A 54933-nucleotide genomic window follows, 5' to 3' on the forward strand; every position below is an offset into this window, starting at 1 on the left:
GCGCACCTGCGGCGCGTCAGGGTTCGGATAGGTCATTGTCTGCCTGGTGCCCGAGACGACGCCGTAGCCCACGGGCGTCAATTTCGGCTCCTTGCCAAGTTCGGCGGTCTGCGAGCAGCCGGCGAGGGTCAGCAGGGCGAGAGCGGCAATGCCGTGGCGAGCGATCATGACGGGTCCTTTTCGCGCGCGGCGCTCGCCATGATCGACGTTACGCCCGCAGCGGCCTTCGTTTCCATTTCATTCATGATGATGCCGGCCTTGCGGGCGTCGAGCTTCATGAGGATGCCGGCGGCAAGCTCCGGGCCGAGTTCGGTCAGGCGCTCGGCTGCCGCGTCGGGGCGCATGCGGCCATAGATGTCGACGACGTTATCCTGCGCCTTGGCAAGGAACGTTTCGCGGCGGCGCAGCCATTCCTCGTATTCGGCGCGCTTTTCCTCGAGCGCCGCGATGCGGGCATCGACCTCGGCCTGAAGCTTGCGCAGTTCCTCGGCTTGCAGCGCGTAGCGCTGGTCGCGCGCGGCGTCAGCGATGTTCGTGCAGAACCGCTCGACATCGTTGGAGGCGACCGGCGTCTCCTGCGTTGCCGCCGGACCTGCAAGGACGAGGAGGCACGCAGCGACAGCGGAGAGCCGCAGTGTCTGGGACAAGGTGAGGTTCGTCATCGCGCGCCCTATTGCACTACCAGCTCGGCCTGAAGCGCGCCGGCGGTCTTGATGCCCTGAAGAATGGAAATGATGCCGTCCGGCTTGACGCCGAGGCGGTTCAGGCCTGCGACCAGCGTTTCGAGGTTCGGGCCGTCGAGGAGCGCGACCTGCGCGTCGGGCTGCTCGACCTCGATCTGGGTGAAATCCTCGATCGCCGTCTGCCCGTCCGTGAACGGGTCCGGCTGGACGACCTGCGGCATTTCGGTAATGCGGACGGTGAGCGAGCCATGGCTGATCGCGACCCTGGCGATCTTGACGTCCTGGCCGATGACGATGGTGCCGGTGCGCTCGTCGACCACGACGCGGGCAGGCGTGTCCGACTGGACGACGAGGTTTTCGATCTCGGCGTAAAAGCGGGCGGTCGACACGTTCGCCGGCCGGGTGATCATGACGGTGCGCGCATCCTGCTCGGCGGCGACGGCGGTGCCGAAGCGTTGGCGCGCATAGGCGTTAATCGCGTCGGTGACGCGCACGGCAGTCGAGAAATCGGGATTGCGAAGCTGCAGCGTGAGCGTCGCGTCGGCGTTGAAGGCGCCAGGCACCTGACGCTCGACGATGGCGCCGTTTGGCACGCGGCCGGCGGTGGGAACGCCCTGCGTCAGCGTCTCGGCCGCGCCTTGCGCGGTGAAGCCGGAAACGATGACGCCGCCTTGCGCGACGGCGTAGATGTCGCCGTCGGGCGCGCGCAGCGGGGTCATGACGAGCGTGCCGCCCTGCAGCGATGCGGCGTCACCCATCGACGAGACGTTGACGTCGATGCGGGCGCCGGACTGGACGAAGGCCGGCAGATTGGCGGTGACGATGACGGCCGCCACGTTGCGCGAGCGCGCGGCCGAACCTTGAGAGGCGATGCCGAGGTTTTCGAGCATCGCGCGGATCGACTGTTCGGTGAAGGGCGAGTTGCGCAGGCTGTCGCCCGAGCCCTGCAGGCCGATGACGAGGCCGTAGCCGACGAGCTGGTTGTCGCGCGCGCTTTGCAGCGTCGCGACGTCCTTGATGCGCGAGGTCGCGCCGGCCGGCAGCGCGAAGGCTGCCAGCGCAGCGAGGATGGCTATCGCGATGCGCTTCATGATGCGGAAACCCGGACCGTGCCGTCGGCCATCACGACGCCGGAGACGACGGCGCCGGAATCGAGGTTGCGGATGCGAACGACGTCGCCGGTGGAGCCCGGCTGGAGCGGAACGCCGGTGACGGAGATGACGAGCGGGCCCTGCACGAACTGCATCTCGACCGGCTTGCCGGCCTCGACGACATAGGCCTCGCGCAGCGCGGCGACCGCGACCATTCGGCCGGGCAGGAGCGTGTTCTTCGCAACCTTGCCGGCGAACTGCTCCATGTCGAGCGCATAAATCGAGGGGTTCGGAAGCTGCCGGCGCAGCGGCACGACTTCGAGGAGGTCGAAGCCGATCTCCTGGCCCGGATAGATGACGCGCGTCGGCACCACGACCGTCTCCTGCGCGACGGCGAAGACCGGCGCGAGGAGGGCGAGAGAAACGAAGGCGATGCCGATCATGCGACGCGACATGGCGTCTTACCTCATGTTCTGCGAGACGGTCGCCGCCATCTGGTCGGCGGTGGTGATGACCTTGGAGTTCATCTCGTAGCCGCGCTGGGCGTTGATCAACTCGGTGATTTCGCGAACCGGATCGACGTTGGAGCTTTCGAGATAGCCCTGGCTGATCGTGCCGAGGCCGGCGACGCCGGGAAGGCCCTGCACCGGATCGCCGGAGGCGGCGGTCTGGCGGAAGAGATTGTCGCCCAGCGGCGCGAGGCCGGCATCGTTGGCGAAGGCGACGAGGTTCAGCTGGCCGAGCTCGGCCGGCTCGTCCTGTCCGGGAATGCGGGCGAAGACCTGGCCCGAACCGTTGACCGTGAAGTCGAGCGCATTTTCCGGCACCACGATGTTGGGCAGGACGCGCATGCCCTGAACCGTCACCACCTCGCCCTCGGCGTTGAGGTTGAACGCGCCGGCACGTGTGTAGAGCACCTCGCCGTCCGGCCCCTCGATCTCGAACCAGCCGCCGCCCTGGATCGCGAGGTCATGCGTGTTGCCGGTGGTCGCGAGCGCGCCCTGCATGTGAACGTTGCGCACGGCAGCCAGCTTGACGCCGAGGCCGAAGCTCGCGCCTTCCGGCACGACGCCGGTATCGGCGCGCGCGGGTACGCCCTGCAGGCGGTCGACCTGATAGAGCAGGTCGGTGAACTCTGCGCGGGCCCGCTTGAAGCCCGTCGTGTTGAGGTTTGCGATGTTGTTGGCGATGACTTCGAGATTGGCCTGCTGGGCCGTCATGCCCGTAGCCGCGATGGCGAGCGCTTTCATGGTGTCGTCTCCGTCAAATCTGCAAGCGGCTGATTTCGAGGTAGGAACTCACGATCTTGTCGCGGATCGCGATGGCTGCCTGGAGCGACTGTTCGGCGCTCATGACGGCGTCGACCACTTCGCGCGTCTCGAGACCGCCCTGCAGGCCCTCGAAGGATGCCTGCTCGGCGGCCTGAAGCTTGCCGATGGTCGCCATGGCGGTGTCGCCCAGCGCATCCGCGAAGCTCTGGCCGATGGAGGGCGCCTGGGCGGGCTGCGCGAAATTGCTCTCGAAGGGCTTGGCGGCGCCTCCAATGTTCTGGAGGCCGGGTATCGCAGTCAGCATCAGGTGCTCCGCATCAGGTCGATTGTCATGGAGATGAGTTCGCGGGCCTGCTTGATGACCTGCAGGTTGGCGTCATAGCCGCGATTGGCCTCGCGCATGTCGGCCATCTCGATCAGCATGTTGACGTTCGGCATGCGCACATAGCCGTTCTCGTCGGCCGCCTCGTGGCCCGGCAAATATTCGAGCGGGAAGGCGGTCTGGTCGTTGGCGATCGAAGAGACGTTGACGAACGAGCCGCCCGAGGTGCGGTCGAGCTCGGCGGCGAAGGTGATGGTCTTGCGCTGGAAGGGATCGGCGCCCGGCGTCGAGGCAGTCGACTGGGCGTTCGCCATGTTTTCCGAGACGATGCGCAGCCGTTCTGACTGGGCGCCCAGTCCGGAGGCGGCGACCTTCATCGATGTGAGAAGCGGGTCCATTCGCTCAAGCCCTCGTCGTCATCAGATACATCCGGTGGAAGGCCTTCACGATGCCGGTGTTGAGCTCCAGCCCGCGGCGCACTTCGCCCGCCTTCATCAGCTCTTCCTCGATCGCGACCGTGTTCTTCGAGGGCACCTGGGCGCCCGCGGCCTCGTTCTCGCGGATCTGGAAATCCTGGCTGGTGGCGCCGAGCGAGACGTGGCTGGCGTGGGTCTGCTGCAACGAGACGCGCGTGTTCGACAGCACCTGCTCGAACGGCTCCACGTCCTTCGACGCATAGCCGGGCGTATGCACGTTTGCGATGTTGCCCGACACGGCTGCCTGCCGGACTGAAAGCCACTTGGCCTGTTCGGAGGCCAGCGAGAACAGATTGACTGGTTGCATGGCATGTTCCTCGATCTTGCCGGGGAACCTAGCGGGTCAGTCTTGCGTCAGCCTTGCGGATGGTTACTCGACGGTTAAGACCGAGCCGTTCGAATTGACGAGGACCCATTTCCCCTCACGTTGCTCGATCTTCGAAACGCTCGTTCCATCGGGCAGCGTCGAGCCAGGCTGGACAACGAAGATGCCGCCATCGTCTTCGATCATGGCGCGCCCATTGGCGACGTGGACGAGGCGGTAGGCCGGCAGTTCACCGGGGAAGGGCTGCGGGGAAGCTGCCGCCTTGCGTGGCTCGTCCGCGCCGGTGGTGCCGGTGGCGAAAAGGTCGAGTTCCATCATCGGGAATTCGTCCGGCGTCATCGGCGACATGACGAGTGGCGGCTGAGCCGTCGAGGGCGCGAGACTGCCCGGTGTCATATTGCCGGAAAAGCGCATCTCGCGAGGGCCGAACTGGTCCTGGTTCATGAAGACGTACCAGGGAAAGGCTGCGCAGGCGAAGGCGAGGCCGAGCCCGCCCGCCGTGATGACGAGGTCGCCCTTCGTCAGTCCGCGCCGATGCAGGAACCGTTTCCAGGCCGTGTCGTGAGTGTCAGTTTGCAGCGGCGGCAACGGTTTGCTCCTTAGGCTTCAGGCCGGCGGCCAGATCGGCGAACGGGTCCTTCGATGGACCATCGTGCGGGGATTGGGCGAGGGCGGCGTAAACCAGCGGAACCTGGCGTACGGCCTGGTCGAGTTCGTGGTCGGCGCCCGGCTGGTAGCCGCCCAGAAGACGGATGTCGCGCGTGTCCTCGAAGCGGGCGATCAGCGCCTTCAGCATCGAAACCAGCTTGCGCTCCTCGGGAGTCCAGGCCTTTGAACTGAGGCGCGAGATCGAGGCAAGCGGATCGACGGGCGGGTAGCGGCCCTGTTCGGCGATGGAGCGTTCCAGCACGACATGGCCGTCGAGAATGCCACGCGTGGCATCAGCGACCGGGTCATTGTGGTCGTCGCCGTCGATCAGGACGGACAGGATGGCGGTGATGGAGCCTTCACCAGCCGGACCGGGACCGGCGCGTTCGAGAAGCTTCGGCAGTTCGGTGAAGACCGAAGCCGGATAGCCGCGCGCGACCGGCGGCTCGCCGGCGGCGATCGCCACCTCGCGCAAGGCGTGGGCATAGCGGGTGATGGAATCGAGGACGAGAAGGACGCGGTCGCCGCGGGCGCGGAAATATTCGGCGACGCTCATTGCCGTTTCGGGCGCGCGCCGGCGCATCATCGCGCTTTCGTCGCTGGTCGAGACGACTGCCACGGTCTTCTCGATCGCCCTGCCGATCGTGTCTTCCAGGAACTCGCGTACCTCGCGGCCGCGCTCGCCGATCAGCGCGACGACGACCGTGTCGAAAGCATCGGCATTGGCGAGCATGGCGAGCAGCGTCGACTTGCCGACGCCGGAGCCGGCAAAGACGCCCATGCGCTGGCCGTAGCAAAGGGGGGTGAAGATATCGATGACCTTGACACCGGTGCGGAACGGCTTGTCGACGCGCTGGCGCGACATGGCGGCGGGCGCGGAGCGGGCCTTGTCCGACGTGCCGGGCGCGACCGGACCGAAGCCGTCGATCGGGCGGCAAAGCGCATCGATGGCGCGCCCGCGCCACGAGATGTCGGGCGCAAGGCCGAGCGGGCCGACGATGGTCACCGTTTCCCCGACGCCGGCGTCCGCCGATCGGTCGAAGGGGGAGACCATGACGCCGGACGAGGTGATCTGGACGACTTCGCCGAGCTTCAGCCCTGCGCGCGATCGCAGCTCCACGACGTCGCCAAGCCGCGCGGTGCGCGTCAGCCCGTCGACCATGATGTGGGTGGCGGTGACTTCCGTCACGCGGCCCCCGGTGCGCACGAGCCCGTCCGCATCGGCAAAGCGCAGATGCAGCCGTTCGAGCGCTTCGAGCGCGGTCGGGACCGGGGTCGATCTCATCTTAGGCGCCCAGCGCCTTCACAGCTTCGTCGAGCGAGCTTTCGCTGTTGCGCGTCAGCGCGGCCATGTTCTCGAAGGCGCGCTGGACCTGGATCAGCCGCGTCATCTCGAGCACCGGGTCGACATTGGAGTTTTCGACAAAGCCCTGCATCACGCCGACGTCGATGCGGTCGACGACGGGCTGAGGCTCGGTCGGCGGCACGACGCCGGAATTGCCGTAGCGCACGAAATCGGCGCCTGGCGTGAACTCGAACAGGCCGATGCCGCCGACGAGATTGCCGCCCTGGCGGATGATTCCGTCGGCGGACACGACCGGTGGGCCGGCTTGGGGGTCAAGGAGGATCTCGGCGCCGCCGGCATCGACGACCGGATGGCCCTCGATCGAGACGAGCTGGCCGTTCGGCTGGATGCTGAAGCGGCCGTCGCGGGTCATGACCAGGCCCTGAGGTGTCTGGATGCCGAACCACGCATCGCCTTTGACCGCCATATCGAGCGGATTGCCGGTTTCCTTCATGCCGCCCGATGCGGTCGAAAGGTAGGTCTCGCCGGTGGATACGAAGGACATCGCGCCCTTGCCCATGCCCGAGACGAGGTCTTCGAACTTCACACCGGTGGCGCGAAAGCCGACCGTGCCGGCATTTGCGACATTGTCGGCGATGGTGGTGAGGCGCCGCTCGAGCGCGACCTGCGATGAAAGGGCGACGTAAAGTCCGGGCTGCACGGCGTATCCTAGCTTTTGAGGCGGGCGATGGTGAGAAGAACGTCTTGCGAGATGCCGAACTCGGGCTGCTGGAACAGAACCAGCGCCGGGTTGCTCGTGGCTTGGGAGGGATTGTTCATTTCCCACATGGCGGCGAAGCGCGAGAGGAACTTGCCGAGCGCTTCGGGGTCCTTGAAATCCGCGAGGTCGAGGCGGCTTTCGAAGAACTTCACCTGCTTGTCGATGTCGGCCTGGGCGAAAGCGTCGGGAAGGCCGAGAGCGACTCGCACGACCTGCGCAAGCGCACGATCGCCCAGCACCTCGTACCAGTTGGAAATGCCGCCGGCCTTTCGCTCGAAATAGAGTGCGAGGCGCACGCCTTCGTTCTGGTTGCCGGCATCCTCCTCCAGCGTCTGGCGCATATAGCTGTCGACGGCGAGGTCGCCGGCCTTGGTGAAGGTCGTGGCGGCCTCGCCATATTCCGCGAAGTTGTAGGCCTGCACGAAAGCGAGCAGCTTCGGCTCCTCGTCCTCGTCCTTGGCAAGCGAGGCGACGCCCTCGACCCCGCCGGCAAGAAGCCGGCGGATGAAATCCGGATCGTCGGCGCGGTCCTCGAGCCCGTAGGCGCGCGTCGCGTATTCAAAGAGACGTTCATTGGCGATCAGTCCCTCCGCCGAGGTGACGGACGGGATGGTCTGAAGATAATAGGCGGTCTCGGCCTGCTGCGTCTCGACCGGGATCAGGTCTCTCTTGGCGGCAAGAGCGTAAAGCTCGATCGCGCCCGTCTGTGCCGGGTTGTAGGTCGTCGCCCCCGCGCCGTGCCTGGCGAAATCGAACGCCTTGGCGAATTCGGCGTAACGCTTGTCGGTCAGCTTGTTGGCGAAGGCGTCAGGGTCCTCGACCCCTTCCTCCAGAACCTTGACCATGAAGGCCTTGGCAAACGCCATGTCCTGCAGGCCGAACGCCTTCATCGCATAGTTGAAGAGGCGATAGTCGTCGACGAATTCCTCGACGCTGGTGATCTTGCCGATATTGGCGAGGTAGTGCTCGGTCTCGCGCTGCACGACAGGCTGGGACTCGATGCGCGCCAGAGAGCGGTCGAGATTGCGCACGATGTTCTGGTAGGTCGCAAGCGTCCCGATCACGGCCGAATCCCCTCGCCATCAAAAACTACCTGCGACATAGCGCGAGCGGCTTGCGCGAAGCTGGCAAGGGCGCCGTTCAAGCCTCGCGCAAGCCGCGCGATCTAGACAGGCATACCGGGCCTTCCATGGGCCGGCCTTTGCATGGGAAGGATTGTCGTGGGCATTCTCATTGGTTTCGTTGTTATCTTCGGTTGCGTGCTGGGTGGATACATGGCCATGGGCGGCCATCTCGACGTGCTCATGCAGCCTTGGGAACTGGTCATCATCGGCGGCGCCGGGGTCGGCACCTTCCTGATCGCCAACCCGCTTTCCACCGTGAAGGATGCCGGCAGGGCGACGATGGAGGCCATCAAGGGCGCGGTGCCCAAGGAGCAGGACTATCTGGAAGTCCTCGGGGTCCTGCATTCGCTGATGCGCGAATTGAAGACCAAATCGCGCAACGAAGTCGAGGCGCATATCGACAACCCCGAAGAATCCGCGATCTTCCAGGCCTATCCCACCGTTCTCAAGAACAAGGACCTGACCAACTTCATCTGCGACTATTGCCGCATCATCATCATCGGCAATGCGCGCCCGTTCGAGATCGAGGCGCTGATGGACGAGGAAATCCACACCATCCGCCACGACAAGCTGAAGTCCTACCACGCGCTGACGACTGTCGGCGACGCGTTCCCGGCGCTCGGCATCGTGGCCGCCGTGCTCGGCGTCATCAAGGCCATGGGCGCGATCGACCAGTCGCCGGAAATCCTGGGCGGACTCGTCGGCGCTGCGCTGGTCGGCACCTTTCTCGGCATCTTCCTGAACTACGCGGTGGTCGCGCCCATCGCGGCCAAGATCAAGGTCGTGCGCGAGAAGAAGAACCGCCTCTACATCATCGTCAAGCAGACGCTGCTCGCCTACATGAACGGCTCTCTGCCGCAGGTGGCGCTCGAATTCGGCCGCAAGACCATCTCGGCCTATGACCGGCCGACCATCGACGCGGTGGAGCAAAGCACTTTGAATATGGGTGGCGAAGCGTCCAAAAAGGCTGCCTAATCTGCAAGTGATTCTCGGCAAGGTCCAGCAATGCCCGTAACAGCACCGTCAGCGCCCGCGCGCAGCCCGATCGTCGAACGTCTCGTCGGCGAAACGGGCGAGCCGCAGCGCGTTTCGGGGGCGGCGCGGGCCCTTGCCACGCGGGTTATCCCCCGGATTCTCGCTGATATCGAGGAGCTTGTTTCCTTTCCGCTGGAGATGGAAGTCGACGGCGTCGACGTCGTGCGTTTCGGCGAAGCGAAGCCCAAGCGGGCGCAGTTCGAGGCGATGTCGATCGTACCGTCAAAGTCCTCGCCAGATGCGCTCGCCATTCTCGCGGGCGCCGATCTCGTCGGTCTCCTGGTGGGAGCCGTCTTCGGCGGTGATCCCGACGTGCCGGCCGAGCCGATCACCCGCAAACCATCGCCGATCGAGCTCCAACTCGTCGGCTCGCTGTTCAACAGCATCGCCAAGGCCTTCAACGGCTCGGGCGAACGCGCGCTCGACCTGCGATTTCCAATCAACGCGCCGGTGAGCGGGGCCGATCTCGACAAGCTCGTGCTGCGGGACGGGCCGGGGGTGAAGATCACCTTCCGTCTATCCTCATCCGCCGGCTTCGGGACGCTGTCGGTGACCATGCCGCAGCGCGTCCTCCTTTCGCAGCGCGGCGACGCCACGCAGGCCGCTGCACCTGAAATCGCCACGCCCGGCGCCTGGAAGGCGCGGTTCGGCGAAGAGGTGATGCGCTCCAGCGTGGCGCTGGAGGCAACCATTCCGCTGTCGAAGATGACGCTCACCGAACTGACGCAGCTCAGGGTGGGCCAGGTGATAGAATTTCCGCAGGATGCGCAGGCGAACACGCGCCTGTCAGCCCGGCGCAAGACTGTGTTCGTATGCGAGTTCGGTAAGCTCGGGAATCATTTCACCGTCCGTGTCCGCCATCCCTATGATGCGGGCAAGGAGTTCATGGACGGCCTGATCTCGGGCTAACGGATTTGACTGGGGACGACATGACCAAGGCACAGGCGGCGACGCCCGAAGACATCGAGGAAGAGCAGCTCAACCGGGCGATCGACGAATTGCGCGGCGTGCTCAAGGATGACGATGGCGGTTCCGAACCGGGAAAGATCGCAGGCGGTGCCAGGCCGACCGCTGCTTCCTCGAACGGCAATCTGGGCGAGCCGGCCGGCAATTCGATCATCATGAACATTCCCGTCGACGTGCAGATCGTGCTCGGCTCGACCGAGATGCCCGTTTCCGAGCTGATGGCGCTGCAAAAGGGCTCGACCGTTGCGCTCGACAGGCGCATCGGCGAGCCGGTCGACATCGTCGTCAACGGCCGCAAGATCGCGTCGGGCGAGATCACCGTGCTTGAAGACGATCCGTCGCGCTTCGGTGTGAAGCTGACGCAGATCGTGGATACGACCAAGCAAGGCTGATGAAACACGCCAACGCCCCCGCAGAGGACCCGCGCAGCTCCGCCCATGCGGCGACGCAAGGGCTGTCGAAGGCGCAGAAGGCAGCCGCGATCCTCGTGGCGATGGGCAAGCCGTCCGCCGGCAAGCTCCTCAAATTCTTCAAGCAGGAAGAGCTGAAGGCGCTGATCGAGGCGGCGCGGATGCTGCAGACCATATCGCAAGGCGAACTCGAGCGCATCGTGGCCGAGTTCGAAAGCGAGTTCACCGAGGGCGCGGGTCTGCTCGATTCGTCCGACCAGATGAACAGCCTCCTGAGCGACGCCTTCTCGCAGGACGAGGTCGACGTCATCATGGGGCGCGGCAAGCCGGGCGCCGTCATCGATACAGCGCCATCGATCTGGGCGAAGCTCGACGACATGGACCCGACGCGCGTCAACCAGCTTCTTGCCGAAGAACACCCGCAGACGATCGCTGTCATCCTCACCGCCATGAAGCCGCCGGCCGCCGCCAAGGTGGTTCTGACCTTCGAAAAGGCCGAGCGCAGCGACATCATCCGGCGGATGCTGGCACTGAACACGATCCAGCCGGCGGCGCATAAGCTGATCGAAGGCCAGTTGGAAAGCCGCATCGCCGAGCAGTCGAAGTCGAAGAATGTCGGCGCGGCGCAGGCGCGCGTGGCAAGTCTCCTGAACGAACTCGACAAGTCCGAGCTCGACGAGGTGATGTCCGATCTTGAGGCGTCGGGACAGACCGACGTCGCGGCGCTGCGCTCGCGTCTGTTTTCCTTCGACGACATTCTCAAGCTCGATCAGAAATCGCGCGTGGCGCTCTTCGACGGATTGTCGACGGAAATCGTCACGCTCGCGCTGCGCGAAAGCGACGGTACGCTGCGCGAGGCGGTGCTGTCGGCGATCGGCGCGCGCTCGCGGCGCATGATCGAATCCGAGCTTTCGGCACCTGCCGACGTCAATCTCGATGCGATCATGAATGCGAGGAAGGCGATCGCCTCGACCGCGCTCAGGCTTTCGGCAGACGGCGTCGTCGAACTGCCGGCGCTCGACACTGCGGCCTGAGCCGGCTTCTGCGCCGCCTGCCCGTTTCCGGCTCACCCGTGATCGCATCTCGACAATGTCCTCGATCAGAAGCACCTGACAGATGAGCGAGAACGCCGACAAGGACTCAAAGACAGAAGAGGCGACCGAGAAGAAAATCCAGGACAGCCTCGACAAGGGTCAGGTGCCTGTCGCCAAGGAAATCTCCTCCGTCGCCTCCTTCCTCGCCATCCTGACCTTCTTCATGTTCTTCGTGCAGGACAGCGTGCTGGAGCTCGGCGCTTTCCTGTCGATCTTCCTCGAACGGCCCGACGAATGGAGCCTTGCGACCCAACCCGACGCGGTCAACCTCTATCGGCTGGTCATCATGGAGATCGCGAAGGTGCTCGTCGCGCTTCTCGTCCTGATGATGCTCGCCGGCATCGTCGCCTCGGTGATCCAGAACATGCCGCGCATGGTGCTGGACCGTATCCAGCCGAAGCTGTCGCGCATCTCCATCAAGCAGGGCTGGGGCCGGCTGTTCGGCCAGCAGGGCTGGGTCGAGTTCGGCAAGTCGCTCGGCAAGATCTTCATCGTCGGCGGCTTTGTCGTATTCGCAATGCGCGAGGCCCAGACACGCCTTCTCGACGGGATGCTGACCCCGCCGGACGTCTTTGCCGGCACGATCCGGCAGATCGCCATCGAGATCGTGGTCACGATCGTGGTGATCATGGTGGTGGTGGCGGCCGCCGATCTCTTGTGGTCGCGCTTCCACTGGCGCCAGGAGCTGCGCATGACGCGGCAGGAGGTCAAGGACGAACTGAAGCAGACCGACGGCGATCCGATCGTCAAGTCGCGCCTGCGTTCGATGCAGCGCGACCGCGCGCGCCAGCGCATGATCACCGCCGTGCCGAGCGCGACGCTCGTCATCGCCAACCCGACGCACTTCGCGATCGCGCTGCGTTACGCGCGCGAGGAGATGGCAGCGCCTGTCGTCGTCGCCAAGGGCCAGGACCTGATCGCGCTCAAGATCCGCGAGATTGCGGAGGAGAACGGCGTGCCCGTATTCGAGAACGTCGATCTCGCTCGCTCCATGTATAAGCAAGTTTCGGTGGATAAGGTGATCCCGCCTGAATTCTACCAGGCTGTCGCCGAGCTGGTCCGTATCGTCTACGGCGCCAAGGCGCAGCCTTCCGCGGGAAGACCAAAATGATAAAGCAGCCCCATACCGAAGCCCGCGAAATCATCGTCGCCGATGCAATTCGCGACGTCGTCAGCGAGTTGCGGCTCGTCGACATCGCCGACTACATCGCCTTCATCCGCATGGAGCGGTTCGCCTCAGTGGCGGACCTCGTGGACTCGGCTGCCGAACTCTACTTCATGCCCGGAACGCTCCGGCTCGGCCATGGCGGCGAGGCGCATGCCTGCTGGGCGCTGCCGCCGAAGATCGCGCTCGACCTCGAGCTCCATCCGCGCGGCGCCAAGGTGTTCTTCACGCTGACGCTCGCCGACGAGACCGCGACGGTCGAGCTCAACTACGTCTCGTTCGACGATGCGTCGGACGATGCGGATCTCAATACGATGCGGCTGAAGAAAAGCATCGACGACGCGCGGCTGCGCGCCAGCGAGCCCATGCGAAAAGCCGGCTGATCAGGAGATGATGCCGGCGCGCAGCGCCTTGGCGACCGCGTGCATGCGGTTGACGGCGTCGAGCTTCTCGGCGGCCGCGGAAACATACTGATTGGCGGTGTGAACCGACAGGCCGAGCCGTTCGGCGATCTGTTCGCTGGTCAGGCCGTCGGCCGTCAGGCGCAGGCATTCGATGTCGCGCTTGGACAGCCCATGGCCCGCGCGCGGCTCGGGTGCGCGCAACTGGCAGGCCGACCGGAAGAGGGCGAAGGCGCGCAGATGTGCCCGCATCGAACGGTCTTCCTCGACGGTCATGTCCGGCCCGCTCAAGGCGATCAGCCCGCGCCGTCCGCAGGGCGAGTGAACGGGCAGGACGATGCTGGTCTCTTCGCCGATGAGCGCCGGGGCGCTCGCCTGGCCGTGATGGGCTGGCAGTTCACGGTTGCCCGAGAAGACGGTCGGCTGCGCACGCGTCACGGCCTGCTGCAACTGGGTTGTTTCGCCTGGAGCGGTCAGTGCGCGCGAGAGGGCGGGCAGGCCTGGATAGCTTGTGTCGAGGAATGGCTGGAGCGCGAGACGACCTTCGCGATAGGCCGCAAAGACGATGGCGAAGCGTTTCGCGTCCATCATGGCGGCGAGATCCTGGCCGCGCTCGACGACGGCGAGGAACGCGCGCGAGACTTCGCGTTCGATCCTGTCGGCGGCGATCTGCGGTGCGGCCCCGTCTTCGAACATCAGATCATGCCGGCTCGGATCGCGGTGGCGATCGCCATGGCGCGGTTGGTGGCCGCAACCTTCTGGATCGCCTTAGCGATGTAGGCGTTGATGGTATTGGCCGAAACGCCGAGGATCATCGCGACTTCTTCGGTCGTCTTGCCTTCGGCGACCCAGCTCAGGCATTCCTTCTCGCGCACGGAGAGCGGCGAGGCGATCTCGACCTTCGCCTTCAGGCGCTGCGAGATGGCGTAGATGGCACGCATCTGGGCAAGCTCGGCCTCTTCGGCATCGAGTGCACCATCGCCGGCGGCGCAGTAGACGGCGACGAAGAGAGCGTCGCCGACGGGCAGGCTCTGGCAGATCAGGCTGGAATAGCCGTTCTCGCGCGCGGCGGCCGAAATGTCCGCCGGTATGGCTTCAGCATCGAGCGCGACGATGGCAGCCGCCTCGCCGGGCGCGCAGGCGATGCCGGCAGTCGCCAGGCGATCAAGCCCTTCCGAGCCGATCTCGGCAATCATGTCGAACGGCCAGTCGCAGGCGATGAGCCCAACGCTGCCGGTCTGAGGGCGATGTTCGAAGAGGAGATAGGCATCGGCGCCGATACGGCGGGAAAAGCCGCGCATCAGGGCGCCAAGCTCGCGCAGACCGGAAGCTTCGATACGGTCGGTGCGGAAGGTCGAGAAGGCTTCGGTCATCGCAAGTGTCGTCGTCCCATTCGGTATCGGCCAGGCCGGCGCCAAGGCGCACGAACCCATCGCCGCCATGTCGCCATGGCAGTCGCAAAACGCATTGAACTCTCGACAAAGCGAAGTCACCCCCGCGGGACCTTGCGCGATCGGCACCCAAGCCCAGGTGCACGGAAGTGATCGCGAAGCACCACTCGTCCCTGTCAACAGAGGTACGTAAAGGCTTGATTCGCGTCAAGATTCGCCACGCGAAGTTTCGGACGTTCACGGACCGCGAGCGCGGGTGAGTCTTTCGTGCAACACATGAAAAAGCGCCGGCCTTGCAGCCGGCGCCCTCAAAAAGACGAGTCGGAAGAACGACTTAACGCAGAAGTTCGGTCCAGATTTGGGTGTAAAGCTGCTGGACGTCCGCCGGGCAGGTGACCGAGAAGTACGCCGCTTCCTCGTACTCGGCCGGCAAGACGATCTCCGGCGCGGTCTTCATGTCCTCGGGCATGAACTCGTCGGAACCCTCGACGCCGTTGGCATAGCGAGCGAATTCCGAAATCATGGCGGCGTTCTCTGGCTCCAGAATGAAGTTCAGGAATTTCTTCGCGTTCTCGGGGTTCTGCGCATCTGTCAGGATGGCGGCCGAGTCCATCCAGACCGGATAGCCTTCCTTGGGATAGCCATAGGCCAGGTCTTCATTGGCCAGGCGCGCGCGCATCGAGGCGCCGTTCCAGTAAACGCCGGCCGCGATGTCGCCGGCGGCATAGGCGTCGACCGTACCGTAGTCGAGCGCGATCCAGTGCTGCTTGGCAGCGACAAGCTTGTCGCGGGCCTGGCGAAGCACGTCGCGGTCATCGGTGCAGGCTTCACCCCCGACATAGTTGACGGTAAGGTTCATCACGTCGGTCATTTCAGGAATGACGTTGATCTTGCCCTTCAACTCGTCCGGCGGATCGAGGAAGATGGCCGAGGTGTTGATGTCGCCGTCATAGACCGAGGTGTTGACGATGACGCCCGTGGTGCCCCACTGCCACGGCACGGTGTGCGTGCGGTTTGGATCCCATGGCACATCCCGCCAGCGCTCGGCGATGTTGGCCATGTTCGGGATTTCCTCGGGGTCGAGTTCCTGAAGGAGGCCGGCCTCGACCCAGATCGGCACGTAATTGTTCGACGGCACGACGATGTCGAAGCCGTGGCCGCCGGCCCGGATGCGGGTCAGGGCGGTGTCGTTGGAATCGTAGTCGGTGACCGTCACCTCGATGCCGGTCTCCTGCTCGAACTTCTCGATCATTTCGGGGCTCGTGTAGTTGCCCCAGTTGTAGATGTTGAGCTGGCCGCCATCTTGTGCGCTCGCCAGCGCGGTAGAGGCAGCAAGCACGGCTCCCGCCAGTATCAGTCGTGTGGTTTTCATCGTCGGCACTCCCATTCGATTTGGTTCCAGTTCAGGTTTTCTTGCGTGACAAAAGGAAAAAGACGGTCACGGCGATCAGGGACAGGAGAAGGAAGAGCGTGGAGATGGCGTTCATCTCCGGCGTAATGACGCGGCGCAACTGACCCAGCATGTAGGTCGGCAGCGTGTCTTGTCCGGCTGATTTGATGAATTCGGTGATGACGACGGTGTCGAGCGAGGTGACGAAGGCGAGCATGAAGCCGGCGATGACGCCCGGGACGAGCAGAGGCAGCGTCACATGGCGGAACGCCTGCATTGGCGTCGCGTAAAGATCGGCCGCTGCGCGCTCGAGCGTGAGGTCCATCGTTTCCAGTCGCGCGCGGATGGGCAAATAGGCGAAAGGGATGCAGAAGGCCGTGTGGGCGGCGATCAGGTAGCCGAGCCCCTGATAGCCGGTCGATACCTTGATCATGGCGAAGAAGATCAAAAGCGCTACGCCGGTGACGATCTCGGGCACCATCAGCGGCTGGTTGATCAGCGCATAGACCATCGTCTGCCCGGGAAAGCGCCGCTCGCTACGTGTCGTGGCGAGCGCGGCCATCGTGGCCAGGATCGACGCCAGGCTCGCGGCCCAGAAGGCGATGACGAGCGAGCGGATCGAGACGTCCTGCACCTGCGTGTTGTTCAGCGCTGCCTCGTACCAGCGCAGCGAAAACCCTTCCCAGCGCGCCATCGAGGGGGCTTCGTTGAAGGAATAGATGACGAGCGTCAGGATCGGCAGATAGAGAAAGACGAATGTGATCATCGCGATGGTCGCGAAGCCCGGCAGGCTGGCGACGGAGAAATTCCGCTTACCCATGACGCTGGCCCTCGGGCTGTGAGGTCGAGCGGATGTAGAAGAGCAGCGCGACCACCACGATGACGAGCAGCGTGAGCGCAAGCGCCGAGCCGAGCGGCCAGTTGCGGCCCTGACCGAACTGCAGCTCGATCAGGTTGCCGAGCATCAGATTGCGCCCCCCGCCAAGGATGCGCGGGGTCACATAGGCGCCGATGGCGGGGATGAAGACGAGGATGGAGCCGGCGATGAAGCCCGGCTTCACCAGCGGCAGGACGATGTGCCACAGGACGCGCAGCCGGCTTGCATAAAGGTCATATCCAGCTTCGAGCAGCTTGAAGTCGAGCTTTTCCATGCTGGCGTAGAGTGGCAGCACCATCAGCGGCAGGAACACATAGGCCATGCCGAGCAGGATCGCGAAATCGGTGTAGAGCATCTGGATCGGTGCGGAGATGAGCCCGAGCGAGCGCAGGACGGTGTTGATCAAGCCCTCGTTGCGGATCACTTCCTGGATGGCGAAGGTTCGGATGACGAGGTTGGTCCAAAAGGGAATCGTGACAAGAAAAAGCCAGATGGGCCGCACGTCCGGCGCGCGCGTGGCGATGAACCAGGCGGTCGGGAAGCCCAGGACGGCAGTGATCACGGTCGTATAGAGCGCCAGCGTGATCGAGCGCCGGAAGATGTCGAGATGGGCGGTGGCCGGTCCGACCGTGTCATCGAAAATGTCTCGCGAAAAGAAGACCTGGAACCAGCCATCGGTCGAAAAATTCCAGATGACGCCGCCAAAATTGCCGGGCTCGAGGAAGGAATAGACGAGCACGATCAGAAGCGGGCCAGAGGCGGCCAGGATGAGGACGACGAGCGCCGGGGCGACCAGCCACCAGCGCCAGGCGATGTCGCCGCGCCGTGTTTTCGGCTTGTCCGTTTCCGCGCCGTGCGGCGCCAGTTCGACCGCGCTCACCCGCGCACCACCTGGACGGCGCCTTGGGGAATCGCGATTGCGACCGGGTCGCCCATCTCGGGCAGGCCGGCAGGCATGGCCGAATTCTGGCTGCGCAGGATGAACAGGTCGCCTGTGTCGAGGCGGATGTGGAAATGGGTGTCGGTGCCGAAATAGACGGCGTTTTCGACCGTGCCCTTGAGCGCGCCATCGGCGGCGAGCTTTGCGTGTTCGGGGCGCACGACCAGCGTGACGTTCTCGCCTTCGCGGGGGGACAACCCTTCGGGAAGCCCGGCATCGAGCGCTGCGCCCGAAGGCAGACGCACGGTCGCCGAGCGGCCATTGGCGCGATCGACCTGGGCGGAAATGAAGTTCGTGTCGCCGATGAAGTCCGCCACGAAGCGTTCGGCGGGATGATTGTAGATCTCGCGCGGCGGACCGACCTGCAGCACCTTGCCGGTACTCATGACCGCGATGCGGTCGGACATGGTCAGCGCTTCTTCCTGGTCGTGCGTGACGAAGATGAAGGTGATGCCGGTTTCCGCCTGCAGGCGCTTAAGCTCGACCTGCATCTCCTTGCGCAGTTTCAGATCCAGCGCGGAGAGCGGCTCGTCGAGAAGGAGCACACGCGGGCGCGGGGCCAGCGCGCGGGCCAGCGCCACGCGTTGCTGCTGGCCGCCGGAAATCTGCGCCGGCTTGCGGTTCGCCATCGGCTCCATCTTGACCAGCTTCAGCATCCGCGAGACGGTCTCGTCGATCTCGGTCTTCGGCTTGCCGAGCATCTTGAGCGCGAAGCCGATGTTCTGCGCCACGGTCATGTGCGGAAAGAGCGCGTAGGACTGGAAGACGGTGTTGACCGGACGCTTGTTGGGCGGCAGGTCCGCGATGTCCGATCCACCCAGGTTGATCTTGCCGGATGTCGGCTGCTCGAAACCGGCGATCATCCGCAACAGGGTCGTCTTGCCGCAACCGGACGGGCCCAGAAGGGTGAAGAACTCGTTTTCAGGGATCGTCAGGCTGACATCGTCAAGCGCTCGGACCGCATCCTCGCCGCTCCCGAAAATCTTGCTGAGGTTCACGACTTCGATGTCCGACCGGGTCGTTGAGGGGGGCAAGCGCGTCTCCGTATCCGTTGGGCTGGACTAGCCTATCCGTTTCAAACTCGAATTCACCCCAAAAATGAAGAACTTGGAGATTTTCTGCGCACTCAACCGGAGGTGGAATCCGCCTCATGGGAAACCTTGCCGCCGCAGACGGTCATCGAAACGGCCAGCGTGTCGATCGCCTCGGGCGCGATCGCCTCGATGTTGCCGTCGAGAAGCACGAAGTCGGCGAGATATCCGGGCACCAGCCGACCAAGCCTGTCGTCGGCAAATCCGGCATGGGCGCCCTTGGCGGTATAGCCTTCGATCGCTTCCATCAGCGTGAAGGACTGGTCCTCGAGATCGTCCGCCCATTTCCTGCGCATCACCGCCGCCTTGATGCCGCGCAGGACGGAGATGTCGGCCACCGGCCAGTCGGAGGCGAAGCAGATCTGCGCACCCGCCTCCTTGAGCGAGCGCCAAGCATAGGAATACGGCCAGCGGTCGCGGCCGATGACGGAAATGGTCGGTTCCAGCGGGAAGTCCATCGCGCCCGGCGGGTGGGGCGGCTGCATGGAGGCGACGACGCCGAGGTCGGCGAAGCGCGGAATGTCGGCCGGCGTGGTCACCTCGATATGCTCGATACGGTGGCGGCTGTCGCGCGCGCCGTTGGCCTCTCGCGCCGCCTCGTAGCCGTCGAGCACGGCGCGCACCGCTCCGTCGCCAATGGCGTGGACGGCGATCTGGAGCCCGCGCCGGTCGATCTCGATCGCCAGCTCCTTGAAGCGCTCCGGCGAGAACAGCGGCTCGCCGCGCCAATCCGGCTTGTCCGCGTAGGGCTCGACCATGACGGCCGTCCAGCCGTCGAGGACGCCGTCGTAGAACATCTTGACGAAGCCTGAGGACAGCCAATCGGACTTGTAGGTCGCCGCCATCCGCGAAGCTTTGTCGAGCGCTTGCGGCTGCATGAAGTTCTTGAAATGAAACGGCACTTTCACGCGCAGGTCGAGCGCGCCCTCGGCTTCGATCTCGGCGAGGAGTTCGAGCGTGTAGAGATTTCCGTCCATGTTGTGAATCGACGTGATGCCGTGGCGCGCGGCGAACTTCAGCCCCTGCTTGAGGATCGCGCGGTCGGCAGCACGTTCCTGCGGCGTCGGTGCCGGATCGGGCTCGCCGCCGGTCCTGAGGCCAAGCTCCGCGCGTTCCTTGCCGGTGAGCGCAACGACCGGGCCGAAGGCTTCGGATTCGCGCAACTCCCCAATGGCGAGCCCGTCCTCGCCCATGACGATCTCGTTGCCGGGGCCGAGCGCCTTGCCCTGGAGGAGGCCGGCAGCCTCGAGCGCCGCCGTGTTCGCCCACACCGTGTGGTGGTCGGCGGCGGACATGGCGAAGGGGCGGTCTGGCAGGATTGCGTCGAGGTGATGGCGGGTGACGCGCTCCTTTTCCGACAGGATCGCATAGTCGGCAAGCTGCGCCATCAGGAAGGGCGCGTCGGGGTTGCGTGCGGCGTAGTCCGTGACGGCCGTCTTCAGCGCCTCGAAGCCCTTGACGCCGCCAAGGTGCAGATCTTCGAGTTCGGCCGCACCGGAAAAGAGGTGCATGTGGCTTTCGATGAAGCCAGGCAGGAGCGAGCCGCCCTTGCCGTCGATGCGGCGCGTGTCCGGTCCGGCCAGCGCTTCGATTTCGCCTTTCGTGCCGACCGCCAGGATGCGACCGTCGGCAATGGCGATCGCGTCGGCGCGGGGCACGGCCTCGTCCATGGTGAGAATGTGCGCGTTGGTGACGATGAGTTCGGCGGATTTTGCCAAGACCGGGCCTCGCAGGTTGTTTCGTTCATCGTAGGCCGTGGCCTTCGCGCCGGGCAAGTGCTGGCGCAACGGCTTCGGCGGAACAGGCACGACGGTTGCGAGTTCTTGTGATTGCGGCATTGGGTTCGGAGTTCAGCCCGTGGCACCACGTGCAATCTGGAAAGGTCACCTCAAGATCGGCGAACTCGCCTGCGGCATCGCGCTCTATTCGGCCGCGACGACGTCTGAGCGCGTCTCCTTCCACGTCCTCAACAAGAAGACCGGCAATCGCGTGAAGCGCGAGTATGTGGATGCCGATACCGGCAAGCCGGTCGACCACGACGATCAGGTCAAAGGCTACGAGACGTCGAAAGGCGCCTACATCCTGCTCGAGCCGGAGGAAATCGCGGCGGCGACGCCGCAAAGCGACAAGATGCTGACTGTCGAGCATTTCATCTCGTGCGCCGACATCGACACGGTCTATTTCGACAAGCCCTATTACCTCGCCCCGGCCGACGACGCCTCGCAGGAGGTGTTCGGGCTGATCCGCGAGGGCATGAAGACGAAAGACGTCGCGGCGCTCGCCACGGCCGTGCTCTTTCGGCGTGTGCGCGCGGTTCTCATCCACGCGCAGGGGCGCGGGCTGGTCGCCGACACGCTGAACTTCGACTATGAGGTCCGCGCCGCCGACAAGGCATTCGACAAGATTCCTGACCTGAAGATCAAGGGCGAAATGCTCGACCTTGCCAAGCACATCATCGGAACCAAAAGCGGCGAATTCGATCCGGCGAAATTCGACGACCGCTATGACGCGGCGCTCGCCGACCTCGTCAAGGCGAAGATGGAAGGCAAGGAGATCCAAAAGCCGAAGCGCGAGGCCAAGGGCAAGGTCATCGACCTGATGGATGCGCTGCGCCAGAGTGCGGGCGCGCAGAAGGCGGCGGCCAAGCGCAAGCCGAAGGCCGAGGCGCCGAAGCGCAAGGCGAGCTGACATGGCGCTCGAAGTCTACAAGCAGAAGCGCGACTTCAAGAAGACGCCCGAGCCGGCCGGGTCGGCGCGCAAGGCCAGGTCGAAGGGCAACAGCTTCGTCGTCCAGAAGCACGACGCCACGCGCCTCCACTACGATTTCCGCATCGAGGTCGATGGCGTCCTGGTCAGTTGGGCCGTTACGCGCGGACCCAGCCTCGTTCCGGGCGAGAAGCGGCTGGCCGTCCAGACGGAAGATCATCCGCTGGACTATGGCGATTTCGAAGGCACGATCCCCAAGGGCGAATATGGCGGCGGCACGGTGATCGTGTGGGATCGCGGTACATGGAAGCCGGTCGGAGACTACGCCAAGGGCTACAAGAAGGGGCATCTGGAAATCGAGCTTTCCGGCGAAAAGCTGAACGGTGTCTGGCATCTGGTCCGCATGGCGCGAAAGCCGCGCGAGAAGCGCGACAACTGGCTCATGATCAAGAGCGACGACGAATTCGCGCGCTCCAAGGATGATCCAGACATCCTCGAAGAACGGCCGGAATCGGTGAAGACCGGGCGGCTCGTCGCTGACGTTGCGAGCGAAGCGCCGGGCTGGTCGTCGAAGACGGGCCCGATCGAGGCGAAGAAGGCACCGCCGAAGCGCATCAAAGGCGCGAAGGCATCAGGGTATCCCGGTTTTGTCGAGCCGCAGCTTGCGACGCTGAAGCCAAACGTTCCTTCCGGCGCGCGCTGGCTGCACGAGATCAAGTTCGACGGCTATCGCCTGCAGGCCCATGTGCAGGGGCGCAAGGTGACGCTTTTTACGCGCAGCGGCCTCGACTGGACAGAGAAATTCGGGGAGACGGTTCCCGATGCCTTCCGCAAGCTGGCGCTGAAAGACGCGATCATCGACGGCGAACTCGTCGTGGAAGGCAATGGCGGCGCATCGGATTTCTCCGCGCTGCAGTCGGATTTGAGCGAGGGGCGCAGCGACCGCTTCGTCTTCTACGCTTTTGACCTTCTTTATCTCGACGGCAAGGATCTGCGCGCCACGCCGCTGATTGACCGCAAAGCGGCACTCGAAAAGCTCCTTGCCGACGCGCCTGAGGCCCTGCGCTTTTCCAGCCATTTCGAGGAAGACGGCGAAATGATCCTTCGCCATGCCTGCCGCCTCAGCCTCGAAGGCGTGATCTCCAAGGTGCGGGACGGCAAGTATGTTTCCGGGCGCGGACGCGAATGGATCAAGTCGAAATGCGCCGAGCGGCAGGAGTTCGTCATTGGCGGCTATGTGCCGTCGTCGACCTCGAAGACGGCGGTCGGGTCGCTTCTTCTCGGTTATCATGAGGACGGAAAGCTCAAGCACGCCGGTCGCGTCGGTACTGGCTTTTCACGCGCTGTCGCCGAAGACGTCTTCAAGCAGTTGAAGGCGATCGAGGCTGAGGCATCGCCCTTCGACGGCAAACTCTCGGCGGAGGCGAAGCGCGGCGCGGTGTTCGTCAAGCCGCAGATGGTCGCGGAGGTCGAGTTCCGCGCGTGGACGGCCGACGGCAATGTGCGCCACGCATCCTTCCGCGGCATCCGCGAGGACAAGCCCGCAGCCGAAATCGTGCGCGAGGGCGGGGCCAAGGAAAAGGCGAAGGACAAGCCGAAAAGCGCGGTCAAACTCACCCATCCCGACCGGGTCTACTGGAAGGGGGCAGGCGTCACCAAGGAGGGGCTTGCGGACTACTACGCGCAGGTCTGGCCGCTGATGGCGCCGTTCGTCGTCAACCGGCCGCTCGCGCTCTTGAGGTGCCCGACCGGCATATCCGGCCAGTGCTTCTTCCAGAAGCATGCTTGGAAGGGCCAGAGCAAGGAAATCCTCACAGTCCATGAAAAGCTGGACGACAGCGATGAGCCGGGCATCGCGATCGACGATCTCGACGGGCTGATCGGCCTCGTCCAGGGCGCAACGCTGGAAATCCACCCTTGGGGCGCGCCGCTTTCCGACATCGAGAAACCGGACATCATCATCATGGATCTCGACCCTGGCGATGGCGTTGCCTGGGAACGTGTCATCGACGCTGCCCATGCCGTGAGGGAGAGGCTCGAGGCGCATGGACTGACCGGCTTCGTCAAGACGTCCGGCGGCAAGGGGCTGCATGTCGTCGCGCCGGTCAAGCCCAAGGCCGACTGGGATACGGTCAAGGCATTCACGAAAGCGATCGCCGAGGAGATGGCGGCAGACGAGCCGGACGCATATGTCGCGACGATCACCAAGGCGAAGCGCAAGGGCAAGATCCTGATCGATTACCTGCGCAACGGGCGCGGCATGACCGCCGTGGCGCCGTATTCGACGCGGGCGCGGGAAGGCGCGGCGGTGTCGATGCCGCTGTCGTGGGACGAACTGTCGCCGCAGATCAAGGCCGACCACTATACGGTCATGAACGCGCTGGCGCGGCTCGACAATCTCAAGGCCGATCCGTGGGCGGATTTTCGCAAGGCCGAAGCGGTGATCGGCGGCAAGCGCAAGCGGAAGGGGTGAGGACCGCCTACTTCTTCTTTCCCGCCTTCTCGCTGGCGATGCTCTTCTTCAGGGCGTCCATGATGGAGACGACGTTGGACGGCGTTTCGGGTTCGGGCTCACTCCTGGTCTTTGCCAGCGTCGGCTTCTTCCTTTTCTTTTTCGCCGCGATGATCTTGAGGAGCCTGTCCTGCACGGGGTCCTGGACGAGCTTGGGATCCCACTTCGTGGAGCGTTCGTCGATCAGGGACTTCACCAGCTTCATCAGCTTCGCATCGGGCTTGTCCTTCTCGATTTCGGAGAAGTAGTCGGTCTCTTCGCGCACCTCGTCGCCATAGCGAAGCGTCCACAGGACGATGCCCTTGCCGCGTGGCTCCAGCATCACGGCGCGCTCGCGTCGATAAAGGACGACGCGGGAGATGCCGACCTTCTTCGTCGCGCGCATGGCGTCGCGGATGACGGCGAAAGCTTCCTCGCCGACCTTGTCGTCGGGGGCGATGTAATGCGGCTTGTCGAGCCAGATCCAGCCGATGGAATCGGCAGGCACGAACTGCTCGATGTCGATGGTGCGCGTGCTTTCCAGAGCGACGGCGTCCAGTTCGTCGTCGTCGAGCATGACGTGGTTGTCCTCGCCGACCTCGTAGCCCTTGATCTCGTCGTTCTCGCCGAGGGGCTTGCCGGTCACCGCATCGACATAGCGGCTTTCGATGCGGTTGCCGGTCTTGGCATTGATCGTGTGGAAGCGAACCTTGTTGTTGGCCGTGGTCGCGGGCGTCATGGAAATCGGGCACGTCACCAGCGACAGCTTCAGATAGCCCTTCCAGAACCACCGCGGCGCCATGGTCCTACCTCGCCACGATCTCGTGGAAGGAATCCTTGCGGCCCGGAACCTCTTCGGACACCACGAGCGCGAGCTGCTTTTCCTCGAAGATCTTGAACCATTCGTCCCATTCGACGATCTCGCGCCCGCCAAGCGCCATTGCCGCATCGGCGCCGCGGTCCTGGTCTTGGTAGGAGGCCTGGTCGAAGACGATGGAGAGGACCGGATCGTCGCCGCCGACGGAGGGCGAGGCCTCGCTGATCGCCGGCGAGCCCATGCGGGCGGCGGCCCAGTCGCGGATTTCGTCGCGGTCGGTGAGGGTGCGTGTGTCTGCCATTTCAGAAACTCCTGTTATACCCTCCAAACGTCGGGCGGGGTCAGGAGTTCCGGCTCAGGCCGCGCGTTCCTCGCTCTTGCGCTCGACCTGCTGCGCCAGCGGCTTCATGTCGATGTAGGCCTTGATCGGGCGATGGTCGGAGGCGATGCGCGCAAGCTCGGAATCGTGCACTTCCAGCCTTGCGACGAGGTTTTCGGGCGTGCCGAAGATGCGGTCGAGCGCCAGCACCGGATAGCGCGCGGGAAAGCTCGGCAATGCCTCACTCGGCCCGAAAGAGGCGGGCAGGCGTCTCAGCGCCGAGCGTCGCCCGAGACGCCATTCATTCAGGTCACCCAGGATCAGCGTCGGCTTGGTGCCACATTCGGAAACTTCGGCGATCAGCGTCTCGATCTGGCGCTTGCGGGAGTGGCGAAGGAGGCCCAGATGCGCAGCGATGACGCGCAGGACACCGCCCTTGACCTCAAGGTCGACGACGATCGCACCGCGCGGCTCGGCGCCGGGCAGCTTCAGCTTCTGGATGTCGCGTACCGCACCTTCGCGGTAGAGCAGCGCGTTGCCGTGCCAGCCATGGCCGGAAGCGTGGCTGGCGACGGGGACGTGCGTGAGGCCGAGCTTTTCCTCGATGTGGAGAAGGTCGAGCAGGCCGTCGCGGGTGCCAAACCGGCGGTCAGCTTCCTGAATGGCGACGATGTCGGCGCCCAATTCGTCGATGACGGCGGCGGTGCGCATCGGGTCGAAACGGCCATCCGTGCCGACGCATTTGTGGATGTTGTAGGAGGCGACCACCAGGTCCGCGCTGTCACGGGCGCCTTCGTGCCGTTCATAAACGGTCTGCGCCTCGCGCAGGCTGGCGATGAGGCGCGAATTTCTGATCGTCTTGATCCTGCCGATGCGGCGCAAAGCCTTCATCACGTCATCCGGGGTTTTGTCGAGCATCGTGCCTGCTAACGCCATGACGGCCAATGCGTTGCAAATACGACGTTTCGAGAAGCGCTGGCGTCACGATCGGTTTATCTCACAGATAGGGCGAGGCCAGCCAGACGATCCGGTTGCGCAGGCGCTTGAAGAATGTCCGGCCGGTCAGCGTCGCCAGCGTCTCCTCCTGCCCGCCCTCGATCCGGCGCCTGAGATGTTCTTCGATCCCGGCGGCGAAGTCGCGGTCGAAAACCTCGACGTCGAACTCGAAGTTCAGCCGCAATGAACGCGTGTCCAGGTTGGATGAGCCGATCAGCGACCAGGTGCCGTCGATGGTCAAAAGCTTGGAATGATCGAACGGGCCGTCCGAGCGCCAGACACGGCAGCCGGGCCCGATTACCTGGTCGAGCTGCGACGTCATCGCATAGTCGACGAGGCGCAAATTGTTGGCCGCGGGAATGACGATGTCGACCTCGACGCCGCGCCGCGCGGCAGAGGCGAGCGCGCCCACGATCTGCAGATCCGGCAGAAAATAGGGTGAGGCGATCATGAGCCGATGACGCGCGACGGCGGCTGCGCCCATCACCATCGCATGGGTAGCGTCGAGCCGCGTGTCGGGACCGGAAAAGATCACGCGGGCGATGGACGTGCCTGAAACCTCGGGCGTCGCCGCGCGCCAGACCTGGCCGTCGAGCCGCTCCCTTGCGACGAAGAACCAGTCATCTGCAAAGACGGCGAAGAATTGCGAGACGACGGGGCCGGTGACGCGGAAATGGAGGTCGCGATGCGGCTCGCGGTTGTCGGCGGAGGTGACGAAGCCCTCGCGGATGTTCATGCCGCCGGTAAAGCCGACGCGCCCGTCGACGACCATGATCTTGCGGTGGTTGCGCAGGTTCGCATAGGGCAGGCGAAAGCCGATGATGTTGCCGAGGAAGAGGCGGTTCGGCACGCCGCCCTTACGAAGCTGCTCGCGGATCGAGGGGCGCGAATAGCGCGCGCCGACCGCGTCGATCAGCACCCGGACCTCGACCCCCCGCCGGCGCGCGCGCACCAGGGCGTCGGCGACCTTCCGCCCAGCCGCGTCATTGTCGAAGATGTAGCTCGACATGACGACGAAGCGCCTTGCAGCATCGATCTCGGCGATCATCGCCGGATAGGTTTCGTCTCCGCCATGCAGGGGTTTGATCTCGTTGCCGGCGGTCAGCCAGAACGGCGAGACGCGGTCTCCCAGCGTCTTGATCGCCTGGAAGCGAGGCTCGGCGTGGATCGCCTCGAAGGCCATGCCTGAATCGGCGGTGGCTGCGGCGTCGACCTCCTTCGTCGATTTCATCTTGCCGATCGTCTCGCGCCGGATGCGGTTGATACCGGCGATCGCGTAGATGACCGCGCCAAGGATCGGCGACAGCAAGATGATGCCGACCCAGCCGATCGCGGCGCGCACGTCGTCCTTGGTCATCGCGGCATGGATCGCCGCCGGAATGCCGAAGGCGAGGCCGAGGACGAACAGGATGTAGGGCCAGTAGAGCTGGAGCGTTTCGTACATCGTTGCCTTTGGTCAGTTCCGACAAACGCCATAGCGCGCCAGTCGATCCATCGGTGGATCATGCCGCATTTCGCGCTGTCAACCGATGCCGCATGATGGCACAAGCGGGGAAGGGATGGCTCGGGGGTTCGATGGACTGGCGGTTTGCACTCAAGATCGGCGGCTTTCTCGTCGCCACGGCGGCGCTCAGCCTGCTCGCGGTCAATCTCATGCCCGAGGACACGGACGTCAGACGGCCGGTGCCGCATGTCGTCGCGGTATCCGATCCGGCCTTCCTGCGCACGATGCATTCGGTCTTTGACGGCAACATCGCCGGCGGGCACGCGATCTCGACGCTGATCAATGGCGACGAGATCTTTCCGCCGATGCTGGAAGCGATCGCGGCCGCCGAAGTCAGCATCAACTTCGAGACCTACATCTACTGGTCAGGCGAAATCGCCCTGACTTTTGCCAATGCGCTCGCCGCCAAGGCGCGCGAGGGCGTGCCGGTGCGGGTGCTGGTCGATGCGGTCGGCAGCGTGCCCTTCGACGAAGACATCATCGCCGTCATGACCGACGCGGGCGTCGCCTTCGAGCGCTTCCGGCCGGTGCGCTGGTACACGCTCGACCGCGTCAACTACCGCACACACCGCAAGCTCCTGATCGTCGACGGGCGGATCGGCTTCACCGGGGGCGTCGGCGTCGGCGACGAGTGGCTGGGCGATGCGCGCAACCCGGACGAATGGCGCGACAACCACTACAGGGTGGAAGGCCCGGTCGTGGCCGACATGCAGGGCGCCTTCGCGGAGAACTGGCTTGAGGCGACGGGCGAGATTCTGCAAGGCAACGTCTTCTATCCCGAACTCGAACCGGCTGGCGAGGTTCTCGCGCAGCACGTGAAATCGTCGCCCAGTGGCGGCTCGAAATCCATGCACCAGATGCTGCTGATGGCGATGGCGGGCGCGAGCGAGCATATCCGCATTTCGATGGCCTATTTCGTGCCGGACGACGTCTCGATCGCGCAGCTCGTCGAGGCGCGGGCGCGGGGCGTCGAGGTCGACATCATCGTGCCGAGCGCGCTGACGGACGTTCCGATCGTGCGCCACAGCTCGCGCCATTTCTGGGGCGATCTCCTGAAGGCCGGCGTGCGCATCCACGAGTACCAGCCGACCATGTACCACACGAAGGTGCTGATCATCGACCGGCACTGGTCGACCATCGGATCGACCAATCTGGACGAACGTTCCTTTCGGCTGAACGACGAGTCCAATCTCAACGTCTATGACGAGACCTTCGCCCGGTCGCAGATCGACGTCTTCGACGCCGATCTTGCGCTCAGCGACGAGGTGACGCTGGAGGAATGGCAAAATCGCGGGATGTGGGAAAAGACGAAGGACTGGGCGGCGAGCTGGTTCAGGACGCAGCTCTAGCCGCGGCGATCTACCGGCCCCAGGTCTCTCCCAGCACGCGCAGCCAGTTGCCGAAGCACAGCTTCTCGATATCGGTCTCGTCGTAGCCATGCACGCGCATCGCGTCGACGAGCTTCGGCAGTCCCGCCGCATCGCCGAGCACCTGCGGCACCATCGCGCCGTCGAAATCCGAGCCGAGCCCGACCGAGTCGATGCCGGCCTTCTCGACCATGTGGTCGATTTGGCGCAGCATGATCTCGAAGGGCGTGTCGGGGCGCATGCGACCATCGGTTCGCAGGAACGCGGTGGCGTAATTGAGGCCAGCGATGCCCTTCGTCTCGCCGACCGCCTTCAACTGCTCGTCGGTCAGATTGCGGGCGTGGGGCGTCACGGCATGGGCGTTGGAATGCGAGGCGATAAGCGGCGCGTCGGTCAGGCCGGCGACATCCCAAAAGCCCTTCTCGGTGATGTGCGACAGATCGAAGGCGATGCGCAGCGCGTTGCAGCGGCGCACGAGTTCGCGGCCGAGATCGGTCAGGCCCGGTCCGGTATCGGGCGTTGAGGGAAAGCGGAAGGGGACGCCGTGCCCGAAGATGTTCGGCCGGCTCCAGACGGGACCGAGCGAGCGCAGGCCGGCCTGGTGGAGAACGTCGAGATTGTTGAAATCCGGGTCGATCGCCTCGGCGCCCTCGATGTGAAGCACTGCCGCAAGATTGCCGGGCTTTGCGGTTGCGGCGATCTCGCCTGCCGTGCGGCAGACCTTCAGCCGGCCTTCGGACGCCGCCTCGATGCGGAAGAGCAGCGCGGCCATCGCCATCGTCTCGGCCAGCGCCGCGTCGGTCGTGCAGCGGTCGGGCAGCGGCGCGTCGTATTTCGGCTGGCTCATGATCGCCTCGACATCAGCTCCCTTGCCGGGCGAGGGGATGAAGATCGCGAACAACCCGGCGCGCAGGCCGCCTTCCATCGCGCGCGGCAGATCGATATGGCCGCCGGCGCCGCCGTTCAGGAAATCGGCCACCGGGTCGGCGCTCTTGCTCAGGTGAAGCCGCAGCAGCGTGTCGTTGTGGCCGTCGAAGATGGGGGGCGGTGTCTGCATCAGGAATCGATTCGCCTTTCCGCCGCAAGTCGTTGGAATTTCAGTAAAGCATATCCGTCCCGAGGCAATCGGGACATTGCCGCCTGGACTAGGGGCGCGGCGCGAATTGGGCCAAGCGCGCCGATTGTCCTTTTCCTTCGCCGGCGATAGTGCGGGGGCCATGAGCCTCACCGTCATCGCCATCGTTCTCGCCTCCGCCTTGATGCATGCGGGCTGGAACGCCGTGCTGCGTTTCCGCGGCGACCGCATCGCGCTCATGACCATGCTCGCGGCGATGAGCGCGCTGATCGCGCTGCCGGGTCTGTTCTTCGTCGACTTTCCCCGCGCCGAGGCCTGGCCGTGGCTGGCGCTCTCCGTCTGCCTCCATCTTGGCTACAACGTCTTCCTCGCCAATGCCTATGCGCATGGCGAACTCGGACAGATCTATCCGCTGGCGCGCGGTTCGGCGCCGATGCTGACGCTGGCCGCCAGCATCCTCGTCCTCGGCGAGAACCTGACGCCCTTTGCGACGATGGGCATCGTCGTGCTCGGGCTCGGCATCGTGACGTTGTCGCTCGACGGCGGCGTGAAGGCGTTGCGAACTTCGCCGCGCGGGCTCGGCTTCGCGCTGATCACCGCCGTCTTCATCACCGGCTATACGCTTTCGGACGGCGTCGGCGCGCGGGCGGCGGGCGATCCGCACGCCTATGTCTTGTGGCTCTTCGTCCTAGACGGCATCCCGCTGATGGCCTGGGCCTTCTGGCGGCAGGGCAAGGCGACCGGGCGGATGATTGCGCAGAACTGGAAAGCGGGCTTCATCGCCGGCGCGCTGTCGCTCGGCGCCTACTGGATCGCGATCTGGGGCTTTACCGTCGCGCCGATCGCGCTGGTGGCGGCGCTGCGCGAGACGAGCGTCGTCTTCGCGGTCATCATCGGCGTCTTGTTCCTCGGCGAGAAGATCAAGGCGCAGCGTGTTCTCGCCATCCTCATCGTCATCGCCGGCCTCGTACTGATGCGCCTATAGAAAAAGGGCGGCTTTCGCCGCCCTTTCCAAGGATTTACCAGGCCGTGAGAACCGAGCCCTCGAAGGTCTCATCGACGAAAGCCTTGACCTCGTCATTTTGGTAGGCGGCGATCAGCTTGGCGACCCAATCGGCATCCTTGTCGGCAGTATTGACCGCGATCAGATTGACGTAGGGCGCCTTGGCGCCTTCCTTCAGGATCGGGTCGTTGGCCGGATCGAGGCCGGCTTCCAGCGCGTAGTTGGTGTTGATCGCAGACGCGTCCGTGTCGGCGAGCGAGCGGGGAAGCTGGGCGGCGTCGAGCTCGACGAAGTTGAAGTTCTTCGGGTTCTCCGTGATGTCCGCGATGGTGACGTTCAGACCCTTTTCCGGGTCGAGCGTGATCGCACCGCTATCGGCGATGACGAGAAGCGCGCGGCCGCCATTGGTCGGGTCGTTCGGAATGCCGATCGTCGCGCCGTCCGGCAGGGCCTCGAAGCTCTCGTGCTTTTCCGAATAGATGCCCATTGGGAAGTTGACCGTGTAGGCGACGTCGACGATGTCGAAGCCGCGGTCGCGGACCTGGTTGTCGAGATAGGGCTTGTGCTGGAACGAGTTGGCCTGGAGTTCGCCGTCGTTCAGCGCCTGGTTCGGCACGACATAGTCGGAGAATTCGAGGATCTCAATCTCGAGGCCGTCCTCTGCGGCGATCTCCTTCACCTTCTCCATGATCTGCGCGTGTGGTCCGGGCGTGACGCCGACCTTGATCTCCTGCGCGAAGGCGGAGCCGGCAAGGAGGGCGGCGAGCGCGGTGCCGAGGGCGAGTTTTTTCAACATTTTCAAGTGTCTCCGTTTGGGATCAGGGAAAAGAGTTCAGCGCGGGCGGGCGCGCTTGTCGAAATGACGGGCGAGGCGGTCGCCGGCCGATTGCACGATCTGCACCATGACGATCAGCACCACCACGACCGCGAGCATCACGTCCGGCATGAAGCGCTGGTAGCCATAGCGGATGCCAAGGTCGCCGAGGCCCCCACCGCCGACCGCGCCGACCATGGCCGAATAGCCGATGAGGCTGACGATGGTCAGCGTCAGTGCAAGCGTGATGCCGGGGCGGGCCTCGGCGAGCAGCACCTTCCAGACGATCTGAAACGGCGAGGCGCCCATGGCGCGCGCCGTTTCGATCAGGCCCGGGTCCACCTCGCGGATCGCCGATTCCACCAGCCGCGCTACGAAGGGGATCGTCGCGATCGTGAGCGGCACGATGGCCGCCGTGGTGCCGATCGACGTTCCCGCGACAAGCCGGGTGAAGGGGATGATCGCGACGACAAGGATGATGAAGGGCGTCGAGCGCGTAGCGTTGACGATAGCGCCAAGGACGCGGTTCGTCATCGGCGCATGGAAGAGTTCGCCGCGCGCCGACGTGGCAAGGAAGACGCCGAGCGGGATTCCGATCAGCGATCCGATGAGCGCCGCGACCGAGACCATGTGCAGCGTCTGTCCGGTGGCGCGGAGGATGAGCCAGGCGATATCAGGCGACATGGCCGAGCACCTCCGTCGTGAGGCCGAGATCGGCGAGGAAGGCGCGGGTCTCGGCAATCTTGGCGTCGTCGCCCCTGAACGAGACGATCAGCGTGCCGAAGGGACGGCCGGCGATCTCGTCGACCGCGCCGCCGAGGATGTTGACTTCGAGGCCGAGTTCTTTCGACAGGCGCGAGAGCACCGGGTCGGTGGCGTGGTTGCCGGTGAAGACGATGCGCAGCACCGCCTCGCTTTCCGGCGAAGACGTGGGCTTCAGGCGCGCGGCAACGAAATCCGGCAGCGTCATGCCGGGAATGCCGGCGAGCAGCGCCTTCGTCGTCTCGTGCTGCGGACGGGTGAAGACGTCGAAAGTCGTCCCGCGCTCCACGATCCGGCCCTTTTCGATCACAGCGACATGGTCGGCGATCGACTTCACCACTTCCATCTCGTGGGTGATGAGGATGATCGTCAGGCCGAGCTCGTCGTTGATGCGGCGCAGGAGCGCGAGCACTGAAAGCGTCGTCTCCGGATCGAGCGCCGAGGTCGCCTCGTCCGACAAAAGGAGCTTGGGCTGCATGGCGAGCGCGCGGGCGATGCCGACGCGCTGCTTCTGGCCACCGGAGAGTTCGGAGGGGTAGCGGTTGCGCTTGTCGGCGAGGCCGACGAGGTCGAGCAGCGGCGTCACGCGCGTCTCGATTTCCTTGCGCGCAACGCCGGCGATCTCGAGCGGCAGCGCGACATTGTCGTAGACGGTGCGGGACGACAGGAGGTTGAAGTGCTGGAAGATCATGCCGATCTGCCGGCGCGTGTCGCGCAATGCCTTCTCGCCGAGCGGCGCGATGTCCGTTCCGTCGACCAGCACCTTGCCGGAGGACGGCTTTTCCAGCCCGTTGACCAGACGGATCAGCGTCGACTTGCCGGCGCCGGAGCGGCCGATGATCGCGGTGATCGAGCCGCGTGGGGCGGCCAGATCGATACCGTCGAGCGCAACGACCTCGCCCGAGGAACGGCCGGCAGGAAAGCTCTTGGAAACAGCCTCGAAGCGGACGATCGCGTCGGCCGCTGCAGCCTCGGAGGGCACGAAATCCTGGGGTGCCATGTTCATGCCGGCCATCCTGCCGGTCGCGGGGAGTTCATCGTCGATGCCTTTCCGATCCGCAGGCTCTCTCCCAAAAGCCGTGGTCGTCTCTGTGCTGGTTTTCATGGCGCGGTGCTACGCCTTCATTTCGGCCGCGACAATGCGCAAATTTGCGATCCGGTGTGGAGAATTTGCATTCCAAGTTCGATGGGCACGGTGGAAAAGCATTTCGACACAGCAAAGCGCGTTTTGCCACATCGTGACCATGCTTGCGTCGATGAATAGAAGCGGTCGCAAATATCCTGGGAGTGACGCGTGAAGTTCCTTCGTTCCATCGCCGTTGCCGGCGCCATCGCCGCGTTCGCCGTTCCGTCGTTCGCCCACGACTTCACCGCCGGCGACCTGACGATCGACCATCCGTGGTCGCGTGCGACGCCGCAGGGCGCGCGGGTCGCCGCCGGCTATGCGTCGATCCGGAACAATGGGTCGGAGGCGGACCGGCTGATCGGGGTACGCAGCGATCTGGCTGCCTCGGGGGAAATCCACGAAATGGCTGTTGACGGCAATGGGGTGATGACGATGCGCCCGCTTGCCGATGGCATCGAGATCGCAGCCGGCGAAGAGGTGAGGCTGGAGCCGGGCTCCTTCCACATCATGTTCATGAATCCCGAAAGGCAACTCGTGGAGGGCGACAATTTCGCCGGCACGCTGGTCTTTGAAAAGGCAGGCGAAGTGGAGGTCGAATTCGCGGTCGAGGGTATGGGCGGTGCGAGCGGGCATTCGGGCCACAACCATTGATGGCTGAACGGCTCAGCCTGGTGGCGAGCCGCGCCTGCGTTGCGTTAACCATTTATTAAGGCTGTGATTGCGCATTGAGGCGAACAGGCACAGTGATGCGTTCGGGTGGGAAAGAATGCGTCGCAGTGAAAGCCCAGCACCATGCGGATCTTCGATATCGCGCGCAGCGCCTATACCAGCACGCCGGCACCGTTACGGCGCAGGCTGGCGCCGCTCGTGGCGCTCGTCCCGAGCAGCCTGAGATACGGGCCGGCGTTTGAACGCTGGCGGCACGACATCCGCCGTTCGCAGACCGATCCGGTTTTCGCCGTTGACCGGGCGCAATCTCAACTGCGGTCGCTCCTTGCCAAGGCCTCGACGGGAAGCGCGTTCTGGCGCCACCTTCTCGGCGCTGCCGCACTTGCAAGTTTTGAACTCGAGGCGCTGGCGAGCGTGCCGATCACGACCAAGCAGATGATGCGGGAGGCCGGCGATGCCGCCCGCGTCGATGCCCTGTCGTCCCTCGTCCAGGCGACGACCAGCGGCTCGAACGGCGAGGCGCCGTTCGCTTTCCTCATCGACGCGGACCGCAGCGTCCGCGAGTTCGCCTTTGTCACCTCTGCCTGGGCGCGGGCGGGCTACAGACCGGGCGATGCCCGCGCCGTCTTGCGAGGATTTCGAATCGACGACGCTGATGCCGCGTATCAGTGGGACCCGGCGCTGAACGAACTGCGCCTCGCGGTCTTTCCGCTCGGACCCGCTGATGCGGCGGTGATGGCGGACGAGATCGAGCGCCGGCGCATCGCCTACATTCACGGCTACCCCTCGGCAATCGAGCTGTTTGCCCGCCATCTCGACAAGGCAGGACGTCGGCTGGCGCAACCCATCCGCGGCATCTTTCCGATTTCGGAGCCGGTTCTGGGCCACCAGCGTGCGCTCTTCGCCAAGGTCTTTCCGCAGGCCGATATCGTGCCCTTCTACGGAATGAGCGAGAAGGTCGCCTTCGCCGTGGAGCGGCGGGGCGAGCCGGGCGTCTATACGTTCGAAGCGCTCTACGGCCTTGCCGAGCTGGTGGACGAGGACGGCCGGTTCGTCGAGACGCCGGGCGGGGAAGGGCGGTTGCTCGGCACCGGCTTCATTTCCACAGGCGTGCCCTTCATCCGCTACGACACCGGAGACCGCGCCCGGCTGGTCGAGGCGCCGACGCGCCAGAATGGCTGGCGGCTCACGGTTCGCGACATCGCGCCCCGCCGCAAGCCGGATTTCCTGATCGCCCGGGACGGCGGGCGCATCGTCGCCACCGACCTCGTGCCGGAGGATTTGACGCTCCTGCGCGGGCTGGCCGAATGGCAGTTCGTGCAAAATGCTCCCGGCATCGCTTCGCTGCGCTACGTGCCGGCCACCGGCGGCGGGGCGTCTGATGCCGAGCGGCTTGCCAGGATGCTTGAAGCGCGGACGGACGGTCGCCTGCGCTTCGACCCCGAACAGGTCGCTTCGATCGCAACAGGCGCGCATGGCAAACGCGCCTTTATCGTCCAGCACATCGCAGGCTGAAGGCTCCGGCGGACGATCACCCGCCCGCCGGAGCGATTTCGGCTATTCGGTCACGACCGCACGCAGCATCCAGACGACCTTTTCGTGATAGGTCATGCGGCCGACGAGCATATCGTGAGAGACGAAGTCCTCGGCGTCCTCGGCCTGCTCGGCGGCGTCGCGCATCTTGCGGATCGCAGCCTCGTGCCCGGCGATCAGATCGGCGACCATGTCATGGGCGGTCTTCGATTCCGCGCCGAGTTCGACGACGATGTCTGCGCCCTTGTTGCCGGCGACCGGGGCTCGGTAGCCAAGCGCCCGGATGCGCTCGGCAAGCTCGTCCGTCGCCTTGAAGAGGTCGTTGTACTGCTCCTCGGTCATTACGTGGATCGAGTGGAACAGCGGGCCGACGACATTCCAGTGATAGATGTGCGTCTTGACGAGCAGCGCATAGGTGTCGGCCAGGATGGCCGAAAGGCTCTCGGCGACGGCCTTGCGGCTCTTGGCATCGATACCGGTGTTGACCTCAACGTCGCGGGGCTTGGTATCGAGAACCTTGGCGGTTTTCGCCATGAGAATGCTCCTGTTCTTGCTGGGCGGATGGCCGTTCGGCCGTTCGCTCCATAAACATTCTCTAATGTGAAATGTTCCCGTTCACCGCCGCCAGAATGCGGGCGACAGGAGCACCAGCACCGCGAGGATTTCGAGACGGCCGAGCAGCATGGCCACGATCAGCACCCATTTGGCGGCGTCCGACAAGGGTACGAAATTGCCAGCAGGCCCGATGATGTCGCCGAGACCGGGGCCGACATTGGTCAGCGCGGTCAAGGTGCCGGTGACGGCGCTGACGAGGTCGAGCCCGGTCAGTGTCAGGAGCAGCGTGCCGACGCAAAGAAGGACAAGGAAGACCGCGACAAAGAGCGTCGTCCCGCGTTGCATGTCGACGTCGATGACGCGCTTGCCATATCGGATCGACTGTACCGAATTCGGGTAGATCAGCTTGTTCAGTCCGCGCACGATGAGTTGGAACAGAATGTAGAACCGCTACGCCTTGATCCCGCCCGAGGTCGAGCCCGAACAGCCGCCCATGAAGGTGGCGACAAAGGCGCAGCCGACGGCGAACGGACCCCAGGCCGAATAGTCGCCGCTGGCAAAGCCCGTCGTGGTGATGATGGAGATGAAGTTGAAGGCGGAGTGGGTGAGCGCCGTGCCGAATCCGACCTCAGACGTCACGCGCAGATAGATGGCGACGGCGAGGATGAAGCCGGCGCAATAGGTGGCGAAGACGCGAATCTGCGGATCGCCGAGCGGATCGATGCGCCCGCGCACGGCGAGCAGGATCAGGATCGAGAAGGGCAAGGCGCCAATGAACATGAATATGGTGCCGACCCACAGGATGGCCGGCCGGTCGGCATAGGCACCGAGCGATGCGTCATGTGTCGAGAAGCCACCGGTCGAGAGCGTCGTCATGGAGTGGTTGATCGCGTCGAAGGCGGTCATGCCGGCTGCCGCGTAGCCGAGCGCGCAGACGAGAGTCAGCGCTGCGTAGATGGCGATCAGCGCCACCGTGTATGTCGACAGGCGCGCGAAGGGCCGGTCTCCGATCTCGGAGGATTCGATCTTCAGATAGGATACGCCGCCGATGTTGAGGAACGGCAGCACGAAGAGACCGAGCGCGATGACGCCCACGCCGCCGATCCATTGCAGAAGCGAGCGCCAGAGGAGAAGGCCCGGCGGCAACTGGTCGAGGCCGGCGATGACGGTCGAGCCGGTGGTCGTCAGGGCCGAGACGCTTTCGAAGACGGCATCCGTGATGCTGAGGCCGATGGAGGCGGCGTAAAGCGGAACCGCGCCGGCGATAGCGGTCGTGACCCACAGCACGTTTACGAGGAGAAAGCCGAAGCGGGCCGAAAGCTGCGGCCGCGAGCCGTAGGTCGCCAACGCGACCGCTGCCGACAGCCCGCCGACGAACATTCCCGACAAGGTGAATACCTGCCAGTCCCGGTTCCCGACATAAAGATCGGTGAGCGCCGGAATGGCCATGAAGGCTGCGAGATAGGCCGAGAAAATCGCCGAGACAAAGGTGACGGCGCGAATATGCAGCGTGTTCAAGTGCGTTCGAACCACACGGAAGGATGCGCGATCTATACGCCCGATGGTCAGCAGTGCATAGATGGCCCGGCTTCGTTTGGGATCACAAGTTGAGCCACCGTTCATAGTCGCTGACGAGAAGGTGGAGCGGCGGCTCGTCCTCCTCGATTGTCGCGAAGCGGCCGATCGGATCGCGGAAGATGTTGTCGGTCAGGTCGTCATTGACGGTCGAGACCTCGCCGATCAGCACGTCGCCGCCTTCGCCCCAGAAGGCGTGCCAGTCGCCCGGCATCAGCGTCACGCTCTCGCCGGGCGCAAGCTGCAGCTTGCCGCCGGCGGGGACGGCGCGGGCAATGCCGTCGCAGGCGACCGTCACGCCGCGCGTCGCATCGAAATCGCCGTTCTCGTCGGAGCCGAAAAGCTCCACTGTCAGCGTTGCGCCGCCGCGATTGATAATGTCCTCGGCCTTCAGGGCGTGGGTGTGCATCGGGCTCAACTGATCTTTGCGCGAGATCAGCAGCTTTTCGGCGTAGCACATGCCGCCCCCGCGTTTCAGGTCCGCGAGGCGACCGTTGCGCAAAGTGAAGAGGAAGAGGCCCATCTCGTCGAAGCGGCCCGCGCCATAGTCGGTGATGTCCCAGCCGAGGCGCGCGCCGACGAGCGCATGCGCATCGCCGCGCGCGCGAAATTCGTCGGGCGTCCAGCGGGCGAAAGGCGGCAGGGCGAAGCCGAACCGGCGCATCATTTCGTCGGCGTCGCGCATGATGTCGTTGATTTCAGAGCGTTTCATCGGCTTAGCTCAACCCGTGATTCAAGGGGTTCATCGATGCAGTCCGTATTGCAGGTCGCGGCGGTCATCGCCGAAAGGGCGCGAGGTGCCGGCCGCTTCATCGTTGCGCTGGCCGGGCCGCCCGGCGCCGGCAAGTCGATGCTGTCGCACCTTCTGGCGGAAGCGCTCGGCGATGCGGCGATCCTTCAGGGCGACGGGTTTCACTACGACAATGCAGTCCTCGACGTGATCGGCCGGCGCCACCGCAAGGGCGCGCCGGACACGTTCGACGTCGCGGGGCTGGAGAGCGTCCTGCGCCGCATCAGGGCCGGCGAGGAAGTGGTGGTGCCCGTCTTCGACCGCCCGCTCGACCTGGCGCGGGCAGGCGCGGCGCGGATTTCGCAAAGCGCGCGGTTCGTAATCGTGGAGGGCAACTATCTGACACTCGACGCCGCGCCGTGGAACGCGCTGCGCCCGCTCTTCGATCTGACGATCCTGATCGACGTCCCGCGCGACGAGCTTGAACGGCGGCTGACGCGGCGCTGGCTCGATCTCGGCTGGAGCGCGGAACGAGCAAAGCACTGGGTGGCGTCCAACGACATGCCGAATGTCGATCTCGTCAAGGCGAAGGGCGGCTCTGCCGATATCGTCTGGCGGCCGCAAGAAATCTAGGCCCGCGCGGCGAGCCGCTGCCAGGCAGGCTCCGAAATGTCGGGCGCCCAGGGAGGGTTGGCGCCGGGCCGCGAGACGGCGACGGCGGCCACCTCCGCCGCGCGGTCAAGGCAGATCCGCAGATCGCCGGCGCTCATCGAACGCGTTCCTGCCTTGTCGAGGCGGCCCAATCCCTCCAGCGCTTCGAGGAAGCCGGCATTGAAGGCATCGCCCGCACCGACGGTATCGACGATGGTCGTGGGGCGCGGCGAGACCGAAATCGCTTCGCTGGCGGTGTGCCCGGTCGCACCGCGCGCGCCGTGGGTGACGAGCACGATGGCGGGGCCGGTGACGAGCAATTCAGCGATGAAGGCGTCGGCGTCGGGAGACAGCCAGTCGAGGTCTTCTTCCGAAAGCTTGACGATGTCGGCGCCGGCCATCATCCGCGTCAGCCGCGCGCGATAGGCTGTTTCGTCCGTCACGAAGTCGGGCCGGATGTTCGGATCGATCATGACGAGACGGGTCGCGGACCCGCGCGCCATCAATTTCTCGAAGGCCGAGCCGCTCGGCTCGACGACGAGGCTGATGCCGCCGAAGAACAGTGCGCGCACATTGCCGTCCAGAACCGGGAGTTCGGCCGATTCGAGCAGCCGGCTTGCGGTCGCCTCGTCGTAGAAGTGATAGTGGGCGTGGCCGTCTTCCAGCGTCACGAAGGCGAGGGTGGTCGGTCGGCCGCTGCGCGGGCAAAGCGAGTGGTCGACGCCGGAGGCCTTCAACTCGTCGGCCAGCATCTTGCCGAAAAGATCGGTCGACAGGCCGTTGAAGAAGCCCGTCTCGACCCCCAGCCTTCCCAGCGCGATGGCGGTGTTGAACACCGCGCCGCCCGCATGAGGCGCAAAGGTGCGCCGCCCGTCGCCAAGGTCGACGGGCAGCATGTCGATCAGCACATCTCCGCAGCACAGGATCATCGCGTCACGCCGCCTCGGCCAGTTCCGGCGGCGCCTTGGCGCCGGTCATGAAGGCGACGGCATCCGACATGGTGTGCTCCTTCGGGTTAATGACGCACAGGCGCCGGCCCAGACGGTGCACGTGGATGCGGTCGGCGACCTCGAAGACGTGCGGCATGTTGTGCGAGATGAGTACGATTGGCATGCCGCGCTTCCTCACATCGAGGATGAGTTCGAGGACGCGGCGTGATTCCTTGACGCCGAGCGCTGCCGTCGGCTCGTCCATGATGACGACCTTGGAGCCGAAGGCGGCGGCGCGCGCCACGGCGACGCCCTGGCGCTGGCCGCCCGACAGGGTCTCCACCGCCTGGCTGATGTTCTGGATGGTCATCAGGCCGAGTTCGGACAGCTTGTCGCGGGCGATCTTTTCCATCGCGGGGCGGTCGAGAAGCCGGAAGCTCCGGCCGAAAAATCCCGGTTTGCGGATTTCGCGGCCCAGAAACATGTTGTCGGCGATCGAGAGCGCGGGAGACAGCGCAAGGTTCTGGTAGACCGTCTCGATGCCGGCATCGCGCGCCTCCATCGGCGAGCGGAAATTGACGACTTCGCCGTCGAGCCGGATTTCGCCCTCATCGGGTTTGATCGCGCCGGAGATCGCCTTGATCAACGACGACTTGCCGGCGCCGTTGTCGCCGATGACGGCCAGAATTTCGCCCGGATAAAGGTCGAAATCGGTGCGGTCGAGGGCGGTGACGCGGCCATAACGCTTGACGAGACCGCGGGCGGAAAGGAGGGGCTGAATGCTCATGACGAAAGCTTCCTGATCCACTGGTCGATGGCGACGGCGACGATGGTGAGCCAGCCGATGGCAAAGACCTGCCAGAGAACGTCGACGCCGGCGAGGCGCAGACCCGAATTGAACACGCCGACGATCAGCGCGCCGACCAGCGGCCCCATGATCGAGCCGCGTCCGCCGAAAAGCGAGATGCCGCCGATCACCACGGCGGTGATGGATTGCAGGTTCGCTTCCTGGAACGATTGCGGCGAGACCGAGCCGACGCGGCCGATAGACGCCCAGGCCGCGAGGCCGCAGACGAGGCCCGCGAGCGCATAGACCGACAAAAGCGTGCGGTTGGTGCGAATGCCCGAGAGTTCGGCCGCTTCCTTGTCGTCGCCGATGGCGTAGACGTGGCGGCCCCACGCGGTGCGGTTCAGCATGTACCAGAGGACGACGAAGATCAGCACCATCAGGATCGAGCCATAGGTGAACTGTGCCCCGCCGATGCGGAAGCTCTGGCCAAAGAATTTGAGGAGCGGAGCCGCCGCGTCGATATCCTGGCTGCGGATCGACTGAGCGCCGGAGAGCCACAGCGTCAGGGCGAAGAAGATGTTCCAGGTGCCGAGCGTGACGATGAAGGGCGGCAGCTTGAATCGGGTGACGAACAGGCCGTTGAGCGCGCCGGCGGCGGCGCCGCCCACCATGCCGATGCCGATGGCGAGCGGGGCGGGAACGCCGAGACCGACGGCCAGATTTCCGGCCACCACGGACATCAGCACCATGATCGCGCCGACCGAAAGGTCGATACCGGCGGTCAGGATGATGAGGCTTTGGGCCGCCGCCAGGATGCCGATGATCGAAACCTGCTGCATGATCAGCGACAGGTTGAAGGCGGAGAAGAAATTCGCGCCGGCTATGAAGCCGAAGGCGATGATGCTCAAGGCGAGAACGATGAAGGGCACCATCGTCGGATTGGCGTGAAGCACATGCTGCAGCCGGTCGATGACGTTCTTCTCGTGGCCCTCGAAGGCGGCGACGGCGCGGTCGCTCTTGTCGAGCGAGGCCTCGAACTCCTGCCTGCGCGGGGGCAGGGCGCTTGTATCGGTCATGGCGGCTTCCTCCCAAAAGCGAAGCGAGTGTGATCCTTATCGCACGCGCGGTCAAAGCGGCGGCGGCTCCCTCTCCTTGCGGAGGAGAGAAACGTCACTCGTGTCAGGCGGATTTTCATCCGCTACGCGGACCGCTCCTCCGGCCGGCGACCTGCTGCCTTCGGCAGCGCCCCGGCGTTCGGAGCCTTGCATCGTGCCACGGGCACGTTGCGTTCGCTCACGCGAACCGATCCCTTACCCCCAGCACTTGTCCAGCCCCTCGGCCGAACCGATCGATTCCACGCCGTCGACCGGCTGGTCGGTAATCAGCGTCACGCCGGTGTCGAAGAAGTCGAGTCCTTCGGTCGGTGCGGGCTTTTCGCCGCTCTCGGCGAATTTCGCGATCGCCTCGATGCCGAGCGCGGCCATGTCGAGCGGGTATTGCTGCGAGGTCGCGCCGATAATGCCTTCGGAGACGTTCTGGACGCCCGGGCAGCCGCCATCGACCGAGACGATCAGGACGCCGTCGGTTTTGCCGAAGGATTTGAGCGTTTCGTAGGCGCCGGCGGCGGCCGGTTCGTTGATGGTGTAGACGACGTTGATGTCGGGGTCCTGCTGGAGAAGGTTCTCCATCGCGGTGCGCCCGCCTTCCTCGTTGCCGTCGGTGACGTCATGGCCGACGATGCGCGCGTCGTCCTCGTCGCCGATCAGGTTCTCGTCCTTGATGTCGATGCCAAAGCCGCTGAGGAAGCCCTGGTCGCGCAGAACGTCGACCGAAGGCGCGCTGGGGGCGAGGTCGAGAAGCGCGATCTTCGCATTCTCCGCTTCCGCGCCGAGCGTCGCGGCGGCCCACTGGCCGATCAGCTCGCCGGCCTTGAAATTGTCGGTGGCGAAGGTCGCGTCAGCGGCGTCGATCGGCTCCAGCGGCGTGTCGAGCGCGATCACCAGAATGCCGGCATCGCGCGCCTGCTGCACCACCGGCACGATCGCCTTGGTGTCGGAGGCGGTGAGCAGGATGCCCTTGGCGCCCGACGCGATGCAGCTTTCGATCGCCTGGACCTGCGTCTCGTGGTCGCCGTCGATCTTGCCGGCGAAGGTGGAGAGCTTGACGCCGAGTTCCTCTGCCTTGGCTGTCGCGCCTTCTTTCATCTTGACGAAGAAGGGGTTGATGTCGGTTTTGGTGATCAGGCAGGCACCAACTTCCTCCTGCGCGGCGGCCGGCGCGGCCATCATGATGGCGAGCGGTGCCGTTGCCGCCAAGGCTAGCTTGATCGTCGTCTTCATCGCGAAATCCTCCGTTGAACTGACCGCCACCTCCTGGCGGGATAATTGGACGACCGGACAAGCGGCCATCGCAATCTGTCGCTAGGGAACCACCCTTGGTCGCCTGAGTCAATTAATAAATCAATCTAATTTATAATTGACCGCAGGCGTGCCACGCTGCATGGTCGCACGTCGCTTGGGAGGGCGCATTGCTGGACAATCCGCATACGACATCGCATCTCGAGCCGCAGCTTCGCGGTTCCAACCAATCGGGCATGCGCGCCTGGAACGAACGGCTCGTCCTGTCGATCCTGCGCCGGCAGGGGCCGATGTCGAAGGCCGACATCGCCCGCGCCACCGGCCTTTCCACGCAGACAGCCTGGGTCATCATCCGCGCGCTAGAAAAGGATGGGCTGCTCGAAAAGGGCAAGCCGCAGCGCGGCCGTGTCGGCCAGCCCTCCGTGCCTATGTCGCTTGCTCCCGATGGCGCACTTTTCCTCGGCCTGAAGATCGGCCGCAGGTCGAGCGAACTCGTCCTGATGGATTTCGTCGGAAAGATCCGCGCCCGGCGCACGCTCATCTATCGCTGGCCGACGCCCGGCAGCGTGCTCGAATTTACCCATGGCGCGATCGAAGCGGTGGTGGCCGAGATCGCGCCCGACCTTCGGTCCCGCATTGCAGGGCTCGGCGTCGCGATGCCGTTCCAGCTCTGGCAATGGTCCGCGCGGATCGGTGCGCCGCCGACCGATCTGGCCGGTTGGGAAACGCTCGACATCCGTGCCGAGCTTGCCCGCGCCTATCCGTTCCCGGTCTTCCTGCAGAACGACGCCTCGTCGGCCTGCGGCGCCGAACTCATCTTCGGCGACGAGGTGCCGGCGGGCGATTTCCTCTATTTCTACGTGGGCTATTTCATCGGCGGCGGCGTCGTCCTCGACGGACAACTCTATACCGGCCGCAGCGGCAATGCAGGGGCGGTCGGGTCGATGCCGGTGCGCGGCGAGGACGGCCGAAACGTGCAGCTCATCGAGCGGGCGTCGATCTTCGGGCTGGAAGAGCTGCTGCAGGCTTCCGGCCAGCCGGCCACCAGCCTTTGGGAAACCCCGGCGGCCTGGCATGTCGATTCCGCCATTCTGGAGCGCTGGATCGAGGCAGCAGGGCAGGCCATCGCCGATGCGGCGCTTGCCGCCGTCGCGCTCGTCGATTTCGACGCCGTCATCATCGACGGCTCGATGCCGGTCGAGGTGCGTCGTCGCCTGCTGGCCGTCGCCGAGGCGCGGATGCGCAGCCACAATCTTTCCGGCGTGGCCGTACCCGCCTTCCGGGAAGGCTCGCTCGGGCCGCAAGCGCGCACGCTCGGCGCAGCGGCAATCCCGCTTTCCGAGCGCTTCCTGGTCGACCGGAACGGCCTGTTGATGCCGGCCTGAGCCGTGCAAGGCCGATAAATATGCCGCGTCGGGCGTCAATGCCTCTTGAACATCGGCCGGACGCCATATCTAAAGCGCGTCCACCGACCGCGACGGCGGTCCCGTTCCCGAGCTTTCCGGAGACCTGAATGGAAACCTGGCTGCCCCTCATTGCCGGACTGATCATGCTCGTTATCGGCGGCGAGCTTCTGGTTCGCGGGGCCGTCAAGGTCGCCAGCAACATGGGCGTCTCGCCACTCGTCATCGGCCTGACGCTGGTCGGCTTCGGAACCTCGACGCCCGAGCTGGTGACGTCGGTCCAGGCCGCGCTCAACGGCTCGCCGGGCATCGCCTTCGGCAACGTGGTCGGATCGAACCTGGCCAATCTTCTGCTGATCCTGGGCGTTTCGGCCCTGATCACGCCCATCGCCATCGCATCGGGCACGCTGCGGCGCGACGGCGCGGTCATGGTCGCGGTCGCGGTCGTGTTCACGGTGCTCGCGCTGACCATGCCGCTCGGCCGCGCCGTCGGCATCGCCTTTGTCGCTGCGCTTGCGGCGTATATCTTCATCGCGTTTCGTCAGGAAAGCGGCGGCAATCCCGATCACGGCGCCGTGCATGACAAGTCGGCGGCCGCGCAGGGCATCGATCCCGCGCTGGCCGGCGGCTCGGGCGGCTCCACCCTCATGGGCCTCGTGACGGCGGCCGTCGGTCTCGCCATCGTGGTGGGCGGCGGCTATTTCCTCGTCAACGGCGCCGTTGCCCTCGCGCGCTCCTACGGCATTTCGGAGACCGTGATCGGCCTGACCATCGTCGCGGTGGGCACTTCGATGCCCGAGCTCGTTACCTCGCTCGTCGCTGCCTTCCGCAAGCAGGCGGACGTCGCCTTCGGCAACATCATCGGCTCGAACATCTACAACATTCTGGGCATCGGCGGCGTGACCGTCCTGATCGCCCCGAGCGAAGTGCCGTCCGAGATCGCGAACTTCGACAATTTCATCATGGTCGGCGCATCGCTGCTGGTGGTTGTGCTGGCCAATACCGGGCGCAGGATCGCGCGGTGGGAAGGGGCACTGCTTCTGGCCGGCTATGTCGCCTACATCGCCTTCCTCTGGCCGACGGGTAGCGCAGCCTAGAGGATCGTCGCAGCGATCATCCACAAGAGCGCGGCTGTGCGGGCAAGATCACGCCAGACGGGCGTCGTCTGGTCCGCGGCCTTCCAGACGCCCATCGTCACCAGCACATTGTAGGGAAGCGGCGACAGGAAGACCAAGACGCCGAGCGCGGTCGGCGCGTCGCTGGCAAAGACGGCCAGTGCCGCGGCGGCGCTGGCGACAGCGAGCACGGTGCCGACCAGCATCATGTCGCGCCAGAAGACGGTGCCGAGCGGCACCGTCCCGTCAATTCGCTCACGGATATAGGCGCGGATCACGAAGTGTCAGATGTCGAAGTCGCCGAAATCCCCGCCATCCATGCCGGGGTCTTCGAAATCGGCTTCCGTCTCGTCGATGCCTGCATCGGCGGCCTCCGCGTCTCCGGCCAGCATGCCCCCGAGCATGTTGGCAAGAAGAACGCCGCCGGCCACGCCCATTGCGGTCTGCGCGGCACCGGCCAGGAACCCGCCGCCGGAACGGCCCTGCGGGCCGCGCGGCACGGAAGGCGCTCCCATCGGCGAGCGGCCGACGCGGGGAACGGAGCCGCGCGCGTTCGGCGACGATGCGCCGAAGAGGCCGCCGAGAAATCCGCCAGCCCCCTGTGACGCGCTCGATTCGAGTTCGGCAAGGCGGGCCTGCGCCGCCTTCAACGCCTCTTCCTGCACGACGATGGTCTGCGCCATGTAGTAGGGCGCCCCAGGCTGGCGCGCGATCCGATCGCGAATGAACTCCTCCGATTCAGGGTCGCGCGGCTGTCCCTGGCGTTCCACCTCGGCGAGCTTGCCGAACAGATCCTCGATTGCCTGCTGGTCGTTGCGGTCCATAGCGCTCTCCTTCCATTGTTCGACGCGTGAATTCGCGGGTCGCGCTTTCGATCCCGCGCCATTGGTCGAAAAGAATATAGGTGGTCTTTCGGGCCGCTGCTGAAATCGTCTAAGGAGAGCCGCACGATGCGGCTGGAGGATGAAATGAAGCAACTGACGATCAGGCGACCGGACGACTGGCATGTGCATCTGCGCGATGGTGCGGTGCTGAAGGCCGTGACGCCCGACACCTCGGCGCATTTCTCACGCGCGATCGTCATGCCCAATCTCGTGCCGCCGGTCGTGACGACAAGGGACGCAGCCGCCTATCGCGATCGCATCCTCGCCGCCATTCCAAGCGGGCACGACTTCACACCGCTGATGACGCTGTATCTCACCGAAGGCACGAGTGCCGAAGACGTCGAGGTGGGTTTCCGCTCCGGTCTCGTGACGGCCGTGAAGCTCTATCCGGCCGGCGCGACGACCAATTCGCAAAGCGGTGTGCGCGACCTTTCCAAGGTCATGCCGGTTCTGGAGCGGATGGCGTCGATCGGCATGACGCTTTGCGTCCATGGCGAGGTCACCGATCCGTCGACCGACATCTTCGACCGCGAGGCGGTGTTCATCGAGCGCGTTCTGGCCCCGCTGCGCGAGCGCCTGCCCGAACTTCGCATCGTCATGGAGCATGTCACGACGAAGGACGGCGTCGATTTCGTCAGCTCGCAATCCGAGAACATGGGCGCGACGATCACGACGCATCACCTGATCATCAACCGCAACGCGATCCTCGCTGGCGGAATCCGCCCGCACTATTACTGCCTGCCCGTCGCCAAGCGCGAGGAGCACCGGCTGGTGCTGCGCCGCGCGGCGACGTCGGGCGACGCGCGTTTCTTCCTCGGCACGGATTCGGCGCCCCATGTCGACCCACTGAAGGAGTGCGCCTGTGGCTGTGCGGGCATCTATTCATCGCTGAACACCATGTCCTGCCTCGCCCATGTGTTCGAGGAAGACGGCGCGCTCGACCGGCTGGAAGCCTTCGCCTCGCTCAACGGCCCGGCCTTTTACCGCCTGCCGCCGAACGAAGCGACGATCACGCTTGAGCGGCGCGAGACGGCATGGGATTATCCCAGGAAGCGCAACACGGGCGAGGACGACATCACCGTCTTCGATCCGATGTTCCCGCTTCACTGGGTGGCTACATGAAGCTCTTCGATACCGACCATCCGTTCTTCAGGCCGCTCTGGATCAGGCTTGCCGTCTGCGCGGTCGCAGGCGGCTGGGCGGTCTTCGAGTTCTCGACCGGCGCCACCGTCTGGGGCCTGATCTTCCTCGCCTTCTTCGCCCTGTCGGTCTGGGGCTTTTTCATCGACTTCAATCCGCGCGAACCCGACTGACGCGTTGCGCGCAGCCTCCCGCCATGCTCCCTTCGCGGGCGTCGCGTGAATCGGGAGGAGATGCGTTGACGCAAGAAGACCAGCCGGCGCCCCGCGCGCCCGGTATCGATCCGCAGATCGTGCGCCTGTCGTCGTGCCTTACCCTCGGCGCGCTCTTTGCCAATGCCGCGCGCGCCGGGCCGGAGCGCATCGCTGTTCAGGAAGGCGAGCGGCAGCTCACCTATCGCGACGCCGACCAGCGCAGCAATCGTCTCGCCAACCATCTTGCCGGGCTCGGCATCCACCGCGGCGACCGCGTCGCCATCATTTCCGAGAACCGCTGCGAATATATCGAGACGTTCATCGCCTGCGCCAAGCTCGGCATCATCGCCGCCTGCCAGAACTGGCGGCTCGTCGATGCCGAACTGCGCCATTGCGTCGAACTCGTCGCGCCGAAGGTGATCCTCGCTTCGCCGCGCTTTGCCGGCCGAACGGCCATGCTTGCCGACATCGCGCCGATGCTGGAATTCGGTGCGCCTTATGAAGCGGCACTCGCCGCTGCCAGCGAAGCACCCGTCTCCGACCGCTGCAACGGCGAGGACGGGCTGGTCATCCTCTATACGAGCGGGACGACCGGCATGCCCAAGGGTGCGCTGATCAGCCAGCGCGCCGAGATCGCGCGTGCCTATATCCAGATGACGGACATGCCGAACACGGCCGACGACGCCTTCGTCGCCTGGGCGCCGCTCTTTCACATGGTCTCGACCGACACGGTCTTCATGACGCTGATCCAGGGCGGAAAGGTGATCGTGACCGACGGGTTCGACGCCGACGAACTGGCGCGGATCGTCGCCGCCGAGACGCTCGGCCGGCTGACGCTGATGCCCGGCATGATTACCGCCTTCCTCGACGCGATGAAGGCGGCCGGCCAGTCGGCGCGCGGCGTCAGATGGGTGGGCGTCATGGCCGATCTCGTGCCGCGCGAGCAACTCGCCGAGATCACCCGCACCTTGAATGCGCCCTATCTCAACACGTTCGGCGCGACCGAGACCGGCTTTCCACCGGCTTCGCTCTCGGCCATTCCGGTCGGCGTGGTGCCGACCTCGCTCGACAAGCGCCAAAGCTCGTTCTGCCAGATCAAGCTGGTCGATCCCGAAGGCCGCGAAGTGCCGGACGGCGAGCCGGGCGAGCTTGCGATCCGCAGCCCCGCGCTCTTTTCCGGCTACTGGAACAACGAAGCAGCCAACGCCGAGGATTTTCGCGGCGGGTGGTTTCATATGGGCGATGTCTTCACGCGCAATCGCGACGGTTCGCTTTCCTTCGTCGACCGGCGCAAATATCTGATCAAGTCGGGCGGCGAGAACGTCTATCCGGCCGAGATCGAGCGCGTGCTGCTCGCCCAGCCCGGGGTGGCGGACGCCGTCGTCGTGCGCAAGCGCGATCCGCAATGGGGCGAGGTGCCGATCGCCTTCGTGGTGCCGAAGGCGAAGCTGGAGGCGGGGACGCTGATCGAGCGCTGCCGCGCAGAAATCGCCCGCTATAAGGTGCCGAAGGAAATCCACTTCGTCACCGACGCGGACCTGCCGCGCAGCACCACCGGCAAGATCATGCGGCACGAACTCGAAAAGCGCCTGACAGGCAGCAAGGCAAGCAAACGATGATCGAACTCTACCATTGCGTAAACGCCCGTTCCTTCCGCCCGCTCTGGACGCTGGAGGAGATGGGGCTCGACTACACGCTCCACGTGCTGCCGTTCCCGCCGCGCTATCTCGCCCCGGGCTACAAGGACATGAACCCGCTCGGCACTATCCCGCTCCTGATCGACAGCGAGACCCGAATGACCGAATCGAGCGCGATCTGCCATTATCTGGCGACGCGATATGGTCCATGCCCACTGGCGGTAGCGCCAGACGAGCCGGACTATGGCGCCTATCTCAACTTCCTTCACATGGGCGAGGCGACGCTGACCTTCCCGCAGACGCTGGTGCTGCGCTATCGCCATTTCGAGGAGGCCGAGGAGCGGCGCCTTCCGCAGGTCGCCGACGACTATGCACGCTGGTTCCTCGCCCGGCTGCGCGCGGTCGATGCGCGCCTTGCCGGCCGCGACCATCTTTGCGCCGGCCGCTTCACCGCCGCCGACATCTCGGTCGGCTATGCGCTGATGCTGGCGGCCACGATCGGGCTCGATGCCGAGTTCTCCGAGACGCTGCGCGCCTATTTCGACCGCATTCGCGCGCGTGAAGGCCATCGCCGCGCGCAGGCGCGTCAGGCCGAGGGCGCGAAATCCCTCGGCCCGGTGGACCAGTTCGGCCGGCCGCTTGCCTCGCTGGCAACGTGACCGGCCAGAGGTCTATTCTGCCGCGGTCGCCAGCTTGTCCTGGGTGTTCGTGTCGAAGTCGCTGGCATCGTGGCGCTCGTGGAGCTGGCTGGCCGGTTCGCCGAAGGCGCGGTTGACCATGCGGCCACGCTTGACGGCGGGTCGGGCATAGATCTCGTCGGCCCAGCGCACCACGTTCTTGTAATCCTGCACCTGCAGGAACTCGCCGGCTTCGTAGAGCCAGCCCTTCACCAGCCCGCCATACCAGGGCCAGATCGCCATGTCGGCGATGGTATAGTCTTCGCCAGCGATGAAGCGGTGTTCGGCGAGCTGGCGGTCGAGCACGTCGAGCTGGCGCTTCACCTCCATCGCGAAACGGTCGATCGGGTATTCGAATTTCGCCGGTGCGTAGGCGTAGAAGTGCCCGAAGCCGCCGCCGAGATAGGGCGCGGCGCCCATCTGCCAAAAGAGCCAGGAGAAGCATTCGGCACGCGCGGCCGGCTCGGTCGGCAGGAAAGCGCCGAACTTTTCCGCCAGGTGCGTGAGGATCGCACCCGATTCGAAGATGCGGATCGGCTTGTCGCCGCTGCGGTCCATCAGCGCCGGAATCTTCGAATTCGGATTGATTTCGACGAAGCCCGAGCCGAACTGGTCGCCCTCGTTGATCCTGATCAGCCAGGCGTCGTATTCGGCGCCCTTGTGGCCGGCAGCGAGCAGTTCCTCCAGCATGATCGTGACCTTGACGCCGTTCGGCGTCGCCAGCGAATAAAGCTGCAGCGGATGCTTGCCGACCGGCAGTTCCTTCTCATGCGTGGCGCCCGCGATCGGCCGGTTGATGCTGGCGAACCTGCCGCCGCTTTCCTTGTTCCATGTCCAGACCTTGGGCGGTGTGTAGTCGGTCATTTCCACACTCCGATGTCGTTGCTGCGCCGTTTTCGACGCCGTTGGAGATAGGGTAGCCACTCGCGTCCGTCCTGTCTCTTTTGAAAAATTGACCTGACTTCTGCGTGAGCGAACGCCCGAAGGAACGGGCTGCCGTCGAGCGGGTTGATGCTTGAAAGCGCCCGTAAGCCGATATTGTCGCACCTTGCACTTTTTGAGCGGCGACAGGAGTATGTGGAAGACGCTATTCTCGGATCGGGAACGTGCTGCAAGGAGCATGGCAAAGTGAGCGTGGCATTCGTCAAAGAGGAAAGCGCCGAGGCGGCATCCGAAACCGTCCTGCCCGCGCGGCCGATCTCGGATCGGATCAACCTCGTCACGGAAACGGGCCTGCGGATGCTGCAGGACGAACTGGCCCGGTCGCAGCACGCACTCGAAGCCGCCAATGCTCTGGACGACGTCAACGAGCGACGGCGGCAGTCCGCGGTTCCTGCGCGGGATTTGCGCTATTTCGCAGAGCGCGTGCGAACCGCGGAACTGCGCGCGCCGCCCGCTTCGAACGACGCGGTCGCGTTCGGCCATACCGTCACGTTCGAGCGCGAGGACGGCAGATCCCAGACCTTCCGCATCGTCGGCGAAGACGAGGCGAACCCGTCTGAAGGAACGATATCGCACGGCTCGCCGGTGGCGATCGCACTGATGGGCAAGTCGGTCGGCGATGTCGTTCAAGTCGGCGAGCGTGAACTCGAGATCATGTCGATTTCCTGAGCCGCGACCTTTCCGGCAAGTCGGACCATTGCCTGTGGGGCCGAAAAGTCGTGCTGACGAGAGCAACAAGAGATCCGAACCGATCAAAGGCGGCTCGCGCGCAGCAGCGGCGAGGCAAGCAGGACGCGCGGTCGAATTGAGAGTCAGCTTTGGAAGCCGATTGGCAGGTGCAGCGCCTGACATTTCTCCGCTTCGCCCACCAAGGCTCGGATGGTCGTGGCAAAGCCGCTCACGGTCACGACCTCTTTTGACTGAGAGCGACGGCGAGGATGATGATTCCTCCGCGGGCTATGAGTTGCTGGCTGTATTCGAGACCCATCAGGATCAGCCCGTTGTTGATGACGCCGATCATCAACGCACCGAAGATGGAGCCGATCACGGTTCCTCGTCCGCCAAAAAGAGCGGTCCCGCCAAGGACGGCCGCCGCAATCACCGAAAGCTCGTCGCCTTCGCCCAGCTGGAACCGCCCCGATTGCAGGCGCCCGGCATAGAGCATGCCCGCCAGCGCGGCTGTCATCGATGAGATGACCAGCACGGCCATCTTTATCCTCGCCGTGCGGATGCCGGTATATCTTGCTGCCTCGGCGTTGCCGCCGACCGCCAGTATCCTGCGGCCGAACTTGGTGTGCCGCAGCGTGACGTGTCCGATGGTGCCTGCCACGATCATCCACAGAAGCAGGCTCGGAATCGGACCAAGATTGCCGCTGCCGAAGAAGCTCGCATAATTGTCATTCAGGACGGGGATTGCGGCGGTATCCGAGATCCACATCGCGGCGCCGCGCGCGATTCCCATCATCGCGAGCGTAGTCAGGAATGTCGGGATCAACAGGCGCGTGGACAGGACGCCATTCACCAGCCCCACGACCAGCCCCGTTCCGAGACCAGCCACGATGCCAAGGCCGAGGCCACCTGCTGACAGGGCCATCGCCGTGGTGACCGAGGCCAGTCCGGCTACGGCTCCCACGGACAGGTCGATCTCGCCCGACGACAGGACCAGGGTCATGGCCACCGCCATCACGGCAATCACGGCGGTCTGTCGAGCGATGTTCAGGACGTTGTTCGGATGCAGGAATCCCCGATCGTGCAGGGTCACCGCAAAGAACACGAAGACCACGGCAAAGCCGATATAGATGATGTTCTGGCGCCAGGTCTGCTTGAAATAGCTCCAGAGTTTTTCGACAGATCCATGCGTAGATCGCGCCTCAGCCATGCCGCTTTCCTTGTTGCAGGAGCAACTGCAGCTTCTGCTCGGCCTGCAGCTCCGATTGAGGATCTTGATCGCCCGCCACCAACTGTCTGGCGTCGAAGGACTGAACGATTTCACCGCGCGCCATCACGCAGATGCGGTCGCTGACGGCCAGGAGTTCTGCAAGCTCGGACGAGATGAAGATGATCGATTTGCCTTCCGACGCCAGTTCGCGGACCAGGCGCAAGATTTCGCCCTTCGAGCCGATATCGATGCCCGCGGTCGCTTCATCCATGATGAGAATGTCAGGCGCGGTTGCCAGCCACTTGCCGATCACGACCTTCTGCTGATTGCCACCCGACAGGGTGTTCACGGCGGAGTCCGGGCTTTGGGTCTTGATGCCCATGCGGGAGATGGTGTCCCGCACGATCTGCCTTCCAGTCCGGCCGCTGATGAAGGCGGACGCGCCGAGCCTTCCGAGAACCGGCAGCTCGATGTTGTGGGCCACGCTGTGCTGGAGGACCAGTCCCTGACGTCGGCGGTCCTCCGGCACGAGCGCCATTCCGGCGGCCATCGCAACCTGGGGTGACGTGATCTGAAAGGGCTCGTTTCGGAGGAGGATCTCGCCGGCTCCGACGGGTTCCAGGCCGAAGAGCATGCGCGCCAGGCGGCTTCTGCCCGATCCCAGCAAGCCGGCGATGCCCAGGACCTCGCCTTGATGAAGGGCGAAGCTCGCGCCGGCACCCGTGCCTCCGCTGCGCAGGTTCCTGACCTCCAGAACGACATCCTCGCTGCTGGTCGAGGCCGTCGCATATTCGAGCAGGTCGCGGGTCGCCTTGCCCATGATGTCCGCGATCAGCGTGGTCAGCGTGTAGTCGGCGATCGGTCTTGTATCGATATGACGTCCGTCGCGGAGCACCGTGGCGCGATCGGCCAACTGGAAGATTTCGTCCATGCGGTGCGACACGTAGATTATGGCTTTGCCCTCGCCTCGCAGGCGTCGCACCAGGCCAAACAATATCTCCACCTCGGTGGCGGTAAGCGCCGACGTCGGTTCGTCCAGAACCAGTATGCGTGCGTCCTGGGAAAGCGCCTTGGCGATCTCGGCCAGTTGCTGCTGGCCGGTCGACAGTTCGCCGACAAGCGCCGCGGGGTCGATCTCGACGCCCATGTCGCGAAAGATTTCCAGGCTGCGCTCCCGCATCGCACGTTCGTTTATCAACCCGGTTCGCCCGAGGGGTTCGTTGTTGAGGAACACGTTCTGGGCAACTGTCAGAGTCGGGACCAGGCTCATCTCCTGAAAGATCATTCCGATCCCGTGCTCGCGGGCCGCCTTCGCCGTGAGGGAAGGAAACGAACTGCCGTCGACGATGATCTCGCCACTGTCGGGCGCAAGCACCCCGCGCAGAATTGTCAGGATCGTCGATTTGCCGGCGCCGTTCTCGCCCAGGAGCGCATGGATTTCGCCGAACTGCGCGGAGAAATACACCTCGCGCAGGGCGTGAACGCCGCCGAAGCGCTTCGAGATGGCGCGCATCTCGACGGCGATGT

The 54933-nt window shown here is 64.8% G+C and carries 58 protein-coding genes and 1 pseudogene (2 of these 59 running past the window's edge); 20 read left to right on the forward strand and 39 right to left on the reverse strand.

Annotation, left to right across the window (positions count from 1 at the left end; translation table 11 throughout):
- The 12 genes from flgH to GTK01_RS06300 form a co-directional block, all read right to left on the reverse strand.
- A protein-coding gene (flgH, locus tag GTK01_RS06245; protein ID WP_371924282.1) for a flagellar basal body L-ring protein FlgH crosses the window boundary here: on the reverse strand, positions 1 to 165 show its 5' end (the start). 537 nt of this gene lie to the left of the window's left edge; only the first 165 of its 702 coding nucleotides appear in the window; its start codon is at positions 163 to 165; its stop codon lies beyond the left edge, outside the window.
- Positions 165 to 647, reverse strand: a complete 483-nt coding sequence (locus GTK01_RS06250; RefSeq protein WP_252924998.1) for a MotE family protein — start codon at positions 645 to 647, stop codon at positions 165 to 167. Before GTK01_RS06250 ends, flgH begins: the two co-directional genes overlap by 1 nt.
- Positions 648 to 670: 23 nt before the next feature.
- Complete coding sequence (locus tag GTK01_RS06255) at positions 671 to 1774, reverse strand: flagellar basal body P-ring protein FlgI (protein ID WP_252924999.1); 1104 nt, start codon at positions 1772 to 1774, stop codon at positions 671 to 673.
- Positions 1771 to 2229, reverse strand: coding sequence for a flagellar basal body P-ring formation chaperone FlgA (gene flgA / locus GTK01_RS06260; RefSeq protein WP_252925000.1), 459 nt, complete (start codon positions 2227 to 2229; stop codon positions 1771 to 1773). Before flgA ends, GTK01_RS06255 begins: the two co-directional genes overlap by 4 nt.
- A gap of 6 nt (positions 2230 to 2235) precedes the next feature.
- Positions 2236 to 3024, reverse strand: coding sequence for a flagellar basal-body rod protein FlgG (gene flgG, locus GTK01_RS06265; protein ID WP_252925001.1), 789 nt, complete (start codon positions 3022 to 3024; stop codon positions 2236 to 2238).
- A 13-nt stretch (positions 3025 to 3037) separates the two neighbouring features.
- Positions 3038 to 3349: a flagellar hook-basal body complex protein FliE gene (locus tag GTK01_RS06270; protein ID WP_252925002.1), complete on the reverse strand. Its 312-nt coding sequence runs from the start codon at positions 3347 to 3349 to the stop codon at positions 3038 to 3040.
- Entirely contained in the window at positions 3349 to 3765 is a 417-nt protein-coding gene (gene flgC / locus GTK01_RS06275; RefSeq protein ID WP_252925003.1) for a flagellar basal body rod protein FlgC, read from the reverse strand. Before flgC ends, GTK01_RS06270 begins: the two co-directional genes overlap by 1 nt.
- 4 nt (positions 3766 to 3769) lie before the next feature.
- Positions 3770 to 4150, reverse strand: coding sequence for a flagellar basal body rod protein FlgB (gene flgB, locus GTK01_RS06280; protein ID WP_252925004.1), 381 nt, complete (start codon positions 4148 to 4150; stop codon positions 3770 to 3772).
- A gap of 63 nt (positions 4151 to 4213) precedes the next feature.
- The gene (locus GTK01_RS06285; protein WP_252925005.1) at positions 4214 to 4756 is read right to left on the reverse strand and encodes a hypothetical protein; all 543 of its coding nucleotides are present in this window, start codon (positions 4754 to 4756) and stop codon (positions 4214 to 4216) included.
- Entirely contained in the window at positions 4737 to 6101 is a 1365-nt protein-coding gene (gene fliI, locus GTK01_RS06290) for a flagellar protein export ATPase FliI (RefSeq protein WP_252925006.1), read from the reverse strand. The genes GTK01_RS06285 and fliI overlap by 20 nt, the downstream gene beginning before the upstream one ends.
- A 1-nt stretch (position 6102) precedes the next feature.
- On the reverse strand, positions 6103 to 6822 hold the full coding sequence (flgF, locus tag GTK01_RS06295) for a flagellar basal-body rod protein FlgF (RefSeq protein WP_252925007.1): 720 nt from the start codon (positions 6820 to 6822) through the stop codon (positions 6103 to 6105).
- Between the two features lie 8 nt (positions 6823 to 6830).
- On the reverse strand, positions 6831 to 7946 hold the full coding sequence (locus GTK01_RS06300) for a DUF1217 domain-containing protein (protein ID WP_252925008.1): 1116 nt from the start codon (positions 7944 to 7946) through the stop codon (positions 6831 to 6833).
- 156 nt (positions 7947 to 8102) lie between these two features.
- On the opposite strand from GTK01_RS06300, the gene motA reads away from it, so the two are divergent.
- The 6 genes from motA (at position 8103) to GTK01_RS06330 (ending at position 13059) form a co-directional block, all read left to right on the forward strand.
- Positions 8103 to 8981 (forward strand): flagellar motor stator protein MotA, encoded by an 879-nt coding sequence (gene motA, locus GTK01_RS06305; RefSeq protein ID WP_252925009.1) that lies wholly within the window; start codon positions 8103 to 8105, stop codon positions 8979 to 8981.
- A gap of 30 nt (positions 8982 to 9011) precedes the next feature.
- Complete coding sequence (locus GTK01_RS06310; RefSeq protein ID WP_252925010.1) at positions 9012 to 9950, forward strand: FliM/FliN family flagellar motor switch protein; 939 nt, start codon at positions 9012 to 9014, stop codon at positions 9948 to 9950.
- A gap of 20 nt (positions 9951 to 9970) precedes the next feature.
- Positions 9971 to 10399: a flagellar motor switch protein FliN gene (fliN, locus tag GTK01_RS06315; RefSeq protein WP_252925011.1), complete on the forward strand. Its 429-nt coding sequence runs from the start codon at positions 9971 to 9973 to the stop codon at positions 10397 to 10399.
- A complete protein-coding gene (locus GTK01_RS06320; RefSeq protein ID WP_256483628.1) occupies positions 10399 to 11451 on the forward strand; it encodes a flagellar motor switch protein FliG in 1053 nt (350 codons plus the stop codon). The genes fliN and GTK01_RS06320 overlap by 1 nt, the downstream gene beginning before the upstream one ends.
- Positions 11452 to 11533: 82 nt before the next feature.
- Positions 11534 to 12622: a flagellar biosynthesis protein FlhB gene (gene flhB, locus GTK01_RS06325; protein ID WP_252925012.1), complete on the forward strand. Its 1089-nt coding sequence runs from the start codon at positions 11534 to 11536 to the stop codon at positions 12620 to 12622.
- Positions 12619 to 13059, forward strand: coding sequence for a hypothetical protein (locus GTK01_RS06330; RefSeq protein WP_252925013.1), 441 nt, complete (start codon positions 12619 to 12621; stop codon positions 13057 to 13059). The genes flhB and GTK01_RS06330 overlap by 4 nt, the downstream gene beginning before the upstream one ends.
- On the opposite strand, the gene GTK01_RS06335 is transcribed toward GTK01_RS06330, so the two are convergent.
- The 7 genes from GTK01_RS06335 to GTK01_RS06365 form a co-directional block, all read right to left on the reverse strand.
- Positions 13060 to 13773, reverse strand: coding sequence for a helix-turn-helix transcriptional regulator (locus tag GTK01_RS06335; RefSeq protein WP_252925014.1), 714 nt, complete (start codon positions 13771 to 13773; stop codon positions 13060 to 13062).
- Positions 13773 to 14450, reverse strand: coding sequence for a LuxR C-terminal-related transcriptional regulator (locus GTK01_RS06340; protein ID WP_252925015.1), 678 nt, complete (start codon positions 14448 to 14450; stop codon positions 13773 to 13775). The genes GTK01_RS06335 and GTK01_RS06340 overlap by 1 nt, the downstream gene beginning before the upstream one ends.
- 352 nt (positions 14451 to 14802) lie before the next feature.
- Positions 14803 to 15840 carry an extracellular solute-binding protein gene (locus tag GTK01_RS06345; protein WP_252925016.1) on the reverse strand — a complete coding sequence of 346 codons (1038 nt, stop codon included), beginning with the start codon at positions 15838 to 15840 and terminating at the stop codon, positions 14803 to 14805.
- 31 nt (positions 15841 to 15871) lie between these two features.
- Positions 15872 to 16678 carry an ABC transporter permease gene (locus tag GTK01_RS06350; protein WP_252925017.1) on the reverse strand — a complete coding sequence of 269 codons (807 nt, stop codon included), beginning with the start codon at positions 16676 to 16678 and terminating at the stop codon, positions 15872 to 15874.
- Positions 16671 to 17615: an ABC transporter permease subunit gene (locus GTK01_RS06355; RefSeq protein WP_252925018.1), complete on the reverse strand. Its 945-nt coding sequence runs from the start codon at positions 17613 to 17615 to the stop codon at positions 16671 to 16673. Before GTK01_RS06355 ends, GTK01_RS06350 begins: the two co-directional genes overlap by 8 nt.
- The gene (locus tag GTK01_RS06360; protein WP_256483632.1) at positions 17612 to 18709 is read right to left on the reverse strand and encodes an ABC transporter ATP-binding protein; all 1098 of its coding nucleotides are present in this window, start codon (positions 18707 to 18709) and stop codon (positions 17612 to 17614) included. The genes GTK01_RS06355 and GTK01_RS06360 overlap by 4 nt, the downstream gene beginning before the upstream one ends.
- A gap of 92 nt (positions 18710 to 18801) precedes the next feature.
- Positions 18802 to 20436, reverse strand: a complete 1635-nt coding sequence (locus GTK01_RS06365; protein WP_252925073.1) for an amidohydrolase — start codon at positions 20434 to 20436, stop codon at positions 18802 to 18804.
- Positions 20437 to 20623: 187 nt separating this feature from the next.
- On the opposite strand from GTK01_RS06365, the gene GTK01_RS06370 reads away from it, so the two are divergent.
- Positions 20624 to 21454 (forward strand): Ku protein, encoded by an 831-nt coding sequence (locus GTK01_RS06370; RefSeq protein ID WP_252925020.1) that lies wholly within the window; start codon positions 20624 to 20626, stop codon positions 21452 to 21454.
- A 1-nt stretch (position 21455) separates the two neighbouring features.
- Positions 21456 to 23945, forward strand: a complete 2490-nt coding sequence (gene ligD, locus GTK01_RS06375; RefSeq protein WP_252925021.1) for a DNA ligase D — start codon at positions 21456 to 21458, stop codon at positions 23943 to 23945.
- A gap of 7 nt (positions 23946 to 23952) precedes the next feature.
- On the opposite strand, the gene GTK01_RS06380 is transcribed toward ligD, so the two are convergent.
- The 4 genes from GTK01_RS06380 to GTK01_RS06395 form a co-directional block, all read right to left on the reverse strand.
- Complete coding sequence (locus GTK01_RS06380) at positions 23953 to 24765, reverse strand: Ku protein (protein WP_252925022.1); 813 nt, start codon at positions 24763 to 24765, stop codon at positions 23953 to 23955.
- A gap of 4 nt (positions 24766 to 24769) precedes the next feature.
- Positions 24770 to 25081: a hypothetical protein gene (locus GTK01_RS06385; protein ID WP_252925023.1), complete on the reverse strand. Its 312-nt coding sequence runs from the start codon at positions 25079 to 25081 to the stop codon at positions 24770 to 24772.
- 54 nt (positions 25082 to 25135) lie between these two features.
- Entirely contained in the window at positions 25136 to 25990 is an 855-nt protein-coding gene (locus GTK01_RS06390) for an endonuclease/exonuclease/phosphatase family protein (RefSeq protein WP_371924283.1), read from the reverse strand.
- A gap of 106 nt (positions 25991 to 26096) precedes the next feature.
- Positions 26097 to 27539 carry a phospholipase D-like domain-containing protein gene (locus GTK01_RS06395; protein ID WP_252925025.1) on the reverse strand — a complete coding sequence of 481 codons (1443 nt, stop codon included), beginning with the start codon at positions 27537 to 27539 and terminating at the stop codon, positions 26097 to 26099.
- A 131-nt stretch (positions 27540 to 27670) separates the two neighbouring features.
- Between GTK01_RS06395 and GTK01_RS06400 the strand changes: the two genes are divergently transcribed.
- The gene (locus GTK01_RS06400) at positions 27671 to 28948 is read left to right on the forward strand and encodes a phosphatidylserine/phosphatidylglycerophosphate/cardiolipin synthase family protein (RefSeq protein WP_252925026.1); all 1278 of its coding nucleotides are present in this window, start codon (positions 27671 to 27673) and stop codon (positions 28946 to 28948) included.
- 10 nt (positions 28949 to 28958) lie between these two features.
- On the opposite strand, the gene GTK01_RS06405 is transcribed toward GTK01_RS06400, so the two are convergent.
- Positions 28959 to 30023: a dipeptidase gene (locus tag GTK01_RS06405; RefSeq protein ID WP_252925027.1), complete on the reverse strand. Its 1065-nt coding sequence runs from the start codon at positions 30021 to 30023 to the stop codon at positions 28959 to 28961.
- A gap of 160 nt (positions 30024 to 30183) precedes the next feature.
- Between GTK01_RS06405 and GTK01_RS06410 the strand changes: the two genes are divergently transcribed.
- Positions 30184 to 31026, forward strand: coding sequence for an EamA family transporter (locus GTK01_RS06410; protein WP_252925028.1), 843 nt, complete (start codon positions 30184 to 30186; stop codon positions 31024 to 31026).
- A 34-nt stretch (positions 31027 to 31060) separates the two neighbouring features.
- On the opposite strand, the gene GTK01_RS06415 is transcribed toward GTK01_RS06410, so the two are convergent.
- From GTK01_RS06415 to GTK01_RS06425, 3 genes are read right to left on the reverse strand one after another with little or no spacing between them, the layout of a single operon-like run.
- Positions 31061 to 31840, reverse strand: a complete 780-nt coding sequence (locus GTK01_RS06415; protein ID WP_252925029.1) for a MetQ/NlpA family ABC transporter substrate-binding protein — start codon at positions 31838 to 31840, stop codon at positions 31061 to 31063.
- A 36-nt stretch (positions 31841 to 31876) separates the two neighbouring features.
- Positions 31877 to 32542 (reverse strand): methionine ABC transporter permease, encoded by a 666-nt coding sequence (locus tag GTK01_RS06420; protein WP_252925030.1) that lies wholly within the window; start codon positions 32540 to 32542, stop codon positions 31877 to 31879.
- Positions 32532 to 33620, reverse strand: a complete 1089-nt coding sequence (locus tag GTK01_RS06425; RefSeq protein WP_371924284.1) for a methionine ABC transporter ATP-binding protein — start codon at positions 33618 to 33620, stop codon at positions 32532 to 32534. The genes GTK01_RS06420 and GTK01_RS06425 overlap by 11 nt, the downstream gene beginning before the upstream one ends.
- A gap of 294 nt (positions 33621 to 33914) precedes the next feature.
- Here GTK01_RS06425 and GTK01_RS06430 point away from each other — a divergent pair, with 294 nt between their 5' ends.
- Together GTK01_RS06430 and GTK01_RS06435 are read left to right on the forward strand one after the other, a co-directional pair.
- Complete coding sequence (locus tag GTK01_RS06430) at positions 33915 to 34397, forward strand: copper chaperone PCu(A)C (RefSeq protein ID WP_252925032.1); 483 nt, start codon at positions 33915 to 33917, stop codon at positions 34395 to 34397.
- A 141-nt stretch (positions 34398 to 34538) separates the two neighbouring features.
- Positions 34539 to 35930 (forward strand): hypothetical protein, encoded by a 1392-nt coding sequence (locus tag GTK01_RS06435; RefSeq protein ID WP_252925033.1) that lies wholly within the window; start codon positions 34539 to 34541, stop codon positions 35928 to 35930.
- Between the two features lie 42 nt (positions 35931 to 35972).
- On the opposite strand, the gene GTK01_RS06440 is transcribed toward GTK01_RS06435, so the two are convergent.
- The 3 genes and pseudogenes from GTK01_RS06440 to GTK01_RS06450 form a co-directional block, all read right to left on the reverse strand.
- Positions 35973 to 36482 carry a Dps family protein gene (locus GTK01_RS06440; RefSeq protein WP_252925034.1) on the reverse strand — a complete coding sequence of 170 codons (510 nt, stop codon included), beginning with the start codon at positions 36480 to 36482 and terminating at the stop codon, positions 35973 to 35975.
- A gap of 81 nt (positions 36483 to 36563) precedes the next feature.
- Positions 36564 to 38021: pseudogene (locus GTK01_RS06445) on the reverse strand (TrkH family potassium uptake protein).
- A gap of 82 nt (positions 38022 to 38103) precedes the next feature.
- Entirely contained in the window at positions 38104 to 38790 is a 687-nt protein-coding gene (locus GTK01_RS06450) for a D-lyxose/D-mannose family sugar isomerase (protein WP_252925035.1), read from the reverse strand.
- Positions 38791 to 38826: 36 nt separating this feature from the next.
- Here GTK01_RS06450 and GTK01_RS06455 point away from each other — a divergent pair, with 36 nt between their 5' ends.
- On the forward strand, positions 38827 to 39441 hold the full coding sequence (locus GTK01_RS06455; protein ID WP_252925036.1) for a nucleoside/nucleotide kinase family protein: 615 nt from the start codon (positions 38827 to 38829) through the stop codon (positions 39439 to 39441).
- Here the strand turns inward: GTK01_RS06455 and GTK01_RS06460 are convergent.
- The 4 genes from GTK01_RS06460 to GTK01_RS06475 all read right to left on the reverse strand — a co-directional run bounded on the left by GTK01_RS06460 (position 39438) and on the right by GTK01_RS06475 (position 43517).
- Positions 39438 to 40388 (reverse strand): carbohydrate kinase, encoded by a 951-nt coding sequence (locus GTK01_RS06460; protein ID WP_252925037.1) that lies wholly within the window; start codon positions 40386 to 40388, stop codon positions 39438 to 39440. The two genes, GTK01_RS06455 and GTK01_RS06460, sit on opposite strands and share 4 nt — an antisense overlap.
- 4 nt (positions 40389 to 40392) lie before the next feature.
- Positions 40393 to 41175: an ATP-binding cassette domain-containing protein gene (locus tag GTK01_RS06465; protein WP_252925038.1), complete on the reverse strand. Its 783-nt coding sequence runs from the start codon at positions 41173 to 41175 to the stop codon at positions 40393 to 40395.
- The gene (locus tag GTK01_RS06470) at positions 41172 to 42254 is read right to left on the reverse strand and encodes an ABC transporter permease (RefSeq protein ID WP_252925039.1); all 1083 of its coding nucleotides are present in this window, start codon (positions 42252 to 42254) and stop codon (positions 41172 to 41174) included. The genes GTK01_RS06465 and GTK01_RS06470 overlap by 4 nt, the downstream gene beginning before the upstream one ends.
- 234 nt (positions 42255 to 42488) lie before the next feature.
- A complete protein-coding gene (locus GTK01_RS06475; protein WP_252925040.1) occupies positions 42489 to 43517 on the reverse strand; it encodes a sugar ABC transporter substrate-binding protein in 1029 nt (342 codons plus the stop codon).
- Between the two features lie 188 nt (positions 43518 to 43705).
- Between GTK01_RS06475 and GTK01_RS06480 the strand changes: the two genes are divergently transcribed.
- The gene (locus GTK01_RS06480; protein WP_252925041.1) at positions 43706 to 44920 is read left to right on the forward strand and encodes an ROK family transcriptional regulator; all 1215 of its coding nucleotides are present in this window, start codon (positions 43706 to 43708) and stop codon (positions 44918 to 44920) included.
- A 128-nt stretch (positions 44921 to 45048) separates the two neighbouring features.
- Positions 45049 to 46035: a calcium/sodium antiporter gene (locus GTK01_RS06485; protein ID WP_252925042.1), complete on the forward strand. Its 987-nt coding sequence runs from the start codon at positions 45049 to 45051 to the stop codon at positions 46033 to 46035.
- On the opposite strand, the gene GTK01_RS06490 is transcribed toward GTK01_RS06485, so the two are convergent.
- Both GTK01_RS06490 and GTK01_RS06495 read right to left on the reverse strand, forming a co-directional pair.
- Positions 46032 to 46331, reverse strand: coding sequence for a hypothetical protein (locus GTK01_RS06490; RefSeq protein ID WP_252925043.1), 300 nt, complete (start codon positions 46329 to 46331; stop codon positions 46032 to 46034). The two genes, GTK01_RS06485 and GTK01_RS06490, sit on opposite strands and share 4 nt — an antisense overlap.
- A 6-nt stretch (positions 46332 to 46337) precedes the next feature.
- The gene (locus GTK01_RS06495; RefSeq protein WP_252925044.1) at positions 46338 to 46877 is read right to left on the reverse strand and encodes a DUF2076 domain-containing protein; all 540 of its coding nucleotides are present in this window, start codon (positions 46875 to 46877) and stop codon (positions 46338 to 46340) included.
- A gap of 144 nt (positions 46878 to 47021) precedes the next feature.
- On the opposite strand from GTK01_RS06495, the gene pyrC reads away from it, so the two are divergent.
- From pyrC to GTK01_RS06515, 4 genes are all read left to right on the forward strand, one after another.
- On the forward strand, positions 47022 to 48059 hold the full coding sequence (pyrC, locus tag GTK01_RS06500; RefSeq protein WP_252925045.1) for a dihydroorotase: 1038 nt from the start codon (positions 47022 to 47024) through the stop codon (positions 48057 to 48059).
- The gene (locus GTK01_RS06505; protein ID WP_252925046.1) at positions 48056 to 48250 is read left to right on the forward strand and encodes a DUF3329 domain-containing protein; all 195 of its coding nucleotides are present in this window, start codon (positions 48056 to 48058) and stop codon (positions 48248 to 48250) included. Before pyrC ends, GTK01_RS06505 begins: the two co-directional genes overlap by 4 nt.
- A gap of 65 nt (positions 48251 to 48315) precedes the next feature.
- Positions 48316 to 49890 (forward strand): class I adenylate-forming enzyme family protein, encoded by a 1575-nt coding sequence (locus GTK01_RS06510; RefSeq protein ID WP_252925047.1) that lies wholly within the window; start codon positions 48316 to 48318, stop codon positions 49888 to 49890.
- Positions 49887 to 50567 carry a glutathione S-transferase family protein gene (locus tag GTK01_RS06515; protein WP_252925048.1) on the forward strand — a complete coding sequence of 227 codons (681 nt, stop codon included), beginning with the start codon at positions 49887 to 49889 and terminating at the stop codon, positions 50565 to 50567. The genes GTK01_RS06510 and GTK01_RS06515 overlap by 4 nt, the downstream gene beginning before the upstream one ends.
- Before the next feature lie 12 nt (positions 50568 to 50579).
- On the opposite strand, the gene yghU is transcribed toward GTK01_RS06515, so the two are convergent.
- Positions 50580 to 51449: a glutathione-dependent disulfide-bond oxidoreductase gene (gene yghU / locus GTK01_RS06520; protein WP_252925049.1), complete on the reverse strand. Its 870-nt coding sequence runs from the start codon at positions 51447 to 51449 to the stop codon at positions 50580 to 50582.
- Between the two features lie 264 nt (positions 51450 to 51713).
- On the opposite strand from yghU, the gene greA reads away from it, so the two are divergent.
- On the forward strand, positions 51714 to 52196 hold the full coding sequence (gene greA, locus GTK01_RS06525; RefSeq protein ID WP_252925050.1) for a transcription elongation factor GreA: 483 nt from the start codon (positions 51714 to 51716) through the stop codon (positions 52194 to 52196).
- A 235-nt stretch (positions 52197 to 52431) separates the two neighbouring features.
- Here greA and GTK01_RS06530 read toward each other — a convergent pair whose 3' ends face one another.
- Positions 52432 to 53406, reverse strand: coding sequence for an ABC transporter permease (locus GTK01_RS06530; RefSeq protein WP_252925051.1), 975 nt, complete (start codon positions 53404 to 53406; stop codon positions 52432 to 52434).
- Positions 53399 to 54933, reverse strand: the 3' portion of a protein-coding gene (locus tag GTK01_RS06535; RefSeq protein WP_252925074.1) for a sugar ABC transporter ATP-binding protein. 22 nt of this gene lie beyond the right edge of the window; 1535 of the gene's 1557 nt are visible here — the last part of the coding sequence; its start codon lies beyond the right edge, outside the window; the stop codon is at positions 53399 to 53401. Before GTK01_RS06535 ends, GTK01_RS06530 begins: the two co-directional genes overlap by 8 nt.

The organism is Aliihoeflea sp. 40Bstr573, assembly GCF_024105655.1.
Taxonomy (GTDB): Bacteria; Pseudomonadota; Alphaproteobacteria; order Rhizobiales; family Rhizobiaceae; genus Aliihoeflea.

Excerpts from the sequence above, each read along its gene's own strand:
- GTK01_RS06255 (WP_252924999.1), bottom strand. The coding sequence starts at position 1,774 with ATGAAGCGCATCGCGATAGCCATCCTCGCTGCGCTGGCAGCCTTCGCG.
- flgA (WP_252925000.1), bottom strand. The coding sequence starts at position 2,229 with ATGTCGCGTCGCATGATCGGCATCGCCTTCGTTTCTCTCGCCCTCCTC.
- flgG (WP_252925001.1), bottom strand. The coding sequence starts at position 3,024 with ATGAAAGCGCTCGCCATCGCGGCTACGGGCATGACGGCCCAGCAGGCC.
- GTK01_RS06270 (WP_252925002.1), bottom strand. The coding sequence starts at position 3,349 with ATGCTGACTGCGATACCCGGCCTCCAGAACATTGGAGGCGCCGCCAAG.
- flgC (WP_252925003.1), bottom strand. The coding sequence starts at position 3,765 with ATGGACCCGCTTCTCACATCGATGAAGGTCGCCGCCTCCGGACTGGGC.
- flgB (WP_252925004.1), bottom strand. The coding sequence starts at position 4,150 with ATGCAACCAGTCAATCTGTTCTCGCTGGCCTCCGAACAGGCCAAGTGG.
- fliI (WP_252925006.1), bottom strand. The coding sequence starts at position 6,101 with ATGAGATCGACCCCGGTCCCGACCGCGCTCGAAGCGCTCGAACGGCTG.
- GTK01_RS06310 (WP_252925010.1), top strand. The coding sequence starts at position 9,012 with ATGCCCGTAACAGCACCGTCAGCGCCCGCGCGCAGCCCGATCGTCGAA.
- fliN (WP_252925011.1), top strand. The coding sequence starts at position 9,971 with ATGACCAAGGCACAGGCGGCGACGCCCGAAGACATCGAGGAAGAGCAG.
- GTK01_RS06320 (WP_256483628.1), top strand. The coding sequence starts at position 10,399 with ATGAAACACGCCAACGCCCCCGCAGAGGACCCGCGCAGCTCCGCCCAT.
- flhB (WP_252925012.1), top strand. The coding sequence starts at position 11,534 with ATGAGCGAGAACGCCGACAAGGACTCAAAGACAGAAGAGGCGACCGAG.
- GTK01_RS06330 (WP_252925013.1), top strand. The coding sequence starts at position 12,619 with ATGATAAAGCAGCCCCATACCGAAGCCCGCGAAATCATCGTCGCCGAT.
- GTK01_RS06335 (WP_252925014.1), bottom strand. The coding sequence starts at position 13,773 with ATGTTCGAAGACGGGGCCGCACCGCAGATCGCCGCCGACAGGATCGAA.
- GTK01_RS06340 (WP_252925015.1), bottom strand. The coding sequence starts at position 14,450 with ATGACCGAAGCCTTCTCGACCTTCCGCACCGACCGTATCGAAGCTTCC.
- GTK01_RS06345 (WP_252925016.1), bottom strand. The coding sequence starts at position 15,840 with ATGAAAACCACACGACTGATACTGGCGGGAGCCGTGCTTGCTGCCTCT.
- GTK01_RS06350 (WP_252925017.1), bottom strand. The coding sequence starts at position 16,678 with ATGGGTAAGCGGAATTTCTCCGTCGCCAGCCTGCCGGGCTTCGCGACC.
- GTK01_RS06365 (WP_252925073.1), bottom strand. The coding sequence starts at position 20,436 with ATGGACGAGGCCGTGCCCCGCGCCGACGCGATCGCCATTGCCGACGGT.
- ligD (WP_252925021.1), top strand. The coding sequence starts at position 21,456 with ATGGCGCTCGAAGTCTACAAGCAGAAGCGCGACTTCAAGAAGACGCCC.
- GTK01_RS06380 (WP_252925022.1), bottom strand. The coding sequence starts at position 24,765 with ATGGCGCCGCGGTGGTTCTGGAAGGGCTATCTGAAGCTGTCGCTGGTG.
- GTK01_RS06385 (WP_252925023.1), bottom strand. The coding sequence starts at position 25,081 with ATGGCAGACACACGCACCCTCACCGACCGCGACGAAATCCGCGACTGG.
- GTK01_RS06390 (WP_371924283.1), bottom strand. The coding sequence starts at position 25,990 with ATGAAGGCTTTGCGCCGCATCGGCAGGATCAAGACGATCAGAAATTCG.
- GTK01_RS06395 (WP_252925025.1), bottom strand. The coding sequence starts at position 27,539 with ATGTACGAAACGCTCCAGCTCTACTGGCCCTACATCCTGTTCGTCCTC.
- GTK01_RS06400 (WP_252925026.1), top strand. The coding sequence starts at position 27,671 with ATGGACTGGCGGTTTGCACTCAAGATCGGCGGCTTTCTCGTCGCCACG.
- GTK01_RS06405 (WP_252925027.1), bottom strand. The coding sequence starts at position 30,023 with ATGCAGACACCGCCCCCCATCTTCGACGGCCACAACGACACGCTGCTG.
- GTK01_RS06410 (WP_252925028.1), top strand. The coding sequence starts at position 30,184 with ATGAGCCTCACCGTCATCGCCATCGTTCTCGCCTCCGCCTTGATGCAT.
- GTK01_RS06415 (WP_252925029.1), bottom strand. The coding sequence starts at position 31,840 with ATGTTGAAAAAACTCGCCCTCGGCACCGCGCTCGCCGCCCTCCTTGCC.
- GTK01_RS06420 (WP_252925030.1), bottom strand. The coding sequence starts at position 32,542 with ATGTCGCCTGATATCGCCTGGCTCATCCTCCGCGCCACCGGACAGACG.
- GTK01_RS06425 (WP_371924284.1), bottom strand. The coding sequence starts at position 33,620 with ATGGCACCCCAGGATTTCGTGCCCTCCGAGGCTGCAGCGGCCGACGCG.
- GTK01_RS06435 (WP_252925033.1), top strand. The coding sequence starts at position 34,539 with ATGCGGATCTTCGATATCGCGCGCAGCGCCTATACCAGCACGCCGGCA.
- GTK01_RS06440 (WP_252925034.1), bottom strand. The coding sequence starts at position 36,482 with ATGGCGAAAACCGCCAAGGTTCTCGATACCAAGCCCCGCGACGTTGAG.
- GTK01_RS06450 (WP_252925035.1), bottom strand. The coding sequence starts at position 38,790 with ATGAAACGCTCTGAAATCAACGACATCATGCGCGACGCCGACGAAATG.
- GTK01_RS06455 (WP_252925036.1), top strand. The coding sequence starts at position 38,827 with ATGCAGTCCGTATTGCAGGTCGCGGCGGTCATCGCCGAAAGGGCGCGA.
- GTK01_RS06460 (WP_252925037.1), bottom strand. The coding sequence starts at position 40,388 with ATGATCCTGTGCTGCGGAGATGTGCTGATCGACATGCTGCCCGTCGAC.
- GTK01_RS06465 (WP_252925038.1), bottom strand. The coding sequence starts at position 41,175 with ATGAGCATTCAGCCCCTCCTTTCCGCCCGCGGTCTCGTCAAGCGTTAT.
- GTK01_RS06470 (WP_252925039.1), bottom strand. The coding sequence starts at position 42,254 with ATGACCGATACAAGCGCCCTGCCCCCGCGCAGGCAGGAGTTCGAGGCC.
- GTK01_RS06475 (WP_252925040.1), bottom strand. The coding sequence starts at position 43,517 with ATGAAGACGACGATCAAGCTAGCCTTGGCGGCAACGGCACCGCTCGCC.
- GTK01_RS06485 (WP_252925042.1), top strand. The coding sequence starts at position 45,049 with ATGGAAACCTGGCTGCCCCTCATTGCCGGACTGATCATGCTCGTTATC.
- GTK01_RS06495 (WP_252925044.1), bottom strand. The coding sequence starts at position 46,877 with ATGGACCGCAACGACCAGCAGGCAATCGAGGATCTGTTCGGCAAGCTC.
- pyrC (WP_252925045.1), top strand. The coding sequence starts at position 47,022 with ATGAAGCAACTGACGATCAGGCGACCGGACGACTGGCATGTGCATCTG.
- GTK01_RS06505 (WP_252925046.1), top strand. The coding sequence starts at position 48,056 with ATGAAGCTCTTCGATACCGACCATCCGTTCTTCAGGCCGCTCTGGATC.
- GTK01_RS06515 (WP_252925048.1), top strand. The coding sequence starts at position 49,887 with ATGATCGAACTCTACCATTGCGTAAACGCCCGTTCCTTCCGCCCGCTC.
- yghU (WP_252925049.1), bottom strand. The coding sequence starts at position 51,449 with ATGACCGACTACACACCGCCCAAGGTCTGGACATGGAACAAGGAAAGC.
- GTK01_RS06530 (WP_252925051.1), bottom strand. The coding sequence starts at position 53,406 with ATGGCTGAGGCGCGATCTACGCATGGATCTGTCGAAAAACTCTGGAGC.